Annotated in this window: 48 protein-coding genes, 2 tRNA genes, 2 rRNA genes and 1 pseudogene (1 of these 53 running past the window's edge); 29 read left to right on the forward strand and 24 right to left on the reverse strand. The window is 51.9% G+C overall.

Going from position 1 to position 57,671, the window contains the following annotated elements; translation table 11 throughout:
• The 6 genes from VHA_RS01190 to VHA_RS01215 form a co-directional block, all read right to left on the reverse strand.
• Positions 1–1,312 (reverse strand): 23S ribosomal RNA (locus tag VHA_RS01190); the annotation flags it as partial.
• Between the two features lie 260 nt (positions 1,313–1,572).
• Positions 1,573–1,648 (reverse strand) — tRNA-Ala (locus VHA_RS01195).
• A gap of 54 nt (positions 1,649–1,702) precedes the next feature.
• A tRNA-Ile gene (locus VHA_RS01200) sits at positions 1,703–1,779 on the reverse strand.
• A gap of 150 nt (positions 1,780–1,929) precedes the next feature.
• Positions 1,930–3,481: ribosomal RNA gene (locus tag VHA_RS01205) — 16S ribosomal RNA — on the reverse strand.
• A gap of 561 nt (positions 3,482–4,042) precedes the next feature.
• A complete protein-coding gene (groL, locus tag VHA_RS01210) occupies positions 4,043–5,677 on the reverse strand; it encodes a chaperonin GroEL (RefSeq protein ID WP_005501033.1) in 1,635 nt (544 codons plus the stop codon).
• 41 nt (positions 5,678–5,718) lie between these two features.
• A complete protein-coding gene (locus VHA_RS01215; RefSeq protein WP_002541974.1) occupies positions 5,719–6,009 on the reverse strand; it encodes a co-chaperone GroES in 291 nt (96 codons plus the stop codon).
• A gap of 316 nt (positions 6,010–6,325) precedes the next feature.
• On the opposite strand from VHA_RS01215, the gene VHA_RS01220 reads away from it, so the two are divergent.
• Positions 6,326–7,669, forward strand: coding sequence for an MATE family efflux transporter (locus VHA_RS01220; RefSeq protein ID WP_005501034.1), 1,344 nt, complete (start codon positions 6,326–6,328; stop codon positions 7,667–7,669).
• 5 nt (positions 7,670–7,674) lie between these two features.
• On the opposite strand, the gene VHA_RS01225 is transcribed toward VHA_RS01220, so the two are convergent.
• From VHA_RS01225 to VHA_RS01240, 4 genes are read right to left on the reverse strand one after another with little or no spacing between them, the layout of a single operon-like run.
• On the reverse strand, positions 7,675–8,139 hold the full coding sequence (locus VHA_RS01225) for a MarR family winged helix-turn-helix transcriptional regulator (protein ID WP_005501035.1): 465 nt from the start codon (positions 8,137–8,139) through the stop codon (positions 7,675–7,677).
• A gap of 36 nt (positions 8,140–8,175) precedes the next feature.
• Positions 8,176–9,477: a TRAP transporter large permease gene (locus VHA_RS01230; protein ID WP_005501036.1), complete on the reverse strand. Its 1,302-nt coding sequence runs from the start codon at positions 9,475–9,477 to the stop codon at positions 8,176–8,178.
• Positions 9,477–9,980, reverse strand: coding sequence for a TRAP transporter small permease (locus VHA_RS01235; protein WP_005501037.1), 504 nt, complete (start codon positions 9,978–9,980; stop codon positions 9,477–9,479). Before VHA_RS01235 ends, VHA_RS01230 begins: the two co-directional genes overlap by 1 nt.
• 5 nt (positions 9,981–9,985) lie before the next feature.
• The gene (locus VHA_RS01240; RefSeq protein WP_005501038.1) at positions 9,986–11,014 is read right to left on the reverse strand and encodes a TRAP transporter substrate-binding protein; all 1,029 of its coding nucleotides are present in this window, start codon (positions 11,012–11,014) and stop codon (positions 9,986–9,988) included.
• 253 nt (positions 11,015–11,267) lie between these two features.
• Here VHA_RS01240 and VHA_RS01245 point away from each other — a divergent pair, with 253 nt between their 5' ends.
• Genes VHA_RS01245 through VHA_RS01260 form a run of 4 tightly spaced genes read left to right on the forward strand, consistent with a single transcriptional unit; the run spans position 11,268 to position 16,005 of the window.
• Complete coding sequence (locus tag VHA_RS01245) at positions 11,268–12,404, forward strand: homogentisate 1,2-dioxygenase (protein ID WP_005501039.1); 1,137 nt, start codon at positions 11,268–11,270, stop codon at positions 12,402–12,404.
• A gap of 18 nt (positions 12,405–12,422) precedes the next feature.
• Complete coding sequence (locus VHA_RS01250; protein ID WP_005501040.1) at positions 12,423–13,406, forward strand: fumarylacetoacetate hydrolase family protein; 984 nt, start codon at positions 12,423–12,425, stop codon at positions 13,404–13,406.
• Between the two features lie 14 nt (positions 13,407–13,420).
• Positions 13,421–14,041, forward strand: coding sequence for a maleylacetoacetate isomerase (gene maiA, locus VHA_RS01255; protein ID WP_005501041.1), 621 nt, complete (start codon positions 13,421–13,423; stop codon positions 14,039–14,041).
• Positions 14,042–14,049: 8 nt separating this feature from the next.
• Positions 14,050–16,005, forward strand: a complete 1,956-nt coding sequence (locus VHA_RS01260) for an acetoacetate--CoA ligase (RefSeq protein WP_005501043.1) — start codon at positions 14,050–14,052, stop codon at positions 16,003–16,005.
• Positions 16,006–16,015: 10 nt separating this feature from the next.
• On the opposite strand, the gene VHA_RS01265 is transcribed toward VHA_RS01260, so the two are convergent.
• Positions 16,016–16,519: an FxsA family protein gene (locus VHA_RS01265; protein WP_005501045.1), complete on the reverse strand. Its 504-nt coding sequence runs from the start codon at positions 16,517–16,519 to the stop codon at positions 16,016–16,018.
• Positions 16,520–16,897: 378 nt separating this feature from the next.
• Here VHA_RS01265 and aspA point away from each other — a divergent pair, with 378 nt between their 5' ends.
• The 7 genes from aspA to VHA_RS01300 all read left to right on the forward strand — a co-directional run bounded on the left by aspA (position 16,898) and on the right by VHA_RS01300 (position 25,570).
• A complete protein-coding gene (aspA, locus tag VHA_RS01270; RefSeq protein ID WP_005501046.1) occupies positions 16,898–18,358 on the forward strand; it encodes an aspartate ammonia-lyase in 1,461 nt (486 codons plus the stop codon).
• Between the two features lie 200 nt (positions 18,359–18,558).
• The gene (locus VHA_RS01275) at positions 18,559–19,866 is read left to right on the forward strand and encodes an anaerobic C4-dicarboxylate transporter (RefSeq protein ID WP_005501048.1); all 1,308 of its coding nucleotides are present in this window, start codon (positions 18,559–18,561) and stop codon (positions 19,864–19,866) included.
• A 115-nt stretch (positions 19,867–19,981) separates the two neighbouring features.
• Complete coding sequence (locus VHA_RS01280; RefSeq protein WP_040527962.1) at positions 19,982–21,811, forward strand: protein-disulfide reductase DsbD; 1,830 nt, start codon at positions 19,982–19,984, stop codon at positions 21,809–21,811.
• Positions 21,812–21,946: 135 nt separating this feature from the next.
• Positions 21,947–22,585, forward strand: a complete 639-nt coding sequence (locus VHA_RS01285; protein WP_005501052.1) for a response regulator transcription factor — start codon at positions 21,947–21,949, stop codon at positions 22,583–22,585.
• 344 nt (positions 22,586–22,929) lie between these two features.
• Entirely contained in the window at positions 22,930–23,202 is a 273-nt protein-coding gene (locus VHA_RS01290; protein WP_005501054.1) for a DUF4212 domain-containing protein, read from the forward strand.
• Between the two features lie 12 nt (positions 23,203–23,214).
• Entirely contained in the window at positions 23,215–24,942 is a 1,728-nt protein-coding gene (locus tag VHA_RS01295) for a sodium:solute symporter family protein (RefSeq protein WP_005501056.1), read from the forward strand.
• 136 nt (positions 24,943–25,078) lie between these two features.
• Positions 25,079–25,570, forward strand: coding sequence for a hypothetical protein (locus VHA_RS01300; protein ID WP_005501057.1), 492 nt, complete (start codon positions 25,079–25,081; stop codon positions 25,568–25,570).
• A 21-nt stretch (positions 25,571–25,591) separates the two neighbouring features.
• On the opposite strand, the gene VHA_RS01305 is transcribed toward VHA_RS01300, so the two are convergent.
• The 3 genes from VHA_RS01305 to VHA_RS01315 form a co-directional block, all read right to left on the reverse strand.
• Positions 25,592–25,810 (reverse strand): hypothetical protein, encoded by a 219-nt coding sequence (locus tag VHA_RS01305; protein ID WP_005501060.1) that lies wholly within the window; start codon positions 25,808–25,810, stop codon positions 25,592–25,594.
• Position 25,811: 1 nt separating this feature from the next.
• Positions 25,812–29,261, reverse strand: coding sequence for a PAS domain-containing hybrid sensor histidine kinase/response regulator (locus VHA_RS01310; RefSeq protein WP_005501061.1), 3,450 nt, complete (start codon positions 29,259–29,261; stop codon positions 25,812–25,814).
• Positions 29,262–29,370: 109 nt separating this feature from the next.
• Positions 29,371–30,537, reverse strand: a complete 1,167-nt coding sequence (locus tag VHA_RS01315; protein WP_005501064.1) for a 3-phenylpropionate MFS transporter — start codon at positions 30,535–30,537, stop codon at positions 29,371–29,373.
• Positions 30,538–30,754: 217 nt separating this feature from the next.
• Between VHA_RS01315 and VHA_RS01320 the strand changes: the two genes are divergently transcribed.
• From VHA_RS01320 to acs, 3 genes are all read left to right on the forward strand, one after another.
• Positions 30,755–32,557 carry a DUF294 nucleotidyltransferase-like domain-containing protein gene (locus tag VHA_RS01320; protein ID WP_005501066.1) on the forward strand — a complete coding sequence of 601 codons (1,803 nt, stop codon included), beginning with the start codon at positions 30,755–30,757 and terminating at the stop codon, positions 32,555–32,557.
• 1 nt (position 32,558) lies between these two features.
• Positions 32,559–33,182, forward strand: a complete 624-nt coding sequence (locus VHA_RS01325; RefSeq protein ID WP_005501068.1) for a 3'-5' exonuclease — start codon at positions 32,559–32,561, stop codon at positions 33,180–33,182.
• Between the two features lie 243 nt (positions 33,183–33,425).
• The gene (acs, locus tag VHA_RS01330; protein ID WP_005501070.1) at positions 33,426–35,375 is read left to right on the forward strand and encodes an acetate--CoA ligase; all 1,950 of its coding nucleotides are present in this window, start codon (positions 33,426–33,428) and stop codon (positions 35,373–35,375) included.
• A gap of 248 nt (positions 35,376–35,623) precedes the next feature.
• Here acs and tnpC read toward each other — a convergent pair whose 3' ends face one another.
• The 3 genes from tnpC to tnpA all read right to left on the reverse strand — a co-directional run bounded on the left by tnpC (position 35,624) and on the right by tnpA (position 37,849).
• A complete protein-coding gene (gene tnpC, locus VHA_RS01335) occupies positions 35,624–37,126 on the reverse strand; it encodes an IS66 family transposase (protein ID WP_005501078.1) in 1,503 nt (500 codons plus the stop codon).
• Between the two features lie 88 nt (positions 37,127–37,214).
• Entirely contained in the window at positions 37,215–37,577 is a 363-nt protein-coding gene (gene tnpB / locus VHA_RS01340; RefSeq protein ID WP_133163958.1) for an IS66 family insertion sequence element accessory protein TnpB, read from the reverse strand.
• Positions 37,556–37,849 carry an IS66 family insertion sequence element accessory protein TnpA gene (gene tnpA / locus VHA_RS01345; protein ID WP_005501083.1) on the reverse strand — a complete coding sequence of 98 codons (294 nt, stop codon included), beginning with the start codon at positions 37,847–37,849 and terminating at the stop codon, positions 37,556–37,558. The genes tnpB and tnpA overlap by 22 nt, the downstream gene beginning before the upstream one ends.
• 73 nt (positions 37,850–37,922) lie before the next feature.
• Between tnpA and VHA_RS01350 the strand changes: the two are divergent.
• The 9 genes and pseudogenes from VHA_RS01350 to fis all read left to right on the forward strand — a co-directional run.
• A pseudogene (locus VHA_RS01350) lies at positions 37,923–39,161 on the forward strand (IS4 family transposase); the annotation flags it as partial.
• 358 nt (positions 39,162–39,519) lie between these two features.
• Complete coding sequence (gene aroQ / locus VHA_RS01355; protein ID WP_040527965.1) at positions 39,520–39,975, forward strand: type II 3-dehydroquinate dehydratase; 456 nt, start codon at positions 39,520–39,522, stop codon at positions 39,973–39,975.
• A 26-nt stretch (positions 39,976–40,001) separates the two neighbouring features.
• Entirely contained in the window at positions 40,002–40,460 is a 459-nt protein-coding gene (gene accB, locus VHA_RS01360) for an acetyl-CoA carboxylase biotin carboxyl carrier protein (protein WP_005501090.1), read from the forward strand.
• A gap of 12 nt (positions 40,461–40,472) precedes the next feature.
• Positions 40,473–41,819, forward strand: a complete 1,347-nt coding sequence (gene accC / locus VHA_RS01365; RefSeq protein WP_005501092.1) for an acetyl-CoA carboxylase biotin carboxylase subunit — start codon at positions 40,473–40,475, stop codon at positions 41,817–41,819.
• Positions 41,820–42,003: 184 nt separating this feature from the next.
• On the forward strand, positions 42,004–42,285 hold the full coding sequence (locus VHA_RS01370) for a YhdT family protein (RefSeq protein WP_005501094.1): 282 nt from the start codon (positions 42,004–42,006) through the stop codon (positions 42,283–42,285).
• Complete coding sequence (gene panF, locus VHA_RS01375; protein ID WP_005501096.1) at positions 42,278–43,732, forward strand: sodium/pantothenate symporter; 1,455 nt, start codon at positions 42,278–42,280, stop codon at positions 43,730–43,732. Before VHA_RS01370 ends, panF begins: the two co-directional genes overlap by 8 nt.
• A 136-nt stretch (positions 43,733–43,868) precedes the next feature.
• Entirely contained in the window at positions 43,869–44,753 is an 885-nt protein-coding gene (gene prmA / locus VHA_RS01380; RefSeq protein WP_005501099.1) for a 50S ribosomal protein L11 methyltransferase, read from the forward strand.
• 147 nt (positions 44,754–44,900) lie between these two features.
• Positions 44,901–45,866 (forward strand): tRNA dihydrouridine synthase DusB, encoded by a 966-nt coding sequence (dusB, locus tag VHA_RS01385; protein WP_040527990.1) that lies wholly within the window; start codon positions 44,901–44,903, stop codon positions 45,864–45,866.
• 22 nt (positions 45,867–45,888) lie between these two features.
• Positions 45,889–46,185 (forward strand): DNA-binding transcriptional regulator Fis, encoded by a 297-nt coding sequence (fis, locus tag VHA_RS01390; RefSeq protein WP_002542007.1) that lies wholly within the window; start codon positions 45,889–45,891, stop codon positions 46,183–46,185.
• A gap of 135 nt (positions 46,186–46,320) precedes the next feature.
• Here fis and ppnP read toward each other — a convergent pair whose 3' ends face one another.
• On the reverse strand, positions 46,321–46,599 hold the full coding sequence (ppnP, locus tag VHA_RS01395; protein ID WP_005501102.1) for a pyrimidine/purine nucleoside phosphorylase: 279 nt from the start codon (positions 46,597–46,599) through the stop codon (positions 46,321–46,323).
• Between the two features lie 171 nt (positions 46,600–46,770).
• Positions 46,771–47,187: a Zn(2+)-responsive transcriptional regulator gene (gene zntR / locus VHA_RS01400; RefSeq protein WP_040527966.1), complete on the reverse strand. Its 417-nt coding sequence runs from the start codon at positions 47,185–47,187 to the stop codon at positions 46,771–46,773.
• A 180-nt stretch (positions 47,188–47,367) separates the two neighbouring features.
• Here zntR and purH point away from each other — a divergent pair, with 180 nt between their 5' ends.
• A complete protein-coding gene (purH, locus tag VHA_RS01405; protein WP_005501106.1) occupies positions 47,368–48,978 on the forward strand; it encodes a bifunctional phosphoribosylaminoimidazolecarboxamide formyltransferase/IMP cyclohydrolase in 1,611 nt (536 codons plus the stop codon).
• Positions 48,979–49,031: 53 nt separating this feature from the next.
• The gene (gene purD, locus VHA_RS01410; RefSeq protein WP_005501108.1) at positions 49,032–50,321 is read left to right on the forward strand and encodes a phosphoribosylamine--glycine ligase; all 1,290 of its coding nucleotides are present in this window, start codon (positions 49,032–49,034) and stop codon (positions 50,319–50,321) included.
• A gap of 28 nt (positions 50,322–50,349) precedes the next feature.
• On the opposite strand, the gene VHA_RS01415 is transcribed toward purD, so the two are convergent.
• Both VHA_RS01415 and hupA read right to left on the reverse strand, forming a co-directional pair.
• Positions 50,350–51,066 carry a DUF1481 domain-containing protein gene (locus VHA_RS01415; RefSeq protein ID WP_050778516.1) on the reverse strand — a complete coding sequence of 239 codons (717 nt, stop codon included), beginning with the start codon at positions 51,064–51,066 and terminating at the stop codon, positions 50,350–50,352.
• 42 nt (positions 51,067–51,108) lie between these two features.
• Positions 51,109–51,381: a nucleoid-associated protein HU-alpha gene (gene hupA / locus VHA_RS01420; protein WP_002542017.1), complete on the reverse strand. Its 273-nt coding sequence runs from the start codon at positions 51,379–51,381 to the stop codon at positions 51,109–51,111.
• Positions 51,382–51,616: 235 nt separating this feature from the next.
• On the opposite strand from hupA, the gene VHA_RS01425 reads away from it, so the two are divergent.
• Entirely contained in the window at positions 51,617–52,795 is a 1,179-nt protein-coding gene (locus tag VHA_RS01425; RefSeq protein ID WP_005501112.1) for a CNNM domain-containing protein, read from the forward strand.
• A 59-nt stretch (positions 52,796–52,854) separates the two neighbouring features.
• Here VHA_RS01425 and VHA_RS01430 read toward each other — a convergent pair whose 3' ends face one another.
• Positions 52,855–53,442 (reverse strand): YjaG family protein, encoded by a 588-nt coding sequence (locus VHA_RS01430; RefSeq protein WP_005501119.1) that lies wholly within the window; start codon positions 53,440–53,442, stop codon positions 52,855–52,857.
• Positions 53,443–53,535: 93 nt separating this feature from the next.
• Here VHA_RS01430 and VHA_RS01435 point away from each other — a divergent pair, with 93 nt between their 5' ends.
• Together VHA_RS01435 and VHA_RS01440 are read left to right on the forward strand one after the other, a co-directional pair.
• Positions 53,536–54,441 (forward strand): D-2-hydroxyacid dehydrogenase, encoded by a 906-nt coding sequence (locus tag VHA_RS01435; protein ID WP_005501120.1) that lies wholly within the window; start codon positions 53,536–53,538, stop codon positions 54,439–54,441.
• Positions 54,441–55,025 carry a uracil-DNA glycosylase family protein gene (locus tag VHA_RS01440; RefSeq protein ID WP_005501121.1) on the forward strand — a complete coding sequence of 195 codons (585 nt, stop codon included), beginning with the start codon at positions 54,441–54,443 and terminating at the stop codon, positions 55,023–55,025. The genes VHA_RS01435 and VHA_RS01440 overlap by 1 nt, the downstream gene beginning before the upstream one ends.
• A 179-nt stretch (positions 55,026–55,204) precedes the next feature.
• Here the strand turns inward: VHA_RS01440 and hemE are convergent, their stop codons facing one another.
• Positions 55,205–56,269, reverse strand: a complete 1,065-nt coding sequence (gene hemE / locus VHA_RS01445; RefSeq protein ID WP_005501122.1) for a uroporphyrinogen decarboxylase — start codon at positions 56,267–56,269, stop codon at positions 55,205–55,207.
• 370 nt (positions 56,270–56,639) lie between these two features.
• Positions 56,640–57,671, reverse strand: the 3' portion of a protein-coding gene (locus VHA_RS01455) for a phage integrase (protein WP_005501123.1). The gene runs 9 nt beyond the window's last position; only the last 1,032 of its 1,041 coding nucleotides appear in the window; its start codon lies beyond the right edge, outside the window; the stop codon is at positions 56,640–56,642.

A 57,671-nucleotide genomic window follows, 5' to 3' on the forward strand; every position in this document is an offset into this window, starting at 1 on the left:
ACGGCTTACAGAACGCTCCCCTACCCAATGTGATAAATCACACTGCCGCAGCTTCGGTGTATCGCTTAGCCCCGTTACATCTTCCGCGCAGGCCGACTCGACCAGTGAGCTATTACGCTTTCTTTAAATGATGGCTGCTTCTAAGCCAACATCCTGGCTGTCTGAGCCTTCCCACATCGTTTCCCACTTAGCGATAACTTGGGGACCTTAGCTGGCGGTCTGGGTTGTTTCCCTCTCCACGACGGACGTTAGCACCCGCCGTGTGTCTCCCGGATACTACTTACTGGTATTCGGAGTTTGCAAAGGGTTGGTAAGTCGGGATGACCCCCTAGCCTTAACAGTGCTCTACCCCCAGTAGTATTCGTCCGAGGCGCTACCTAAATAGCTTTCGGGGAGAACCAGCTATCTCCGGGTTTGATTGGCCTTTCACCCCTAGCCACAAGTCATCCGCTAATTTTTCAACATTAGTCGGTTCGGTCCTCCAATTGATGTTACTCAATCTTCAACCTGCCCATGGCTAGATCACCCGGTTTCGGGTCTACGTCATGCAACTGAACGCCCAGTTAAGACTCGGTTTCCCTACGGCTCCCCTATGCGGTTAACCTTGCTACATAACGTAAGTCGCTGACCCATTATACAAAAGGTACGCAGTCACCCTATCCCAAAGCACTCAAGCCTACTGCTTGATTTTTGAGGTTTGTCGTTGCAAACAACGCAACGACAACAGTGTGAATTCACTTCACGCTGTCACCTTCATGCTCGGATAAGCACTTTGGTGATAGGGCTCCCACTGCTTGTACGTACACGGTTTCAGGTTCTATTTCACTCCCCTCACAGGGGTTCTTTTCGCCTTTCCCTCACGGTACTGGTTCACTATCGGTCAGTCAGGAGTATTTAGCCTTGGAGGATGGTCCCCCCATCTTCAGACAAGATAACACGTGTCCCGTCTTACTCGTTTTCACTCACTGTGCGTTGTCGTGTACGGGGCTATCACCCTGTATCGCGCCACTTTCCAGTGGCTTCCACTAACTCACAATCAGCTTAAGGGCTGGTCCGGGGTCGCTCGCCGCTACTGCCGGAATCTCAATTGATTTCTTTTCCTTCGGGTACTTAGATGTTTCAGTTCCCCGAGTTCGCCTCATTAACCTATGGATTCAGTTAATGATACTTACTTATGTAAGTGGGTTTCCCCATTCGGAAATCCCAGACTCAAGTGGCTGTTACTGCCTTATCTGGGCTTATCGCAAGTTACTACGTCCTTCTTCGCCTCTGACTGCCTAGGCATCCACCGTGTACGCTTAGTCACTTAACCCTACAACCCCAAGAGGTTTCGTAGGTTCAAACAACCAAGGTGTTCATTTACATGAACGATTTCGCCGGACTCAAATTCCAAGAACACATGAATGTGTTTGGTGTTAACTCTTAAGAGTTAACCTTTGAGAACTTTTACAAACAATCTTTATTTCCGTAGAAACAAAGTTGTTTAGTCAGCTTTCCAGATTGTTAAAGAGCATGTGATGTGTTCTGTCGAACAACCACTTTTTAAATATTCTCGTAAGAACACTTAAAGCGTGGTGGAGCTAGACGGGATCGAACCGTCGACCTCTTGCATGCCATGCAAGCGCTCTCCCAGCTGAGCTATAGCCCCACATCAGTACTTAGTGATGACCAACCGCTTTCACAACACAGTGTTGGAAGTGATTGGTGGGTCTGAGTGGACTTGAACCACCGACCTCACCCTTATCAGGGGTGCGCTCTAACCACCTGAGCTACAGACCCATTCTTGTGTCTTTGGTTTCAACCACCGACCTCACCCTCTTTTATCAAGGGATTGGGGTGCTAACCACCAAAGCAACAAACACATCTAAGTATGTTCTTTTTCTTTTTGACCGTAGCAATCTGTGTGGACACTCGCATCCATAGCATCAGTAAGGAGGTGATCCAGCCCCAGGTTCCCCTAGGGCTACCTTGTTACGACTTCACCCCAGTCATGAACCACACCGTGGTAAACGCCCTCCCGTAGGTTAAGCTATCTACTTCTGGTGCAGCCCACTCCCATGGTGTGACGGGCGGTGTGTACAAGGCCCGGGAACGTATTCACCGTGGCATTCTGATCCACGATTACTAGCGATTCCGACTTCATGGAGTCGAGTTGCAGACTCCAATCCGGACTACGATGCACTTTCTGGGATTCGCTCCACCTCGCGGTCTCGCTGCCCTCTGTATGCACCATTGTAGCACGTGTGTAGCCCTACTCGTAAGGGCCATGATGACTTGACGTCGTCCCCACCTTCCTCCGGTTTATCACCGGCAGTCTCCCTGGAGTTCCCACCCGAAGTGCTGGCAAACAAGGATAAGGGTTGCGCTCGTTGCGGGACTTAACCCAACATTTCACAACACGAGCTGACGACAGCCATGCAGCACCTGTCTCTCAGTTCCCGAAGGCACACCAGAATCTCTTCCGGCTTCTGAGGATGTCAAGAGTAGGTAAGGTTCTTCGCGTTGCATCGAATTAAACCACATGCTCCACCGCTTGTGCGGGCCCCCGTCAATTCATTTGAGTTTTAATCTTGCGACCGTACTCCCCAGGCGGTCTACTTAACGCGTTAGCTCCGAAAGCCACGGTTCTAGACCACAGCCTCCAAGTAGACATCGTTTACAGCGTGGACTACCAGGGTATCTAATCCTGTTTGCTCCCCACGCTTTCGCATCTGAGCGTCAGTCTTTGTCCAGGGGGCCGCCTTCGCCACCGGTATTCCTTCAGATCTCTACGCATTTCACCGCTACACCTGAAATTCTACCCCCCTCTACAAGACTCTAGCCTGCCAGTTCAAAATGCCACTCCCAGGTTAAGCCCGGGGCTTTCACATCTTGCTTAACAGACCGCCTGCATGCGCTTTACGCCCAGTAATTCCGATTAACGCTCGCACCCTCCGTATTACCGCGGCTGCTGGCACGGAGTTAGCCGGTGCTTCTTCTGCCGCTAACGTCAAGTAACGCAGGTATTAACTACGCTACCTTCCTCACGGCTGAAAGTGCTTTACAACCCGAAGGCCTTCTTCACACACGCGGCATGGCTGCATCAGGCTTGCGCCCATTGTGCAATATTCCCCACTGCTGCCTCCCGTAGGAGTCTGGACCGTGTCTCAGTTCCAGTGTGGCTGATCATCCTCTCAAACCAGCTAGGGATCGTCGCCTTGGTGAGCCTTTACCTCACCAACCAGCTAATCCCAACTGGGCCCATCCTGACGCGAGAGGCCCGAAAGTCCCCCTCTTTGGTCCGAAGACATTATGCGGTATTAGCCACCGTTTCCAGTGGTTATCCCCCTCGTCAGGGCAGGTTCCCAGCCTTTACTCACCCGTCCGCCGCTCGCCGCCCATGAACGCACCCGAAGGATTGTTCATGTCGCTGCCGCTCGACTTGCATGTGTTAGGCCTGCCGCCAGCGTTCAATCTGAGCCATGATCAAACTCTTCAATTAGAATCTTTTCTGCCCTTCCTCACTTTGAAAAAGTGAACAAAGGCGGCTCAACGAATACTGATATAAATTGACTGTGCTCTTATTGGTTTTCACGTTTGAAAACGTGAAATCAAAACAGCTCAAGGCTGTACCAATTTGAATTGGTCACTCAGTTCGTTGATAAATCTTTTGTCTATCAATGACGAGTGCCCACACAGATTGCATAGGTCAAATTGTTAAAGAACGCTGACCGACTTGCCCGCTTTGTGAGCTGCTTGCCGTGTCGATGTGGCGCAGTATAGGGAGTTAGAATTTTATCGCAAGTACTTTTTTGAAAAAAATCACACTCTCGCGCTCAAATGTCCAAATATTACTCAAAAACAACCATCTTGATTAAAATAACTACAGACATTCACTGGTCTTTCCTTTGATGTTCTGGATTAGAGGCCATCATCCCTATTTCGAGACAACATATCGTTCTGGTGACTGTATGCCTACTGCAAGACTATAGAGTAAAGCGTATTTTGACATAAGAAAGCCCGCTTGCGCGGGCTTCTTCTGTTTCGTATGAAAACGGGATGATTACATCATGCCCATTCCACCCATGCCGCCCATGTCAGGCATTGCAGGGCCGTCTTGTTTTGGCAGTTCAGTCACCATGGCTTCAGTGGTGATCATCAGACCGGCTACAGATGCTGCAAACTGAAGTGCTGAACGGGTCACTTTAGTTGGATCTAAGATACCCATTTCAATCATGTCGCCGTATTCACCGGTTGCTGCGTTGTAGCCATAGTTACCTTCACCAGATTTAACCTGGTTCGCAACAACTGAGTCTTCATCGCCTGCGTTTAGGGCGATTTGACGGATAGGCGCTTCCATTGCACGCAGTGCAACACGGATACCCACGTTTTGTTCTTCGTTGTCACCTTTCAGGTCAGCCACTTTGCTTGCTGCGCGGATCAGTGCGACACCACCACCTGCAACCACGCCTTCTTCAACGGCTGCGCGGGTTGCGTGCAGTGCGTCTTCTACGCGGTCTTTCTTCTCTTTCATTTCAACTTCAGTTGCTGCGCCAACTTTGATGACTGCAACACCGCCTGCCAGTTTCGCAACGCGCTCTTGCAGTTTCTCTTTGTCGTAGTCTGAAGTTGCATCTTCGATTTGCTGACGGATTTGAGCAACGCGACCTTGGATAGACGCTTCGTCACCTGCGCCATCGATGATGGTGGTATTTTCTTTCGTAATCGCAACTCGCTTCGCCTGACCCAGATCTTCCAAGGTCACTTTCTCCAGCTCCATACCAATCTCTTCTGAGATAACGGTACCTGCTGTCAGGGTTGCGATGTCTTGCAGCATTGCTTTACGGCGATCACCGAAGCCAGGTGCTTTAACTGCTGCCACTTTTACGATGCCACGCATGTTGTTTACAACCAGTGTTGCCAGTGCTTCACCTTCTACGTCTTCAGCGATGATCAGCAGTGGACGTGAAGATTTCGCGACGGCTTCCAGAGTAGGCAGCAGTTCGCGGATGTTTGATACTTTTTTGTCAACCAGCAGGATGAATGGGTTTTCCAGATCAACAGAACCAGACTCTTGGTTGTTGATGAAGTATGGAGACAGGTAGCCGCGGTCAAACTGCATACCTTCAACCACATCCAGCTCGTCTTGCAGAGACTGACCTTCTTCAACAGTGATAACACCGTCGCGGCCTACTTTTTCCATCGCTTCTGCAATGATGTTACCTACAGTTTCATCAGAGTTAGCAGAAATGGTACCTACCTGTGCAATAGCCTTGGTGTCATTACACTCAACAGACAACGCTTTCAGTTGCTCAACTGCCGCAGCAACCGCTTTGTCAATACCACGCTTCAGGTCCATTGGGTTCATGCCTGCAGCAACGGCTTTCAGACCTTCGCTTACGATAGCCTGTGCCAGTACAGTTGCGGTTGTTGTACCATCACCCGCTGCGTCGTTTGCTTTAGACGCAACCTCTTTCACCATTTGTGCGCCCATGTTCTGGAATTTGTCTTCCAGCTCAATTTCACGCGCAACAGATACACCATCTTTGGTGATGGTAGGTGCACCGAAAGATTTGTCCAGAACCACATTACGGCCTTTAGGGCCCAGAGTCACTTTTACCGCGTTTGCCAGAACGTTCACACCTTCCAGCATTTTAGTGCGTGCATCATTGCCAAATTTTACGTCTTTAGCTGCCATTTCTCTCTTCCTTTATCGTATTTTCTTCAGTGAAATAGTCATTACTCAACGATAGCCATGATGTCGTTTTCAGACAGGATCAGGACTTCTTTACCGTCAATTTTTTCGGTTTTTGTGCCATAACCTTCTGAGAAAATAACCGTGTCGCCAACTTTAACGTCCAGTGGCTGCACGTTGCCGTTTTCAAGAATACGGCCTTTGCCTACCGCCAGCACAACACCACGGGTAGATTTTTCTGCAGCTGAACCCGTCAAAACGATGCCACCAGCAGATTTTGATTCAACTTCCTGGCGTTCAACGATTACTCGATCATGTAGTGGACGAATGTTCATCGGTCGTCTCCTGAATAAATGTAGTGATCCATGTGATTAGGGAATAGGAAACTGCCACACAATGCAGGTTCCGATTGTCGATCCCTGATGGACACAGGTCGCATCAAGGCTCAAGTTGGTTCGCGTATAAGAGTGGGGATGGGTAACATCAATCCCAAGGGGCAAAAAGCAATTTTTTTTGTTTTTTTACTCAATACCCTTTGCTCCATCACATTCTATCTATTAGGGTAGCCCTGCTTTTTCCATACGATACCGAAAAAGCAATACGCAACCCTATCCATTGGCCTTGTCCCGATTTGGCATAGCAGAGATTGGCATGAAGGATAAACACGGCCTGCTTTCCGGCCCCATCGACCAAACCCTGAAAAATATGACCATTCCCATGGTGTTTGGGCTGGTGGCGATCCTGGCATTTAACCTTGTTGATACCTTCTTTATTTCCCTGTTGGGGACAGACGCCCTGGCAGCAGTAAGTTTTACATTCCCAATCACGTTTGGAGTGAACTGCATCACCATGGGCATCGGGGTGGGGATATCAACCGGGGTGGCACGCTTGCTGGGGCGAAACGCCCAGACCGATGCCGCCAGGCTTTCCGGGCACGGCCTGACTCTGGCAGTAATATTAGTGATGGCGGCAAGTGCTGTGGGGGTTGCCACTATCCAACCCCTGTTTCGTACATTAGGTGCACATGCGCGTTTATTGCCGCTGATACAAGACTATATGTCGGTGTGGTATCTCACCATTCCACTGCTTGTGATTCCCATGGCAGGAAACTCTGCCATTCGCGCCACCGGGGACACCAAAACACCGGCTAAAATCATGATTGTTGCCGGCTTTATTAATGGTGTGCTCGATCCGCTGTTGATTTTTGGCCTTGGACCTGTGCCCGCCCTTGGGATAAAAGGGGCTGCGATTGCCAGTGCTATCAGCTGGGCTGGGGCATTAATCTGTGCACTTTATGTACTTATAAAAAGGGAAAGGCTGCTTACCTGGCCATCACCCGCCAAGCTGTGGCAGGACTGGAAAGATATCCTTGCTATTGGCACGCCGGCTGCAATGTCCAATGCCTTGAACCCGATTTCCGGTGCCATACTCATGGCGATGCTTGCTACTCAGGGCACGGCAGCCGTCGCTGCCTACGGTGCGGCACAACGTGTGGAATCATTGCTGTTGATTGTAATGATGGCGCTAACATCCGCACTGACTCCATTGATGGCGCAAAATTTTGGTGCCAGCAATCCTGCACGTTCGTTTGAAGCCCTGTTCCGGGCAATGCGTTTTTCTGTTCTGTTCCAGTTCATGGTATTTATCGCCATGGTGCCACTCAGTCTGCCGATTGCTGCCTTGTTCAGCCAGGAACCCGCAGTGCAGGATAAGCTATGGCATTACCTGATAGTCGTTCCGGCCAGTTATGGCATGCAGGGAGTCATGATGATGCTGGTAAGCGCACTCAATGCGATGAAAAAGCCGGTGCAGGCATTTGTCATCAACATGGTGCGTCTTTTTGTGTTGCTGTTGCCGATGGCCTGGACTGGCCGTTACTTTGACGGCGCAGAAGGCCTGTTTATCGGCATTGCTGTCGCAAACGGCATCGCGGGAGTGCTGGCTTATCTGTATGCCCTTTCCCTACGACGCAACATTCCGCTCCCTGCCCAATAGCCGCTTCAGCCATCCTCGCCCTGATCCGCTAATTGGCGTGTTCGTTGCTGGAGTGCATCAAGAGCCTGATACAAATCGCGGTATTGGGATCCTGTCAGGCCATCCAGCATGGCGCGCTCCCATTCCAGTACCCGCGGTACAATGCTGTCATAAAGCGCCTTGCCATCGTCAGTCAACCCGACCAGCGCTGCACGCTGATCAGTGGCATGGGCGACACGTTCTACCCAGCCACGATCTTCCAGACGGGACAAAATACGGGAAACTTTGACCTTATCCAGACTGGTTTCACGGGCCAGATCCCTCGACATCACACCATCACGGGCTCCCAGCGATGCAATAATGCGCCATTCCGGCCGCGAGATACCAAACGCATTCTCATAAATTGCCGCCATACTGTCCGCCACTTTTTCAGCGGTTTGCACCAACTTATAGGGAAGGAAATTGTCGAGAGAAAGATCAGGCCTAACCATGAAAATCGAGAATCCTTTTACTGCATGAACGCTTCGTCAGGCATAAAGCCAGTGCGGAAGTGCCAGCGAAATGGCCGGAATAAAGGCGATGAGCGCCAGCCGAACCATATCTGCAACCCAAAAAGGGACGATACCACGAAAGATGGTCTTCGTATTGATGTCTTTTACTACCCCTGAGAGCACAAACACATTCATGCCCACTGGAGGAGTAATAAGGCTGATTTCCGTCACCACGACTACCAGAATACCAAACCAAATCAGGTCAAAACCCAGACTTTGCACCAAAGGAAAGAAAATAGGCACGGTGAGCAATAACATTGACATGCTTTCAAACACACAGCCCAGCAGCAAATAAACCAGCACAATGATCGCCATCACGGCAAGTGGAGAAAGCTCCATGCCGGTGACCCACATCAAGAGAGCATCTGTAAACCCGGCACGGTTGATAAAATTGGAGAATATCAGCGCCGATATCACCACACTGAACAGTACAGAAGAAGTGATGGCTGTCTCTACCAATACTTCTTTCAAAACGGGCATATTGAGCTGACGTTTGAGCAAGGCAATCACAAACGCCCCTGCCGCACCAATACCCGCCGCTTCTGTCGGTGTGAAAACACCGGCATAGATACCGCCCATCACCAGAACAAACAGCGCCAGTGTAGATAACACACCTTTGAGTGCATCAAATCGCTCCGGCCAGCTCAATGCCTGTAATGGCGGGGCACTTTCCGGATCGCGGGATACCACCCACCGCACCGCCAGCAAATAAAGAGCCACACCAAGCAATCCCGGAACTAAACCCGCGGCAAAGAGCTCGCGGATACTGCTTTCTGTTAACAGCCCATACACCACCAGCATCACACTCGGGGGAATGAGGATACCCAGCGTGCCGCCCGCTGCAATCGAGGCTGAAGCCAGAGAATCACGGTAACCGTATTGGCGCATCGGCGGCATCGCCACTTTTGACATCGTGGCCGCCGTTGCCAGACTGGAGCCGCAGATCGCAGAAAAACCGCCGCATGCCAGAATAGTCGCCATCGATAAGCCGCCCTTGCGGTGCCCCACAAAAGCATTGGATGCCCGATACAGCTCACTGGAGATCCCTGCTTTGTTCACCAGATTCCCCATCAGGATGAAAAGTGGGATCACTGACAGGCTATAGTCCTGTCCGGTATCCACAATACGGCGTGCAGCCATAGATAACGTAGCGTTCCAGTTAAAATCAATCAGCCACGCAAAGCCGACAAATCCTACGATCCCCATGCTGTAGGCAAGCGGAACCCGCGCGAGTACCAAACAAAGAAGGACTGCAAATCCAATCAGGGTTTCCGTCATCAGTGATGCTCCGAAGGTGAAGGGGAAATAGCTGGATGGCGAAACAGCAAGGCGACAACCAGCCCCAATGCCGCAACCATAGACAGCCAGCTCATGACTGAAACGAAATAAACAAGGTAAGCAGTAGGAATGCCAAGCACATCGGTTTCATCACCGTAGCTCAGCGCGCGCCCCGCCAGTTGCCACACTTTATAGGCCACCAGCCCAAGAGCTGAAGTGCTGACGAGATTAATCACCACTTCCCTCAAACGAACCCATGACACCGGTACATGATCATCGAGCAGGTCGACACAAATATGAGCCCGGCGCCAGGTCACCAGAGGATAGGCACCAAACACAACCACTGCCAGCGTTAACTCTATAATTTCAATCCCGCCACTGAGTGGGGCATTAAAAAAATAACGACCAACAACGTCGACTGTCGTAACGGTCATCATCAACATCAGCGACAACGCCACGATACCTTCCAGCACACGACCACTAATTTGAAACAGGGCAGCCATGGCGATCACTGCCCGTTAAATGCCGCGACTTGTTCGCGGTAATAGTCAAGAGCAGCAACGGGATCCTTGATACGGCCTTCCGCCTGTTTCAGCCATTGCGCTTCAATGCCGACAGCCAGTGCTTTGGCATCAGCCACCATTTGCATGCTGGCATCAACCACAGGGGTTCCCTTGGCAAGATTATCGGCAACACCGGCAGCATCGGCATCGTCCATCATCTGACCAAACAGCCGTGAGAGTTTTTCGCCAGATACGCCCAGAATGGCTTCCCTGTCTTGATCAGATAATCCATCCAGAGTGTCCCGATTCATCAGAATACTGAAGCTACCGCGGTATAAGCCGCCCGGAAACGTGACGGTGTAAGGTGCCACTTCATTGAGGCGAAAGCTTTTCAGCGTCTCGAGTGTAAAGAAAGCACCGTCAACAACCCCTTGCGACAGCGCTTCATAAACCTTGTTGGGCGGCAATGCGACTGGCACAACGCCCATACGCTCGGCCAGTGTAGTCATCACATCCCCGGCGACCCGCATTTTTTTTCCTTTAAGATCAGCAAAGCTGTGAATGGGCTCGCGGGATATAATGGCCCCGGGGCCATGCACACCCACCGCCAACACCTCCAGTCCTCTATGTTCTTTGCCTTTTTTCAGGTGTTTATCAAATGTGCGCCAGTAAGCTACCGACGCCTCTTCTGACGACAGCGTATTGTCAAACGTTGGGATCTCTGGGAGTTTAGTGAGCTCAAAACGGCCTGGCTTAAAACCATGAAAGAACCAGGTGACATCTGCCACACCATCCAAAACCAGATCAGCCTGAGCCGGTGGCGGTCCCATGTTGTATTCCACCTTGACGTCCACCCTTCCATCGGTGGCTTCTTCAACCCATTGGCCCCACGTCGGCCAGACCATCGCGTTAATACCGTGGTTTGGCGAGGCCCAAGAGCTGATGCGAAGGGTTGTCTCGGCAGCCTGAAGAGTGAGGGAAAAGCTAAAAACGGCAACGGCCAGAGACCAGAAAATTGCTTCACATTTCCGCATGTTAACGACTCCATGTTTGTTTCAAACGCAACCAAAAAAGTTGCATTGACGTGTCCTTTCTTCAATGCACACGAACGCCGTGCACCTTTGAAATAGAAGCACAAAGACACTAAATCAGCAACATATTTTTAACATTAGCGCAAAATTATTGTTGCAATGCAGGTGATTCTGACGATACTAAAACCACAGTATAGTTTCATTTGAAACAAATCGGCATTCCGATTAATCCCATCCCCATACTCAGGAGTGAGTTATGCGTAAGTGGTTTTCATTTCCCATCACCGAAGGGAAAGCATCAAGACAAGCACATTGTGATTTACCCGAAGGAACATACGAACGTGAATGTGGCAAAGAGGGCTTTTTTGGTCCGGCCACCCATATGTACCACCAGCATGTACCGACTGGTTGGACAGAATGGGAGGGTGACCTTCGCCCCCATGCCTTCGATACCAACCGCATTGAAGCCGTTGGGGATAACCCATTAACCGCCCCGCTGTTAATGTCTAATACCGATATCAAAGTCCGTTTGTGGCGCTGTGATGCTGCGATGGAATATCTGGTCAGGAATGGGGATGGCGATGAGTGCCTGTTTATCCATCAAGGTTCCGGTTCACTATTCTGTGACTTCGGCCACCTTCGTTTTCGCGATGGGGATTACCTGATCCTGCCCCGTTCCACCAACTGGCGCATCGAACCGGATTCCCCAGTCACTATGTTGATGATCGAAGCGACTTATGGATCCTACATGTCGGCAGAGCGCGGGATCGTCGGCGATCACGCGATATTCGATCCGGCGGTATTGGAATACCCGAAGATCGATGATGCGTTTACGGCACAACAAACAGGAGATAAACCGTGGCAGGTTTACCTTAAATCACGCGATGCATTAAACCGCATTTCCTACCCGTTCAATCCGCTTGATGCAGTGGGCTGGAAAGGCAATCTCACCGTTTTCCGTCTCAATTGGCGCGATATCCGACCACTGATGAGCCACCGCTATCACCTGCCACCTTCGGCGCACATAACCTTTGTTGCCAATGGCTTTGTGATTTGCACCTTTGTCCCCCGTCCGATTGAATCCGATCCCGGTGCGCTCAAGGTGCCTTTCTATCACAACAATGACGACTATGATGAAGTGATCTTCTATCACCGGGGAGCGTTTTTCAGCCGCGATAACATCCACCCTGGCATGGTCACACTGCACCCTTGCGGCTTTCCCCATGGCCCGCATCCGAAAGCATTTGCAACGGGGGAAAAGGCTGCCAGAACTGAAACCGATGAAGTGGCCGTAATGATTGATACCCGCATGCCACTGGATTTGGGCGAAGCGGCCAAACAGACAGAGCTGGATGACTACGTACAATCCTGGCGCACCCCGCCGCGCGGATAACACCACAAGGAGAAAATGATGAAACTGGCTTCCCTGAAACACCGCCGCGACGGCAAACTGATTCTGGTCTCACGCGATCTCAGACAGGCGGTGGACGCCTCAGATATTGCCCCTACCCTACAGGATGCACTGGATGACTGGAACACGCTTTCGCCACTGTTGGATGCCCGTTATACGGCACTGAATGAAAACAGTGTTGCCGGGCATTTTGCCTTTAACCCGGCAGAGTGTGAATCGCCGTTGCCACGCGCTTTCCAATGGGCAGATGGCAGTGCCTATGTCAATCATGTCGAACTGGTGCGCAAAGCGCGCGGTGCCAACATGCCGGAGAGCTTCTGGACCGATCCCCTGATGTATCAGGGCGTTTCAGACAATTTTATCGGCCCTTACGAAGACATCGCGCTTTGCGACGAAGCCTGGGGCTGCGATTTTGAGGCCGAAGTTGCCGTCATCACCGACGATGTTGCCATGGCTACCCCCAGTGAGCACGCCGGCAGCCATATCAAACTGTTGATGCTGGTGAACGACGTCTCGCTGAGAAACCTCATTCCGGATGAGCTGGCCAAAGGCTTTGGTTTCTTCCAGTCCAAACCCGCCTCTTCTTTCTCCCCGGTTGCCGTCACACCAGACGAACTCGGTGACAGCTGGCAGGACCACAAAGTGCACCTGCCACTTACCGTTTTCTTAAACAACGAACAATTCGGCGCCCCAAACGCAGGCGTTGACATGACGTTTGATTTTGCCGCGCTGGTCGCTCATGCGGCCAAAAGCCGCCATTTAGGCGCTGGCACCATTATCGGCTCCGGTACGGTATCAAACCTCGACCGTTCCAGGGGCTCCTGTTGCATCGCAGAGCGACGGATGTTGGAAATTCTGGATCTTGGGGCACCGAAAACCCCGTTTCTGCTCTATGGTGATAGGGTCAGTATCGAGATGCATGACAGGGAAGGTCGGTCAATCTTTGGCAGGATTGACCAGCGGGTTGTCCCGTATCGGAAATGAAGGAAGCATGTGCTGTGAAGCTCTATGACTACAGTAAATCTTCGGCGTCGTACCGTGTGCGCATTGCGCTGAACCTCAAGGGGCTGGCGTATCAGTCGCATGCCATCTCCTTGCTGGATGGCGAACAACGTGATGACGCGTATCTGGTCCTGAACCCAACAGGACTGGTTCCCACGCTGATTGATAACGGTAAGGTCCTGACCCAGTCGCTGGCTATCATCGAGTATCTGGAGGAGGTTTATCCTTCTCCGGCACTCTTACCTGCCGGTCACGTGGCCCGGGCAACATGCCGTGCACTTGCCCTCGACATCGCCTGCGATATCCACCCACTCAACAATCTGCGGGTACTCAAACACCTCACAGGCTCCCTGAGCCACAGTGAGGATGAAAAACTGGCGTGGTACCTGCACTGGCTGAAAACCGGGTTGGCGTCGCTCGAGAAAAAACTGGTAAGCGGACACACCGCCTTTTGTTGTGACAGCACCCCCACCCTTGCCGATATTTGTCTGGTCCCCCAATTGTTTAACGCTCGCCGCTTTTCACTCGATCTGACGCCTTACCCCACACTGACAGAAATAGAACAGCGCTGTCAGGCATTACCTGCCTTCGAGCGCGCGCACCCGGACAATGTGTAGGAGACAGTATGTCGCAGCATCTTCTTTGGCAACCCAGCGCATCACGCATCGCCAACGCCAACCTCACCCACTTCATCCAAAAAGTGAACCAGCAATATGCGCTAAACCTGACCGATTACAGCCAGCTTTATGACTGGTCGGTAAAACACTCGGAGGCATTCTGGGAGGCCCTGTGGGATTTTTCCTCTGTGGTTGGTGAGCGAGGAAACCGCGTGATCGCCCGCCCAGAGCGAGAGCCCAACAAAAACAGTGTCTGGTTCCCGGATGCCAGCATCAACTTTGCCGAAAACGTAATGCGATGGGCGAAAGAGATGCAGGACCAGGACGCTATCGTGTTTTCCGGCGAAGAGGAATCCGCCACCCATCTGTCCTGGGGAGAGCTCGAGCGTCAAGTCAGTGCCATCTCCGCGTATCTGAAAGCGTGTGGCGTTAAAAAAGGCGATGTGGTGGCAGGTTACTTGCCCAACATCGCAGAAACCGTGATCGCCATGCTCGCCACATCGTCACTTGGCGCAATATGGACGTCCACCTCACCAGATTTCGGGATCGACAGCGTACTCGACCGCTTCGGTCAGACCCAACCGAAAGTGCTCTTCACCACAGACGGTTACCGCTATAACGGAAAAACTCACGACAACCTCACCAAAGCGCGTGCGGTACGTGACAGCGTGGAAAACATCACTCATATGGTGGTGATCCCTTATGTGGGCGGCATCGCACCACACAGTGATGAAACCTGCTGGAATGCCATCATTTCCAGACCGGCTGAGCCCTTGACCTTTACCCGTGTCGGGTTTAACGACCCCATGTACGTGCTTTACTCTTCCGGCACCACAGGCAAGCCCAAATGCATTATCCACAGTGTCGGCGGGATGCTGCTGAATCACCTTAAAGAGCACCAGCTGCATTCTGATGTGAAATGTGGTGACCGCATGTTCTATTTCACTACCTGTGGCTGGATGATGTGGAACTGGCTTGCCAGTGGCCTGCTGAGCGGCGCAACGCTGGTACTGTTTGATGGCTCACCGTTTTACCCGGATGCCGGTGTGCTCTGGCGTTTAACGGATGCACACCAGGTCACACTGTTTGGCACGTCCGCCAAATATATTGAAGCGCTGGAAAAACACCAATACAGCCCAATGGACACCCACAACCTGTCGTCACTCCGCGCACTCTGCTCAACCGGTTCAGTGCTGGCCCCAGAACAGTTCGACTGGGTCTACAACCACGTAAAACAGGACATGCAACTCAGCTCCATTGCCGGCGGTACTGACATCTGTGGCTGCTTTGTGCTGGGCAGTCCCATCTCGCCGGTCTATCGTGCTCAGAGTCAGGTCCGTGGGCTGGGGATGGATGTGAACGTGTTCGACAATCAGGGCCATCCGGTACAGGAAGAGAAAGGTGAACTGGTCTGTTGCAACAGTTTCCCAAACCAGCCAGCCGGATTTTGGAATGATGCTGATGGCACCCGCTACTACAAAGCCTACTGGGACAAGATTAAGGATATCTGGTTTCACGGCGATTATGTCGAACTCACGCCTGAAGGTGGCATGGTCTTCTTCGGGCGATCAGATGCCATCCTAAACCCGGGAGGGGTGCGCATTGGCACGGCAGAAATCTATCGTCACGTCAACCAGCTGGATGACGTGCTCGATGCGGTGGTAATAGGGCAAGAATGGCTAAACGATGTGCGTGTCGTGCTGTTTGTGAAACTCAGGCCAGACGTCGAGCTTACCGATAATCTGGCGCGGCATATCCGCAATACTATCCGTACCAGCTGTACCCCTCGCCACGTGCCTGCAAAGATCCTGCGTGTCACCGACATACCACGCACCAAATCCGGAAAACTGGCAGAGCTGGCCGTGCGTGATGTGGTGCATGGCCGGGCCGTCGCCCAGATCAGTGCGCTGGATAATCCCCAATCCCTGGAACAATACAAAGGGCGACCTGAACTTCAGGAATAACTAAGGTGTGTCAATTCAGGCGATCACGGTCTTCATCTTTACGCTGGAATTCTCCTTCAAAGGTATTTCCACTGTCACCCGGTCCTTGGTGTGGGCCGCGGTTGAACGGGTCTTGTCCGAATGGGCCTTGCTGGCCGCCAAACCCGCGCTGGAATCCACCCACTTTCATCCGGCCCAAAAACTGTTTGGCCAGCCACGCACGCGGCCAGGGCAGAAGTACCACCATGCCCATGGCATCGGTCATAAAACCCGGCGTTAACAGAAGGACACCCGCCACGGCTAACATCACCCCTTCAATGATTTGTTGTGCTGGCAATTCTCCCTTATTCAGTCGCTGTTGCACGGTCAACAGGGTCTGCAAGCCCTGACTGCGCACCAGTGACGCCCCGATCACAGCAGTTAGTATGATCAATGCCACCGTCGGCCAAAGCCCCAATACACCACCCACCTGTATAAACAGGGCGATTTCGATAACGGGCACGGTAATGAACATCAACAACAAGATTGGAAACACAACAAAACCTCATAATGGTGTCGAAGAAACATGGTAACACTTCTGGTACACGATGCACTCGACAGGTTGGGTATTTCCCTTCGACAACACGCAGGAGGGCAGGAAGATAGATACTCAAGTAACCTGACTGATTAACCCAATAAGAAACAAAGACAAATAAGAACTCTGACGATCCTTATCACAGTTTTATGCAAATCGTCCCCCTTTGCTTTGATTGGTGATCTTTCTCATGTTTTTGCCAGGGAGGACGGGTAAAATCATCCAGCATAAACAGGGTGTAAAACACCACTCACCCAGCCATAATCTCTGATGAATGGACTCTACAGCGAAATTATTGGCTACAGAATAACCAGTTCATATTTCATTTAGGGCCAAATCATGTCTCAGACGATTGATTTCGAAAATAACTTGACTACCTCTCATTTAGCAACTCGTATCGAAGAAGATCTGCTTGGTCAACGCCAGGTGCCGGCTGACGCGTATTACGGCATCCATACTCTTCGTGCGATCGAAAACTTCAATATCTCCCGTACCACGATTTCCGATGTGCCAGAGTTTGTACGCGGCATGGTGTTCACCAAAAAAGCGGCAGCAATGGCGAACAAAGAACTGGGGGTAATTCCAGCGGAAATCGGTGATTACATCATCAAAGCGTGTGATGTGATTCTGGAAACCGGCAAATGCATGGACCAGTTCCCGTCTGACGTTTATCAGGGCGGTGCAGGCACTTCTGTGAACATGAACGCGAACGAAGTGATCGCCAACCTGGCACTGGAGCTGATGGGTAAACAAAAGGGTGAATACGACGTTATCAACCCGAACGACCACGTGAACAAGAGCCAGTCCACCAACTGTGCCTACCCAACCGGTTTCCGTATTGCGGTGTACAACAGCATCATGAAGCTGATCGAGTCTATCGAGTACCTGCAAAACGAATTTGACGCGAAAGCAACCGAGTTCAAAGGCATTCTGAAAATGGGCCGCACCCAGCTTCAGGACGCCGTGCCAATGACTGTGGGCCAGGAATTCCACGCGTTTGCGGTGCTGTTGAAAGAAGAAATCAAGAACCTGAAATACACCTCTGCACTCCTGCTGGAAGTCAACCTGGGCGCAACCGCTATCGGTACAGGACTGAACGCAGCGGCAGGCTACCAGCAACTGGCGGTTCAACGCCTGGCAGAAGTCACTGGCCTGAACTGCACCCCAGCAGAAGACCTGATTGAAGCAACCTCTGACTGTGGCGCATACGTGATGGTTCACGGTGCCCTGAAACGCCTGGCGGTGAAACTGTCTAAGATCTGTAATGACCTGCGTCTGCTGTCATCCGGTCCTCGTGCTGGCTTTAACGAAATCAACCTGCCAGAAATGCAGGCGGGTTCTTCTATCATGCCAGCAAAAGTTAACCCGGTTATTCCAGAAGTGGTAAACCAGGTATGCTTCAAGGTTATCGGTAACGACACCACCGTGACTTTCGCAGCAGAAGCAGGCCAACTGCAGCTGAACGTGATGGAACCCGTGATTGGCCAGGCATTGTTCGAGTCTATCGAAATCCTCTCTAACGCCTGTGTGAACCTGGGCGAGAAGTGCGTGAACGGCATCACTGTGAACAAAGAGATCTGTGAAGCGTTCGTTTACAACTCTATCGGTATCGTGACCTACCTGAACCCGTTCATCGGCCACCACGAAGGTGATATTGTTGGTAAGATTTGTGCGGAAACCGGCAAGAGCGTGCGTGAAGTTGTGCTGGAGCGTGGTTTGCTGACCGAAGAACAGCTCGACGATATCTTCTCTGTCGAAAACCTGATGCACCCACAATACAAAGCAAAACGCTATAACTAATTCGTCAGAATGGGTACCCATTACGGGTACCCTTTTCTGTTTCTTTGTCTGGATGTTGTCTACACCGGGCGTTAAAAGCCCAAACGAAGGTACTGTTTCACCACTCATTGCGCCTTAATTACCCTTTTTCAAGGGAAGAAGTACACTGGGACAGTGGCTCCGTTTGGTTTTTCTAAATTAGTCTTGAACAGGAGTTACCCATGGTAGCAGTAGAGTTGTTCGTCGTTCTTGCGTTTATCTATCTGGGCGCACGGATTGGCGGTATCGGTATCGGTTTAGCCGGTGGTGCGGGCGTAATCGCCCTTTCGTTGTTTTTGGGCATGCCCACCAACCAAAGTTACATCCCTATCGACGTGATCCTTATCATCATGTCCGTGATCACCGCCATCGCTGCCATGCAAGTGGCAGGTGGTATGGACTGGTTGGTTGAGAAAGCCGAAGACTTCCTGCGTAAAAACCCGAAACAAATTACCTTTTACGCGCCAATTGTTACTTACCTGATGACCCTGATGGCCGGTACGGGCCACACCGCATTCTCAACCCTGCCGGTGATTGCGGAAGTGGCGAAGGAGCAAGGCATCCGCCCATCACGCCCACTCTCTATCGCGGTGGTTGCATCTCAAATTGCGATCACGGCGTCGCCAATCTCTGCGGCGGTGGTGTTCTTCTCCGGTATTCTCGAGCCATTGGGTATTGGCTATCTCACCCTGCTGGCAATCTGTATCCCAACCACGTTTGCGGCCTGCATGATCGGTGCATTTATTGCCAATTTCATGGGTTGTGAACTGAAAGACGACCCGATTTATCAGGAACGTTTAGCAAAAGGCCTGATCAAGCTGAAAGGCACAGAAAAACGCGAAATCGCGCCAACAGCGAAAACCGCCACCTACATTTTCCTCGGGGCAATTTTACTGGTGGTGGCCTACGCAGCGGCAATTTCTGGCTCCGTTGGCCTGATTGAAAATCCGGCCCTTGGCCGTAACGAAGCGATCATGACCTTTATGCTGGCAGCAGCAGCATTGATTGTGGCAACCACGAAAATCGACGCATCCAAAATCCCGTCAGCACCCACTTTCCGCTCAGGCATGACAGCGTGTGTGTGTGTGCTGGGTGTAGCCTGGTTAGGTTCTACCTTCGTTAACGCGCACGTTGAAGGCATCAAGGAAGTGGCGGGCACCCTGCTGTCAGACTATCCATGGATGCTGGCATTGGTACTCTTCTTTGCCTCGATGCTGCTTTACTCACAAGGTGCAACCACGGTGGCACTGATGCCGGCAGCGCTGGCGATTGGTGTCGCACCGCTGACCGCGATTGCCTCTTTTGCTGCAGTCAGTGCACTGTTTGTCCTGCCAACGTACCCAACACTGCTGGCAGCCGTGGAAATGGACGATACCGGTTCCACCCGCATCGGTAACCTGGTATTCAACCACCCCTTCTTTATCCCGGGTGTAGTGACCATTTTCACTTCGGTTGCACTGGGTTTTGTGGTTGGCGGCATTGTGCTGTAACCCATTGAATTAACGATAGGGGCGCGTCGGCGCCCCTTTTTGTTTTTGAAACGAATTCCGGCTTTCCCGGTCTCAGTGGTATAGTTCGAATATTGTTCATAAATCCACCTGATTGATGAAGGCCATGTTGAAAATAGGCTCACGACTTTTTACGGTTTTTACCTTGGCGCTGATGAGCGCCCTGCCCACCAAGGCTGAATTCACCCTTTTCGATGCTCCAGCACCGACAGCAAGTAATGCCCCGACGTTTGTTCCCGTCGATCAGGCATTTCCGTTTAATTTCACCCAACAAGGTAACCGGGTTTACCTCGATTGGCAGGTGACACCAGGCTACTACCTCTATGAAGATAAAATTGAGGTAGTGCCCAGTGACAACGCAAAAACCGGTGTATTGGAAATGCGCCGCGGCCAGCCTTATAACGATGAATTTTTCGGCCAGGTTTCGATTTTCAAAAAACCGCTGACCGTGACAGTACCGATTCTTGCAGCAACCGATGAATCTATCCTGAGGGTGACTTATCAAGGCTGCGCAGAAGCAGGGTTTTGTTATCCCCCAGAAACCGTCACTGTCCCCTTGATTGCTGTCTCAGAAGGCTCCGCTATACCGCCTGCATCAGGTTTATCTTCTTCTGTTGGTTCAGTCATCGCAGAGCCGGTAAAAGCCCCCTCTCCTGACAGCAACAGCAGTTCAACCAAGGTTGGCAGCCTTGCTGAAAACTGGTGGCAACCGCTGCTGTTTTTAGGCTTGGGTATTGGCCTTGCTTTCACACCGTGCGTGCTGCCGATGTACCCGATCCTGACCGGTATTGTGCTGGGTGGGGGTAAGAAAACCCACGGCCAGACCTTCCGTCTTTCCATGCTTTACGTACAGGGCATGGCGCTGACTTACACCCTGTTGGGGCTGGTAGTGGCGTCAGCCGGTTTGCAGTTTCAGGCAGCCTTCCAGCACCCTTATGTGCTGATTGGCCTGAGTGCGCTGTTTGTGTTGCTGGCGATGTCGATGTTTGGGGTATTTACCCTCCAGCTGCCGGCAAACCTGCAAACCAGGCTGAGTGAAATCAGCAACCAGCAGAAAGGGGGCAGCAACCTTGGCGTGTTCACCATGGGGGCGATTTCAGGCCTGATTTGCTCACCCTGTACTACAGCGCCGCTGTCTGGCGCACTTTTGTATGTGGCGCAAAGTGGCGATCTCGTAACCGGAGCAGTGACCCTCTATGCACTGGCACTGGGGATGGGTATTCCTCTGATTATCGCGGCAATGTTTGGCAACCGGCTGCTGCCAAAGGCGGGAGCCTGGATGAACAGGGTTAAAACGTTTTTCGGCTTAGTGTTGCTAGCCGCCCCTATTTTCCTGCTGGAACGCTTGTTGCCGGAAACGATCAGCGTGTGGCTGTGGGCTACGTGGATGCTGATCTCGCTCAGCTGGGTGTATCATATCAGCCGTACATTACAACCGGGAAAACTGGCCAGCACACTGGGGATCATTGCGATTCTCGGACTGAGTAGCGGCGCGGTGTATACCTATAACGCCATGTTTACACCAGCAGCCAAAGCTGACGTCCCTTCCGTTGAATTTATCAGGATTGCCAACATTGATGATCTCAACCGCGAGCTGGCTGCCGCTAAATTGGCAGGCAAACCGGTAATGCTGGATTTCTATGCTGACTGGTGCGTGGCATGTAAGGAATTCGAGAAATATACGTTTCACGATGCCAACGTGGCACCGGCGCTGACAAACTTTGTGCTGCTTCAGGCAGACGTCACTGACAACCGTCCGCAGGACATCAAGATGCTGACAGCACTCAACGTGCTGGGTTTGCCTACAATTGATTTCTGGGATGCTAACGGAACTCCTCTTCCTAAAGCCCGTCTGACCGGTTTTATGGAAGCCAAACCCTTTATGTTACATCTTGAACAAAATCAGTTGATTAACAAACAGGGCTAATTGCACACAAACTTGATCCCCCCGACATTGCCCACAAATGGTGGGGGATCAAGCTCTTACTTCCTACTTATGCAAATTGATCAATCCTCACCCGGGTGGTAGCGTTTTTGTTAAATAGGTATTAATGACATTGCCATGGACGCTCAATACACCATTGTCATCGCTGACGATCACCCCTTATTCCGCAATGCACTGTTTCAGTCCGTGCATATGGCTATCAGTGGTGCCAATTTGCTGGAAGCAGACTCCCTCGACAGCCTGACGGCCCTGCTGGAAAAAGAACCCGATATCGATTTGCTGCTACTGGATCTGAAAATGCCCGGTGCTAACGGTATGTCCGGCCTTATCCACCTTCGCGTCCAGTACCCTGAACTGCCCATTGTGGTCATTTCTGCCAACGAAGAAACCTGTGTGATCCGCCAGGTCAAAGCCAATGGGGCTATAGGTTTTATTCCGAAATCCAGTGACATGCGGGAACTGATCAACAGCCTCAACCATGTACTGGAAGGCGATACCTGTTTTCCACCTGGTATCGATCTCAGTGATAATGGCGACGAAGAGTCCCTGATGGACAAGATTTCGTCCCTCACCCCCCAACAATACAAAGTGCTCAACATGCTCAATGATGGCCTGTTGAACAAGCAAATTGCCTATGAGCTGGATGTGTCCGAAGCCACCATCAAAGCCCACATGACAGCCATTTTCCGTAAACTGGGGGTTAAAAACCGCACGCAGGCAGTGATTCTCCTTCAACAAATGGACCCCAACGCATAATCAGTCCTGTATGGGCAGATCCATTGGACAGTCAACATCTATGCATGTCTTTTTCTCTCTGCACGATCTTTGACACTTTATCACCACGCCAATTGCAAACCTTACACTCCGTACTTTGAACAGTAACAATCGCTCATTATCTCCTTAGCCGAAAACTTATTAGACCTTTGTCTAGCTTAACATTTTATTAACAAGCAATTTCCTTGTCTTAAATCACAGAAATCCACTAATAGCAGACAGTTAGGCCCACCTCCCGCTCGACTAAAGTTGCAGTGTTTCCCAGTCACTTGGCTGCTATTGTCGAAGCGTAACAATCCGTTAACTCGTCACTCAAGGAGATGGTGATGTCTGAGGAACAAAAACAAGATAACGCCAAAGCCTATTGGCAAAAAAACGTCAGGCTGATGATTTATCTGCTGGCAGTGTGGTTCGTGGTGTCGTTTGGATGCGGCATCTTATTTGTAGAACAACTTAATGAAATTCGTATCGGCGGCTACAAGCTGGGCTTCTGGTTCGCACAACAGGGGTCAATTTATACCTTCTTGGCCATCATTTTTATTTACGCATTCCAGATGCGCAAACTCGACAAAGAGTTTGGCGTCGATGATGACGAGTAAGGAGCCGTAGTCATGGATTTGAAAACCGTTACTTACCTTGTCGTAGGTTTCACATTCGTTCTCTATATTGGGATCGCAATTTGGGCCCGCGCAGGTTCAACCAAAGAGTTCTATGTTGCAGGCGGCGGTGTAAACCCAGTCGCAAACGGCATGGCAACAGCCGCTGACTGGATGTCAGCAGCATCATTTATTTCAATGGCCGGCCTGATTGGCTTTATGGGATACGGCGGTTCGGTATTTCTGATGGGCTGGACAGGCGGTTACGTACTCCTGGCACTGTTGCTGGCACCTTACTTGCGCAAGTTTGGTAAGTTCACTGTGCCTGAATTCATCGGTGAGCGTTTCTACTCGAACACCGCGCGTGTGGTTGCCGTCATCTGTCTTATCATCGCATCGGTCACGTACGTTATCGGTCAGATGAAAGGGGTAGGCGTCGCATTTGGCCGCTTTCTGGAAGTGGACTATGCAACTGGCCTTTACATCGGTATGGCAATCGTATTCATGTACGCGGTACTTGGCGGCATGAAAGGCATCACCTATACCCAGATTGCACAGTACTGCGTACTTATCTTGGCATACACAGTTCCTGCGATCTTTATCTCGCTGCAACTGACCGGCCACCCACTGCCACAAATTGGCCTTGGCAGCACCATATCAGGCACAGACACCTACCTGCTCGACAGGCTGGATCAGGTAGTGACCGAACTTGGCTTTAGCGAATACACCACATCGGTGCGTGGTGACACCCTCAACATGTTTGCCTACACCATGTCCCTGATGATCGGTACTGCTGGTCTGCCTCACGTTATCATCCGTTTCTTTACGGTACCGAAAGTCCGTGATGCGCGCATTTCTGCGGGCTGGGCACTGTTCTTCATCGCCATTTTGTACACCACCGCGCCAGCCGTTGCTGCGATGGCACGTCTGAACCTGATGGATACTGTTAACCCAGCACCAGGTCAGCACCTTGCATATGACGAGCGTCCAGCCTGGTTTAAGAACTGGGAGAAAACGGGCCTGCTTGGCTTTGATGACAAAAACAATGACGGTAAGATCAACTACACCTCAGATGCCACAACCAACGAACTGAAAGTTGACCGTGACATCATGGTGCTGGCAAATCCTGAAATTGCCAAACTGCCTAACTGGGTTATCGCGCTGGTTGCAGCCGGTGGTCTGGCAGCAGCACTGTCAACGGCGGCGGGCTTGCTGCTGGCGATCTCCTCGGCAGTATCGCACGACTTGTTAAAAGGGGTGTTCAAGCCAGATATTTCAGAGAAAAACGAGTTAATGGCAAGCCGGATTGCCATGGCCGTGGCGATTGCCTTTGCAGGCTACCTCGGCCTGCACCCACCGGGCTTCGCTGCCGGTACGGTCGCCCTCGCCTTCGGTCTGGCAGCATCGTCTATCTTCCCGGCACTGATGATGGGTATCTTCTCGAAGTCCATTAACAAGGAAGGGGCAATTGCCGGTATGATTGCAGGTATCACCATTACCCTGTTCTATGTCTTCCAGCACAAAGGCATCCTGTTTATTGCGGACTGGAAATATCTGGAAAGCTGGGGCAGCGACTGGTTCCTGGGCATTGAGCCTAACGCATTCGGGGCCGTCGGGGCTGTGGTTAACTTCGCTGTTGCAACGGTCGTTTCACGTGTAACAGAAGAAACACCACAACACGTGAAAGATCTGGTTGAGCACGTACGTATCCCGGGCGGTGCGGGCGAAGCACAAGACCACTAACCCTTAACGTTGAGCACTTCGATAAGAGCGTCACGTTAACGCGAAAAAGCCCCGTCCAGGGGCTTTTTTATCCTCCGGGTACTGCCTCTCTGTGGTATGTTACCCCTAGCCCAAGGACGAGAACAAACTCTTTACCATGTTAAAAAACAAACACGTTATTGCCGCAATGCTGGTTGCCCCCATCCTGGCCTTAATAGCCTATTTTGGCGTGGATTTGGCGGTCAGTGAGAAACCCCATGCAGCAAAAGAAGGACAAACCTACAAACTCGCTGCCAATTCCAACTGCCGTTACACCAGTGGTATCTGTTCACTTGAAAACGGAGACTTCAAACTCAAACTCCGCTCAGAGAGCCTGACTGACAGTGAAGTTGTATTGAAGCTGACATCGGAATATCCGCTGGAAGGCGCAAAAATCAGCCTGATCCAACAGAAAGGGAACCGTTCCAATCCGGTTGATATGGACATCAACGGCACGAATAACAAAGAATGGTGGGTCGACCTGCCTGCGCCTATGTCAGAGGACAGCGAAATTCATCTGGTCGTCAAATCTGACGGTACACTTTACTATGGCGAGACCACAGCAGTCTTTGTGGAATATAAAACCCTGCTGAATGAAGAGCAGCAATAAGCGGCTCTTTCCTTCCTGGGCTTATTGGGTCACCAGGTAAAGCTTGGCGGCGATCAGTATTTCTGCCACTCTCGCTTCGTGTTCTTGCTCTGACAACCAGAACGTGACATCCACCCAGCCATCCGTGCCCATCTGATCAATGTCCACTAACTGGATGTCCCCGGTCAGCGGATCCCAGGTGCCTTCTACCCGCACCAAACCGACTTCAGTATCGAGCCTGGGAATCATAAACGCTTCCATATCAGCTTTCTCCTTGCTGAAGCAACGCACGCAGTTTCAGTGGCTTCACCGGCTTGGCAATATAACCAAAGCCCAGTTCACGCACCAATGTCCGTGTTTCCTGCGTTCTGTCAGCGGTGATCACTGCGCCGACAAATTTGTTGCCAAGCATAGCGCGGCAACGTTGCAATACATCAAGCCCTGTTAACGAAGGGGCCAAGTGATAGTCACTGAGAATGGCACCGGGCCTAAACCCCCCTTCCAACAGTGCGACCACGCCATCGAGATCTTCTGCCACCTCAACCTGACACCCCCAACGTGACAACAGACTTTCCATTCCGGCAAGGATGTCCCTTTCATTATCGACACATAACACCTGAACCCCAGCCAAAGGCTCACTATTTTTATGCTTTTCTTCAGTCTCAATGCCAGTGTCACAAACCTGAGGCGCAGACGCGATCGGAGCAGTAATCGAAAAGACGGTTCCCTGCCCGGGCCAAGAGCGGAGACTGAGAGGCTGGTTGAGGATCCGGCTGATCCCGCGTGCGATCGCAAGCCCCAGACCTAGCCCGAGCTCTGCCCCCTTGCGGTCGATGCGGGTAAATTCATTGAAGATGTCCTGTTGCCTGTCCTGAGGGATACCCGGCCCGTTGTCCCACACTTCGATGCGGCATTGGGTGCCGTGACGACGCACGCCCAGCAACACCCTGCCATCTGGGTTGTAACGGAATGCATTGGTGAGGAAATTCTGCAAGATACGGCGAAGCAAACGGCGATCAGAGCGGATCCGAAGCCCGGTTGGTTGCACGCGAAAATCGATACCCTGCTGGTTGGCAATCACACCAAATTCTGCCGCCAAGGTTGAAAAGACCTCATCTAATTCGAAATCCGTGATTTTTGCCTTCATTTTTCCTGATTCAATACGAGAGATATCCAGCAAGTCCCCAATCAAATCTTCGGCTGCCCCTAACGCACTCTCGATATGCCCGGCCATCTTCTGGGTTTCTTTTCCCTCTGCCATTTCGCTCAGCGAAGAAGCAAACAGGCGCGCAGCGTTCATCGGTTGCATCAAATCATGACTTACTGCCGCAAGCAGACGGCTTTTCGACTGGGAGGCTTGCTCCGCCTTGGCGGTGGCACTGATCAGGCGACGGTTAAGGGTTTCCAGCGCTTTGGTCCGCTCAACAACCCGTGCTTCCAAGGTTTCATTGGATTGCTTGAGCGCCTCTTCGGCATGACGGAAGGCAGTGATATCGGTAAAACTCATCACAAACCCGCCACCTGGCATCGGGTTGCCCTGCACCTCGATCACCCGTCCGTCCGGATGGACACGGGAGGACGTATGCGAAGAGCCTTTACGCAAATAACCAACCCGTTTTTTCACATGTTCTTCTATATCACCCGGGCCACACAGGCCACGCTCGGCGTTGTAACGCACCACGTCTGCAATCGGCCTGCCGACCTGGATTAAATCCGGGGGAAAGTCGAAAAGCTCGACATAACGCTGGTTCCACGCCACCAGCCGAAGTTGTTTGTCCACCACAGAAATCCCCTGGCTGATATGCTCAATTGCCCCCTGTAACAGGCCACGGCTGAAATCAAACAGCTCAGACGCTTCATCAACAATGGTAGCGATTTCCTCAAGCTGCATATTCCGGCCTTGTAGGGCGGAAGTCAGCACCAGTTTGGCGGAAGAAGCGCCGAATACACCCGCCAACACCCGTTCGGTATGACGGATCAACGCGGCACTCGCCTGCTGCTGCGGGAGCAACATCTCTCCACGCTGCTCACCAAACGTGCGGAACGTCTGGCGCATACGGGTCCGACCGACAAAACGGGCGGCCAGCATTTCAAGCTCTGCCACGGTCACGCGGCTTTGATATAGGCTCGAGTCATCCCCTTCCGGCAGCGGCGTGCCGACGAAGCTCGCTGCCTGTAAACGTTCACTGAGGGACGGACGGGTCGCCATCGACACCACCACAAAGCAGACACTATTGGCCATAATGCTGAGTACCATTCCCCAGTTCACCGGATTCAGTGACTCAAAGAACGGGAGAGCTGGTGGAGCGAGGATCCAGAGCACCAGGTTGGTTTCTTCATTCCCTGCCAACATGCCGGTTTGCATCATCAGAGTCATTAACCAGACCACGAAGCCGGTAGCCAGCCCGGCATACACACCTTTTTTGTTGGCCTGACGCCAGTAAATACCGGCGACCAGTGGCGGAGCAAACTGGGCGATAGCAGCAAAGGACAGAAAGCCGATCGCAGACAGTGAAGGCACTTCAAGGATCAGCTGGTAAAAGCCCCAGGCCCCGATAAGCAACAGGAAAATCAGTGCGCGGCGCACATTAAGCAGTAAGCCGGAGAACTGGGTAAAGTTGCGGTTAGATACCCGCATACGGCGCAGCAACTGTGGCAGCACCAGATCGTTCGATACCATGATAGCCAGTGCAATGGTCGACACGATAACCATGCCACTTGCCGCGGAGGCCCCGCCAAGGAAAGCCAGCAGGGCAATACCTTCATTGCCGGTAAAAAGCGGCAGCTGGATCACATGGGTATCGGCCGACACATCCGGCAGGAAAACCTGCCCGGCATACGCCAGTGGCAGAACGAACATGCCCATCAACAGCAGATAAACCGGAAACACCCAGCGCGCGGTATGCAAATCCTGCGCCCGGGCATTTTCTACCACCATGGTATGAAACTGGCGTGGCAAACAGATAATGGCCGCCATGGTCAGGAGAGTATGAACCAACAAAGCTCCCCAGTCCGGAGAACCCACCACATTGGCTTCTTTCAGTGTGGGCAGTTCACCCGGCGCATCAAGCAACATGCCAACCGCAAAAAAACCGACAGCCAGAAACGCCACCAGTTTTACAATCGACTCAAAAGCCACCGCCATCATCATGCCCCGGTGGTGCTCGGTGGAATCTATATGGCGAGTGCCGAACAGCACGGTAAACATGGCAAGCGACATGCACACCAGCCAGGCAATTTGTCCTTCGTTGAGACCTGCGCCTTCACCAATATCCGGCGCAATCACATCCAGCCCCATGGTGATACCACGCAATTGCAACGCGATATAAGGCAAGATACCAACCACGGCAATCACGGTCACCATCACCGCCAGACCCTGTGATTTCCCGTAACGGGCGGCAATAAAGTCCGCAATGGAGGTGATGTGCTCTCGTTTGGCGATCAGGATTATCCGGGCAAGAAAGCGCCAGCCAATGGTAAACACCAGGATAGGGGCAAGATAAATCGGCAGGAATGACCAAGGCTGGCTTGACGCCTGCCCCACGGTGCCAAAAAAGGTCCAGGAAGTGCAGTACACCGCGATAGACAGGCTGTAAATATAGGGCCGCCAGCCACGCAGCCAACGCGGACGGCTGTCGCCGTACCAGGCAATAAGAAACAGAACGCCAAGGTATGCCAGTGCCACAGGCACCACTATCCATCCAGCCGACATCATATCTTCCATGAAAAGTGTTTAACTAGGGTCTGTTTATCATGCCCTTGGTTGTACAACAACGCGGCGACGTATCTCCGTGAGCAAGCTCTCTCAGCCCACAGCAAATTCAGTGATTTACGGCTTCAGTCGCCGGTTCAGTCCTGAGGGTAAGCAGTAATACCGGCAACCCAAGCAGCGCCATGGCATAGAAGCTGTGTCCCCCAAACCGCTCATACAACTCCCCACTGACAACGGTCAGCAACGCCATCACAGCCCCCATCGGAATCGCACTGTACAGCGCCTGCAATGCGATGATCTTGTCGCTGTTCTGTTGCTGGATATAACGCATGGCAGCGATATGGGCCACACCGAACGTGATGCCATGCAGCGACTGGGCAAAAAACAACACGCCAAGCTCGGTACTCCATCCAGTCAAACACCAACGCAACACCACCGCCAGTGCAGCCAGACGAAACAGGGACTGCACCTGCCAATGGCCAAACAGCCTGCCGGCCAGCGCGAACATCATCACTTCCACCACCACACCAAAGCTCCAGAGATAACCGACAACGACATCTGCTACACCAGCCTGCGTCCAGTGGATGGCACTGAACGCGTAGTAGGCGGCATGGCTGCCTTGGATCAGGGAAACAATCACGAGAAACATCAATACAGGTCTGGAACGGAGCACCAGACGCAGAGGTGGTCTGGCGATAGCCTGCGTTTCCTCTTTTACCGGCAGCTCACGCGGCGAAAGCAGGCTCCAGCCCCAGGTGAGCAGCAAGGCGCTGGCAGCAAGAGGCACAATGGTTTGCGGTCCAACGCTGTCCACCAGTGTGCCTGCCATCATAGAGCCCATGACAAACGCCAGCGATCCCCAGAGCCGTGCCCGCCCGTAATCCACCAGTTTGCGGCGGTTGTAATGGTTGGCAAGTGCATCAGACACCGGAACAGCTGGACCAATCACACTGTTGATGGCGACGGATAAGACTGTCAGCCACAAAAGATCCGGCGTCGCCATCAAATGCAAAAAGCCAATCACTGTAGCAATAAAAGATAGCCAGCGCACAGCAGGCAGCAGGTGCTCAGGCAAGTGAAACCTTGGGGTCAGGGTCAGGTTCACCACAAAGCGCGTCATCACTCCAGCGCCGATCACGATACCAATCTCATCGGCAGAGAGTCCCAACCAGGCTAGCCAGACTGACCAAAAAGGCAGATAGACCCCAAAGGCAAAGAAATAGGTGCCGTAATACACGGATAACCAATGAAAGGGAGTAGGACGGGGGTAACCCATACAGGCGATCCTTCAGCCATAACGAGAAGCGCTATTTTGACAGCGATTCCCGCAAACTTACAGTGCGGTTTTCATGTAGCTGCAAGGCCTCTTCGTTCCGGTAAAGAGATAACTGACAATAGACTAAAGTCGGCTGGCAAGGTGCAAGCCCGTGCGACAAACTGAAAACAAGGACAGACACGCTATGTGCGTGAACAATAACACGGAGTGTGCCGCCATGCCTGAACCGTTTGATACTGCATCCCCCCCGTTTGACCGCCTCGACGACAAACAGGCCAAGTCCCTGTTATCGTCACTGGATGTCGCCTATTACCGCCGTGGTGATGTCCTGATTGAAAAAGGTCAGGCCAATGAGGCACTGTATATTGTCATCAAGGGCAGGGTACAGGAAATCAACCCGGACACCCAGGAAGTGCAGGCACAATACATCAAAGACGACTTGTTTGATGCCCGTGCCCTGCTCAAAGGCTATGCTCATCACCGATACCACGTGGTTGAAGATACCCTGTGTTATGTGTTGCCCAAAGCGGTGTTTATGGCGCTTTACCATGAAAACCCCTCATTTGCGGACTACTTCAACACCAGCTTCAGCCGGCGAAAACGCATGCTGGAACAAGCACAACAACAGCAAAATCTGGCAGAATTTATTCTGACACAGGTTGATGAGAGCAACATCCAGCCAATCATGACACTGCCCCATGCCACCACGATTCATGATGCCACGCTGCAACTTCGTCAGGCACGTCAGGATTGCGCACTGGTGACGCTGGAAGGCAAACCACATGACATAGGCATTATCACCCGGACCAACCTGCTGCATGCCCTGGTGGAAAACGGCTGCTCGCTCGATACACCGATAGGCGATATCGCAACCTCTCCGGTGATCAGCGTGGAAATGGGCGATTACCTCTTTAATGTGATGATCCTGATGACCCGCGACCGGGTTAAACGGGTACGGGTAACAGAAGACAGGAAAACGGTCGGCATGCTCGACATGACCCAGGTGCTGAGCCTGTTTTCCACCCACTCCCACGTGCTGACCCTGCAAATCAACCGAGCACACTCGATTGAAGAGCTGGCACTGGCGGCCAATAACCAGCAACAACTGGTGGCCAATCTCACCAACAACGGTATCCACACCCAATTTGTGATGGAGCTGATTTCTGCCGTGAATGAGCAAATCATCGAGAAAGCCTTCCGCCTGACTATTCCGGAAGCCTTTCACGAAAAATGCTGTCTGTTTGTGATGGGCTCTGAAGGGCGAGGTGAACAGATACTGAAAACCGATCAGGACAATGGTCTCATCCTCACCGATGATGCCAACTGGCCAGATGTGCAGCACTATATGGTAAGGTTCAGTGACGTTCTCAGCCGTCTGGGTTATCCACCTTGTCCCGGCAACGTAATGGTCAATAACCCACGCTGGGTGAAGACCCAGTCCGAGTGGATAAAAGAGATGGTATCACTCAGCAAGATCTCTGATGAGCGCACTCTGATGGATCTGGCCATCCTTGCCGACAGCCATGCCGTCGCCGGCAACAAAGCCCTGCTGGAGCCTGTAATGACAAAGCTCCACAGCAGAATGAAAAACAACATGCTGGCGCTGAATACCTTTGTCCGCCCCTGCCTCGCCTTCCGGGTTCCCCTGACCTTTTTCGGTGGCCTGAAAGCAAACAAAGAAGGATTAGATGTAAAAAAAGGTGGCATCTTCCCGCTGGTTCATGGTGTTCGCACTCTGGCGCTTGAAAATGGCCTGACCGAAACCAACACATTTGAAAGACTCGATGCCCTCGCACGGTGCAAGGCCCTGGATCAGGAAACCGCCAATAACCTCTCCGAAGCACTCAAACTGTTTGTCAAAGTTCGTCTGAAACAACAACTCGACAGCGACGCCAGCACAGGGAATCTGTTGGATGTGGCTCAGCTGTCACGTACCGAACGGGATTTACTCCGAGATTGCCTGGGCGTAGTAAAAAAATTCAAGGAGCGTCTGGCCTCCCACTATCAGGTAAGGGATTAGCATGAACCCGCTGGAACGACTCTGGCTGAAGTATAAATGGCGAGATACCCAATATGCGCCGCTGTTTACCTCTCCTTCCAATGAAGAGATGGTCGCGCTGGACTGTGAAACCACCAGCCTCGACCCCCATAAGGCCGAGCTGGTGACCATTGCGGCAACCAAAATCCGCGGCAACACCATTGTCACCAGCGATCCACTCACCCTTTCCCTGCGCGCCCCCCACTCCCTGACTGAACAATCAGTGAAAATACACGGTATCCGGCATCAGGATCTACATGATGGTGTCACGGAAAAAGAAGCCATGCAGGCACTGATTGAATTTGCCGGTAACCGCCCCATCGTCGGCTATTACATCCATTACGACAAAACCATTCTCGATCGCTACACCCGGAAGCACCTGGGCTTCAAACTGCCAAACAGCACCATCGAAGTCAGTGATATTTACCGTCGCAAACTGGAACAGATCCTGCCCAATGCTTATTACGATTTGAGTATGGAGGCAATAGGACACCATCTGGGATTGCCTCTGTCTGGCCGACATGATGCACTCGACGACGCCATCAGTGCTGCCCTTATCTATATACGACTAAAGTACGGCGATGTCTCAATACCCACTTATGTCTAACTGTCCCACAACCGGCTGCATGTCGCTGCCTGTAAATGAGAGCAACGCCTCACTGTCAGCGTTGAATAGTCACAAAACCCAGAGAAAACGGCCTCTTCATCCTAAAGTCTAATTGTCGAGAACCCCTAACTAACCGACCTTATTGGGACAAGACCGCCAGACCATGCCCTATATTCTACTTTGCTGTGGTCGAACATTTTACGATGCCAGGCGGCATCATGCAGGAACACAAGGAGAAAGATAATGAGTGAGGTTCACCTGCATCCGGTCATGCCGGAAATTGAAGCAAAAGCACACGCAAACAACGACACCTACCGTGAAATGTACCAACAATCAGTGGTCAACCCGGAAGGTTTTTGGCGTGAGCACGGTAAGATCGTAGATTGGATCAAGCCCTTCACCAAGGTGAAAAGCACCTCGTTTGACACCGGGCACGTCAACATCAAGTGGTTCGAAGACGGCACCCTCAACGTATCCGCCAACTGTATTGACCGCCACCTTGACACCAAAGGCGATCAGGTCGCCCTGATTTGGGAGGGCGACGACCCGAACGACGACAAAACCCTGACCTATAAAGAACTGCATACCGAAGTGTGTAAGTTTGCCAATGCCTTGAAAGGCCAGGGCGTGCGCAAGGGCGATGTCGTTTGCCTGTACATGCCTATGGTCATGGAAGCCGCCATTGCCATGCTGGCATGTACCCGTATCGGCGCAATCCATACCATCGTTTTCGGTGGTTTCTCACCGGAAGCACTGGCTGGCCGTATTGTCGACTCCAATGCCAAAGTGGTTGTTACTGCCGATGAAGGCGTTCGTGGCGGCCGCACCGTGCCCTTAAAACAAAATGTGGACGCAGCACTTGCAAACCCATCAGTCACGTCAGTGGATAAAGTGGTTGTTTACCAGCGTACCGGTAATGCCGTTGAGTGGGATTCAGAGCGTGATGTGTGGTGGCACGAAGCCACAGCCGTGGTCTCCAGCAACTGTGAACCCGAAGAAATGAATGCGGAAGATCCGCTGTTCATCCTGTACACATCAGGTTCAACCGGCACACCAAAAGGTGTCCTTCACACCACCGGCGGTTATCTGGTTTATGCCACCATGACCTTCAAATACGTCTTTGATTACCAGGAAGGCGAAGTGTTCTGGTGTACCGCCGATGTAGGCTGGATCACCGGTCACAGTTACCTGATCTACGGGCCGCTCGCCAACGGTGCGAAAACCATCCTGTTTGAAGGTGTGCCTAATTACCCATCAACCGCCCGCATGAGCGAAGTGGTCGACAAACATCAGGTCAATATCCTGTACACCGCGCCTACCGCCATCCGAGCCCTGATGGCAAAAGGCAATGAAGCCATTGAAGGCACCAAGCGTGATTCACTGCGCATCATGGGATCTGTGGGCGAACCCATTAACCCTGAAGCGTGGGAGTGGTATTACAAAACCATCGGTGACAGCAAGTGCCCTATCGTGGATACCTGGTGGCAGACCGAAACCGGCGGCATCCTGATCACCCCGTTGCCGGGTGCAACTGCACTGAAGCCAGGCTCAGCAACCCGTCCATTCTTTGGTGTCCAGCCTGCACTGGTGGATAACATGGGCAACATCATTGAGGGCGCTACTGAAGGTAATCTGGTGATGCTGGATTCCTGGCCTGGTCAGATGCGTACGGTTTACGGTGACCATGAGCGCTTCGAGCAAACGTACTTCTCGACCTTCAAAGGCATGTATTTCACCGGTGACGGTGCGCGCCGTGACGAAGACGGTTACTACTGGATCACAGGACGTGTCGATGACGTTCTGAATGTTTCCGGCCACCGCATGGGGACGGCAGAAATTGAATCGGCACTGGTGGCATTTGACAAAATTGCAGAAGCGGCGATTGTCGGTGTGCCGCACGATATCAAAGGCCAGGCGATTTATGCCTACATCACACTCAATGCTGGTGAAGTGCCAAGTGCAGAGCTGACCAAAGAGGTGAAAAACTGGGTACGTAAGGAAATCGGCCCTATCGCGACGCCGGATTTCATTCACTGGACAGACGCACTGCCCAAAACCCGTTCGGGCAAAATCATGCGCCGCATCCTGCGTAAGATTGCTACCGGCGACACCGGCAGTCTGGGCGACACGTCAACCCTGGCCGATCCAAGCGTGGTGGACAAACTGATCGCTGAAAAATCAAGCGTGGTCTAAACCGCCAGCACACTCCAAGGCCGCTACATGCGCAATGCTGATCAGTTAAGGATCGGTTGACCGATCCTTCTGATGAGTCAGAATCTGAAATCATTCATTGATTTCAGATTTTTTATGCCTATTACCTCATATCTAAGTGATTTTCTCGAAGAATCACCCGTTGATGTTTCCCAACTCACGACGTTTGCTGAGCATGTCCCTTCAGAATGGGTTGCTGCAGCGTAAGCGGTAAGTAAACCAGTGAAGCCTCAGTCAACGCTACTCAGATCAACATTCCACGGCATCAGATCCGACATATCATCGGCGAGTGAACGCTTTGGCAACTCCGTGAACAGGTGCCGGAAGTAATAGTAAGGATTGATATCATTCGCACGACACGTCATCACCAAGCTATACAGATTGGCACTGGCTTTCGCGCCACCGACTGACGTTGAGAACATCCAGTTTTTTCGCCCCGTCGTGAACGGACGGATATCCCGCTCTGTCACATTGTTGTCGATGCTGATATGTCCATCTTCCAGGTAGGTCAGCAGTTTGGGCCACTGATTCTTGGTGTAGGTGATAGCCTGGCCTAGTGCCCCTTTCGGCAACACACTCAGGCTATCCAGCCACGCTTTAAAGTCATTCAGGATGGGCAGGCTTTCTTGCATCCTCATCTGTTGGCGCGCTTGTGCCGACAGGTCTTTGGCTCGCTTCTCTATCCCGTACAGTTTGGCGATAAAGGCTAAGGCTTTTTCGGGCTTTCCCGCCTTTTTCGACGGGGATGCCTTTTGGGCATCAGTGAATTTTCGGCGCACATGCGCCATGCACGCCGCTTGAGTGACACCGTCTACGGTGTCATACGCACTGTAACCATCGGACAACAGATAACCGTGGTAATCACCGAGGAACTCACGCACACATGCGCCTGCTCGGCTGGGGTGATAGTCGTAAATCACCACGGGATTGGGGGTGAACTCGCCGCTGCGATAGACCCACATATAGGAGTTGGATTGCGCTTGTCGGTCTTCTTCTCTCAGCACCTGCACGGTGGTTTCATCCGCACAGATGAGAGTTTCTTTGAGAAGCTGCGTTTTCATTGCATCGATAATGACCTGCACTTTACTGCCTAGCTTCACACACCAGTTTGCCAGCGTGGCGCGGCTGATATCAATGCCGGAGCGGTTGAGGATGTCGACCTGACGGTACAGCGGCAGCGCATCCACGTATTTAGCGGTGACCACCGCCGCGAAGGCTTCGGCGCTGCCAAGGCTTTTGGGGATCATGCTCGCCGGTTTCGGGGCGGTGACCACGTTACTGGTTTCAGCTGTTTGCTCGCACTGGCGACAGGCATATTTGGTGCGCTCGTGGCGGATGACACTCACGCGCTGGGGCAGGATTTTCAGGGTTTCGCTGACTTCCTTACCACATTCATGTAACGGCGCATCACAGCAGTCGCAATACGGGGCATTTAAGGTGTGGGTTTGCACCTCGCGTTCAAGGTCGGCAGGCAGCGGTTTACGGCCGGTTTTTTTGCGCGCTTTGGGTGAGGAAGGTAACGCGTCTTGCTGCTCCGCTTCGTTAAACGTGCCTTTGGCGACTTTTTCGCTTTGGGAAGCAAAGCGTTTGGATTTGCTGAGATTGAGTTGCTCAACGAGCAGTTGCACCTGGGTTTTCAGGGCGGCGACCTCCTCCTCTTTGGCCTGCAACAAAGCATCCTTGGCAAGAAGCATGGCTTTGAGTTGTTCGATGTCATCGGGGAAGTCGGTCATTTGGGGCATCATCTACAGCATGGAATGGTGCCCAGTGTGACGGCTAAAAAGGATCGTTCAAGTGCAAAATCACGATCAGTATCTGGCGTCACACTTCCAGTCCATTTAAGGGCCGATGGGCTTTGCTGTTCTCGAGTGACAGCCCAGAGAGCAACCAGTGAAGCTGGGGTTTACTGATGACAATCACGCCTTGAGGGTTGGGGCGTGGCCATTTGAAAGTGCCTTTCTCCAAACGGCGATAGTAAAGCCAAAACCCGTTGGTATCCCAAAACAGGATTTTGAGTTTATCTCGTCCACGATTGCAGAAGATGAACCAGGCTTCGCTGAACGGATCCATGTCCAGTTGTTCGGCGACAATCAACGACAGCCCATCAATGGACTTGCGCATATCGGTCACGCCGGAGACCAGGAAGACCTTGCCGGACGGTGTCATTGCAGCGCGTCGACCCAATGTTTGATTTGCGCGGGACTGAGTGCCGCTGGCAGCTCTGCACGAATACCATTGGTAAAGAACAGGACAACAGAGAGCGAATGGCGCGGCTCATCAAACTCAATGGGCTGCAACGTCTGCACTGTCTCAGGGGTGCGCAGTCGCTTAGACCAGTAAAAGAAGGTTTGATAGCTAATACCTTTGTCTTCGCAGAACTGTTTTATGGATAGCTGACTTTGCTTTTGTTGCTCGATGACGGATGTCCAGTGAGCGCGTTTTTGTGCTTGGTTCATAGTGCCTCCGTTGAAAAAGGCACTATGTCAAAGCGTCGGCATTATTGGTATGTGGGGTTTATTAACCGCTTACGCTGCAGCCGCATCCCTCTCTACTCAAGCCACCATCAGGCGTAGAAGATTACCCAGCGATATGGTCCTGTGGTTAATCGTGGGGATGGCATTCTTCAGAAATGAACCGATTGCTGAGGTAGCCCGTCGGATGAACATCTGTGCTGAAGGGCTTGCTGACGAAGCGCTTCTCGCCAAAAGTGCGCTGACTCAGGCTCGTCAACGACTCGGCTCTGAAGCACCTAAATGGTTGTTTAAAAAGTGTAGTGAGGGATGGGGCAAAGAAAGATACCCAGAGGATGATTGGCATGGCCTCCAGGTTTTTGCTGTTGATGGTGCATTATTCAGAACGGCAGACACTCCAGAGCTTCGCGAACACTTCGGCTCTGGGAACACCTCGGGTAAACGTCAAACACCCTACCCAGTTCTCCGACTTGTTACCATGATGAATGTGCGTTCTCATATCATCATTGATGCGGATATCAGTCCCTACCGTCGAGGTGAAATCCCCCTCGCTCAGCCCTTCATTAGTTCGCTTCCTGATAACTCGGTAACGCTGTTGGATAAAGGGTTCTATGGCGCAGATTTGTTGCTGAGCCTATCGGCTAGCGGTGTAAACCGTCACTGGCTCATTCCGGCTCGAAAGGGATTGGTGTACACGATTCTCGATGAGGAAGAAACCAATGACAATCTTATCGAAATGAAAGTCTCCCCTCAGGCCAGAAAAAAGAATCCGAGTCTACCTGAGAAGTGGCAAGTCAGGGCGGTGACTTATGAAGTGGATGGAAAAGAGAAGACCGTGTTTACTTCACTGCCACGAGAGAAGTACAGCGCTGAGCAAGTGGCCACGCTCTATCATGAGCGGTGGGAGATAGAGTTGGGATATCGAGACATCAAAAGCTCTATGCAGCACAATGCCATGACGTTGAGAAGTAAGACAGTCGAGCTTGTTTATCAGGAGTTATGGGGACTGCTTCTTGGATACAACCTGGTGAGACGAGAGGCCAGCCAAGCCGCGGTAGCTCATGGTCGTGCACCAAATGAAATAAGCTTCAAATACGCTTGCCAGTATATTGCGAGTCAACTAAGGATAATGAGCAAAGCTTTATCTCCGGGCAATACGCCTAAGAGGCTTAAGGCATTGAGAGGAGACTTATCTGTCCTGTTCATAGAAAAACGCCCCAGACCATCAAGACCTAGGGCAGTTAAAATGTCAAAGACCCGTTATCCGATTAATCGCAAAGCGGCTCCGCTTAAGTGAACTGCATTGCGCTACATGCGGCCTTTTTTACGCCTGATTTGAGACCGGTGGCTGCACCTTATCCCCATCAACAATCTGTTTAACCATCATGATGAGATCCGCCTAACAGATCCTTGTCCTGAACTGGCCAATTCGTGAACTATTGTCACGAAATCCCTGTCATAACAACGTCACACAAGCGCAGGAATGTCATATTTTGTCTGATTAGACCAGTATTTTGCTGCCATTTGCGGTGAATTCTCTATAATTGCGTTTCAGCAAATGGCGGGAGTGCCATTTTCCGGGTTCTCATATCGTCTGGGCTGAAAAGAAAAACTTACCGTCTTTTCGCAACAAGAACAGGAACGAAGCGAACAACATGACGACAAATCGCACGGTTTTACTTCTCAACGGACCCAACCTCAACATGCTTGGGGTTCGTGAACCTGGCCACTATGGACAGACATCGTTAGATCGTATTGTGGCCGATCTGACAACACTTGCTGCATCTTTCAATATTCAGCTCGAACACGTGCAGTCCAATGCGGAGCACGTCCTGATTGAAACTGTTCATCAGGCGATGGGGAACGTTGATTTTATTATCATCAACCCGGCGGCGTTTACCCATACCAGTGTCGCCCTGCGCGATGCGTTACTCGCCGTCGGTATTCCTTTTATTGAAGTGCACCTTTCCAACGTTCACGCCCGTGAACCTTTCCGCCATCACTCTTACTTCTCCGATAAGGCAGAAGGTGTGATTGCCGGTCTGGGTGCTGAAGGTTATGAATTTGCCCTGAGGGCAGCGGCGAGCCGGCTGCAATCAGGGAACAACTGAACAATAATTTTAAAGAGATAGACATCATGGATATTCGTAAAATCAAAAAACTGATTGAGCTTGTTGAAGAATCTGGCATTGCTGAGCTGGAAATCTCTGAAGGTGAAGAATCAGTACGCATCAGCCGTGCAACCGCACCCGTTGCTGCCACCCAGGTTTATGCAGCACCGGCTCCGGCTCCCGTTGCAGCACCAGCCGCGCCTGCGGCGGCGCCAGCAACAGAAGCACCAGCGGCTGAAGCAGACGTTGCGGGTCATAAAGTCTTGTCTCCAATGGTAGGTACCTTCTACCGTTCACCAAGCCCTGACGCGAAAGCATTTGTTGAGGTAGGTCAGTCAGTGAATGTTGGCGATACCCTGTGTATCGTTGAAGCGATGAAAATGATGAACCAAATCCAGGCAGACAAAGCAGGTGTGGTAAAAGCTATCCTGTGTGAAGACGGCCAAGCCGTAGAGTTTGATCAGGCTTTGGTCATCATCGAGTAACCGAGGGCAGCTATGTTAGATAAAATTGTCATCGCTAACCGCGGTGAAATTGCGCTTCGCATCCTTCGCGCGTGTAAAGAGCTCGGCATCAAAACCGTTGCTGTGCACTCAACCGCCGATCGCGATCTGAAGCATGTACTGCTGGCAGACGAATCGATTTGTATCGGTCCGGCTTCAAGCGTAGAAAGCTACCTGAATATCCCACGCATTATCAGTGCGGCGGAAGTGACTGGTGCGGTCGCTATCCACCCGGGTTACGGCTTCCTGTCTGAAAATGCTGATTTTGCCGAACAGGTTGAACAATCTGGCTTTATTTTCGTCGGCCCACGCGCTGAAACTATCCGCCTGATGGGTGACAAAGTCTCTGCCATCAACGCGATGAAAAAAGCAGGCGTACCTTGTGTGCCTGGCTCTGACGGCCCGCTGGATGATGACGCAGCGAAGAACAAGGCGTTCGCAAAACGTATAGGCTACCCGGTGATCATCAAGGCATCCGGGGGGGGTGGCGGTCGTGGTATGCGTGTGGTGCGCTCTGAAGCAGAGCTGACCGATGCCATTGCTATGACCCGCGCAGAAGCCAAAGCCGCATTCAACAACGACATGGTTTACATGGAAAAATTCCTGGAAAACCCACGTCACGTTGAAGTACAGGTTCTGGCTGATGGCCAGGGTGGCGCAATTCACTTGGGTGAGCGCGACTGTTCAATGCAACGTCGTCACCAGAAAGTGGTAGAAGAAGCACCGGCACCGGGTATTACTGCAGAAATGCGTAAATACATCGGTGAGCGTTGCTGCCGTGCATGTATCGAAATCGGTTACCGCGGCGCGGGTACGTTCGAGTTCCTGTACGAAAATGGCGAGTTCTACTTCATTGAGATGAACACCCGTATCCAGGTTGAACACCCTGTGACCGAGATGGTCACCGGCATTGACCTGATCAAAGAGCAGCTTCGCATTGCGGCAGGCCAGCCTCTGTCATTCACCCAGGATGATATCCAGATCCGTGGCCACGCCATTGAATGCCGTATCAACGCAGAAGACCCTGAGCGCTTCCTGCCAAGCCCAGGAAAAATCACCCGTTTCCACGCGCCGGGCGGTATGGGCGTGCGTTGGGAATCACATGTGTATTCAGGCTACACCGTGCCGCCACACTACGATTCCATGATCGGTAAACTGATCTGCTTTGGTGAGAACCGTGATGTGGCGATTGCGCGTATGCGTAATGCACTGCGGGAAACCATTATCGATGGCATCAAAACCAACATTCCTCTTCAGCTGGAAATCATGAAAGATGAAAACTTCCAGCACGGTGGTGCAAACATCCACTACCTGGAGAAGAAACTGGGCCTGCAGAAGTAATCCTGTCGGACATGTTAGAAGGCTGCGCTTGCGCAGCCTTTTTGTTTTCAACGTCCAGAAAAGAACAAAACTGAAGAGGATGATGCATATTCCTGTTACATTTTCGGCTCTTTTGTCACAATAAGCACCTTATCAACCGATTGTCTCACTGAGCACTGACACTCAGCCATTTCGGAGACTACCAATGAAAACACTCAGCCACCGCTACCGCCAAGCTCACAAGGAAGCTAAATGGGCGATAGCCCTCGCACTCGCCTATTTTGCATGGTGGTACGGATTTGCCTATAGCCTGGCCCCGGAAGGCATGGAACAGACCCTACCGACACTCTATTTCGGCCTGCCACTGTGGTTTTTGCTGGCCTGTGTCATCGGCCCCTTGGTATTTACCCTGTTGTGCGCACTGATGGTGAAATACCTTTTTAAGGACATGCCGCTCGATATCGAACAGGACACGTCCAATGAATAGCCCGCTTCTCATTCCTATCGCACTGTATCTGGTTGCTGTTTTTGCCCTGGCATTTTATTCCCGCAGGCAAGGCGATCGCAGTGGCGGTTTCCTCAATGAGTACCTGCTTGGCAACCGCAGTATGGGGGGCTTTGTACTGGCGATGACCCTTGCAGCCACTTATGCCAGTGCCAGCTCCTTTATTGGGGGGCCAGGTGCCGCGTATACAATGGGGCTTGGCTGGGTGCTTCTGGCCATGATCCAGCTTCCTGCTGCCTGGCTGACACTCGGCGTGCTCGGCAAGAAATTTGCCATTGAGTCGCGACGCCATAACGCCCTGACCCTCAATGACATGCTGTACGCGCGTTATAAAAACCGCGCGGTAGTCATCTTCGCCTCCCTTGCGCTGCTGCTCGCATTCTTCGGTACCATGGTGGTGCAGTTTGTGGGCGGGGCGCGGCTGCTTCAGACAGTCACAGGGCTCTCCTACACCCATGGCTTGATACTGTTTGCCTTTACTGTCGGTGTGTATACCACCATTGGCGGATTCCGCGCCGTGGTGATGACCGATACCGTGCAGGGCATCATGATGATCATTGGCACCCTCGCGCTGCTGATAGGCATCATCCATGCCGGTGGTAGTCTGGGAGAGATGATCACCCGACTCCATGCTATTGATCCGGCACTCGTGAGCCCCTATGGCCCGGACAACTTCCTGTCTGAACCCTTTATGCTGAGCTTCTGGGTGTTGGTCTGCTTCGGCGTTATTGGTCTGCCTCATGCCGCCGTACGCTGCATGTCATACAAATCCAGCCAATCCCTGCACAAAGGCATGGTCATCAGCACTGCCATGGTGGCATTCCTGATGCTGGGCATGCATTTGGCAGGGGCACTGGGACGCGCGATTGTGCCGGAAATCGACAACCCTGACCAAATCATGCCCACCCTGATGATGACAGTACTGCCGCCAGTGGTCGCCGGTGTGTTCCTGGCCGGGCCGATGGCGGCAATCATGTCAACCATCGACTCCCAGCTGATTCAGGCCTCGGCGACATTGCTAAGAGATTTGTACCTGAATTACATCAATCCCAACGCAGCCCATGCCCCCGATGCTGAAAGCAAACTTCCCAAACTCTCACTCTGGGTGACGGGAATTTTCTCATTGCTGGTGTTTGTCGCCGCCACCAACCCGCCGGATATGATCATCTGGCTGAACCTGCTCGCTTTTGGCGGCATGCAAGCCGTCTTCCTCTGGCCACTGGTGTTGGGGCTTTACTGGAAAAAAGCCACTGCCGCTGGCGCACTGGCTTCTATGATCACAGGGCTTGGCAGCTATGCCGCACTTTCTACGTTCAAACCGGACATGGGGGGTGTGCACGCGATTGTGCCATCACTGGCTATCAGTCTGGTCGCGTTCCTTCTGATCAGTCGTTTGCAGCACAGGAACGCCCATCCTGCAACTGCATAAACTTCTCTCTGGGCAGCATCCGCTGCCCTTTTTCTACCCTTCCTAACCCTCACCGTGCTAAGGCTATGTGGGCTGACTACTTTTTATGCTAGACTCCGCCCCCTAAAATCGTCGTTAAACGAAGAAGTGAAGAACCATGCCTTGGATTCAAATCAAACTGAACGCTACCGCAGAAACCGCAGAAGCCATCGGTGATGTGCTGATAGAAGAAGCGGGCGCACTGTCGGTCACTTTCCTTGATGCCAAAGACACTCCGGTGTTTGAACCTATGCCAGGTGAAACCCGACTGTGGGGCGAAACCGACATCGTCGCACTGTATGATGCAGAAACCGACATGGATGCCGTGGTAGCTATCCTAAAAAACAGCCCGCTGCTGGGCGAAAACTTCACATACAAAATTGAACAGCTGGAAGACAAAGATTGGGAGCGTGCCTGGATGGACAACTTCAAGCCCATGCGTTTTGGCAAGCGCCTGTGGGTTTGCCCAAGCTGGTGCGAAGCCCCGGATCCGGACGCCGTTAACATCATGCTGGATCCGGGTCTGGCGTTTGGTACCGGTACCCACCCTACCACCGCACTTTGCCTTGAATGGCTGGACGGGCTGGATCTGACCGGCAAGACAGTCATCGACTTTGGTTGTGGTTCCGGTATCCTGTCGCTGGCGGCACTATTGCTGGGCGCAGAGAAGGTCATTGGCATTGATATCGACCCACAAGCGCTACAGGCGTCAAAAGCCAACGCAGAGCGCAATGGCGTCGCCGATCGCCTCGAGTTGTACCTGCCGAAGGATCAACCGGAAAACCTGCAGGCAGAGGTGGTGGTCGCCAACATTCTGGCCGGCCCGCTTCGCGAGCTTTCCCCTGTCATCAAAAGCCTCATCGCCCCACAAGGTGTACTGGCCATGTCCGGTGTCTTGGATAGCCAGGCAGAATCCGTTGCGGACTGCTACCGCGATGAGCTCAACGTGGATGCGATTGTCGAGCAGGAAGAGTGGTGCCGTATTACTGCACACAGAGCCTAACCCAGTGATAATTGGCCATTTTTTGCACTAAAAATCTGAATTATCTGGCTTTTTGAAAAATCAAGATAAAACGCTCAAATATTGGCCTTTTCAGATCGGGAAAAAATGCGTAAAATGCGCGCCCTTGCTGACATAGAAGGTATTGCCTTGCAGATCGGACCCTACAAACTGGAAAACAACCTTATCGTCGCCCCTATGGCCGGTGTGACTGACAGACCCTTCCGCGAACTTTGCTTGCGTTACGGGGCTGGCATGGCGGTAAGTGAAATGATGTCTTCCAATCCGGCGATGTGGCACACCGCCAAATCAAAAAACCGGATGGTCCATCTCGACGAGAAAGGGATCCGTTCTGTGCAGATAGCCGGTGCTGAACCGGCTCTGATGGCAGAAGCCGCACGCTTTTGTGTTGACAACGGCGCACAAATCGTCGACATCAACATGGGTTGTCCGGTAAAAAAGGTCAATAAGAAACTGGCTGGTTCCGCACTGCTGACCCGGCCGGATATCATCGAGCAAATCCTGAAAGCGGTGGTTTCTGCGGTTGACGTCCCCGTCACCCTGAAAACCCGGACAGGCTGGGATCCGGATAACAAAAATTGTATCCAGATCGCCAAAATGGCCGAAGACTGCGGCATTCAGGCACTGGCCCTACACGGCCGCACACGTGCCTGCATGTACAAAGGGGAAGCTGAGTATGACAGCATTAAAGCGGTGAAAGAAGCGGTCTCAATCCCGGTGATTGCTAACGGGGATATCGACTCGCCTCAGAAAGCCAAATTTGTGCTCGATTACACAGGCGCAGACGCTTTGATGATTGGCCGCCCTGCTCAGGGGCGTCCCTGGATTTTCCGTGAAATCCAACACTACCTAACCACGGGTGAAGCGTTAGACGCACCACCACTGGAAGAGGTCAAAACTATTTTGTTAGGTCATGTTCAGGAGCTTCACCAGTTTTATGGTGATCTTAAAGGGCTGCGAATCGCGCGTAAGCACGTGGGCTGGTACCTGAAAGAACATGACCAAATTGGCGATTTTCGCCAGACTTTCAACGCAATCGAAGACGCTCAAGGGCAGATCGATGCGCTGCAAGATTACTTCGAAAACGTTGCATAAATACGAGAAGAGCTGACAGAGTATGTTCGAACAAAACCTGACTTCAGAAGCATTGACAGTGACTACTGTGACTTCACAAGATCAAATCACCCAGAAGCCACTGCGTGACTCAGTAAAAGCCTCCCTGAAAAACTACCTAGCGCAGTTGAATGGCCAGGAAGTCAACGACCTGTACGAGCTGGTACTGGCAGAAGTTGAGCAACCACTGCTGGACACCATCATGCAATACACCCGCGGTAACCAAACCCGCGCGGCAACCATGATGGGTATCAACCGTGGTACTCTGCGTAAGAAACTGAAAAAGTACGGCATGAACTAATCATCCGAACGTAAGTTTCTGACGAAAAAGGCAAACCCTTTCAAGTGGTTTGCCTTTTTTGCATTCTGGCTTCTTTATACAAGGCATAACGAAAAAACGCCGTGCTGGCGTTTTTGGCTTGATATGAGTAGCAACTTACAGATATTCGCAGAAATACGCGGTGGTTTGCTCCACTTTCACCTGGAATGACGAATCGCCAGGCACTTCGAAGTCATCACCTGCGCCATAGGTTTCCCATTCAATATGACCCGGCAGCTTCACGGTCAGTTCACCTTTAACCACATGCATACGTTCTGGCGCAGCGGTCCCGAAAGTGTATTCACCCACTTCCATGACACCCACGCTCAACGGGCCTTTGTTCTCAAAGCTGATGGACTTTACGCCACCATCAAAATAGTCGTTTACCTTTAACATCGTTGTCCTTTACTCACTTGTGGTGCCCCTACGGTGGCAAGGTGCTTGTATTTCAATGCCCTGGCGTTAGGAGGACCTATCCTTTCACTTTCCCTGACGCTACCACACTCTTATCATGTTCCCAATGCTTATTTTAGTATCGGGGAGCTTAGCTCCCTCAGGAAGCCTGCTTTATGACGATTCTGATGCCAGTGCTTCCAGAATCGAGCAATGACTGGCATCGTCATCAACATGACCACAACAGGCATCGTTGATCTTTTTCAGTGCGGCGCGGATCTCGGTTAATTCCGCAATTTTCTGATCCAGTTCATCAAGCTTTTTCTGGGTGATGCCCTTCACTTCCGCGCAGCTGTGTTGGGTCGCTTCCAAACGGATTTCAAGCAACTCCTGGATCTCTTCCAGCGTCAAACCGATGCGTTTGCCTTTGATAATAAAGCGAACACGCGATACCGCCTCTTGATTATAAAGGCGATAGCCTGCTTCACTGCGCGAAGACGGCTGCAACAATCCCACTTTCTCATAGAAACGCAGCGTGTCACCTGAAACACCTGTATGCTTGGCTAACTGTCCGATTTGTAACATCTTCATCCTTTCCTTCTCGCGTACTTTTGTGATCAAAACACAAAAGCAATCGATTGCGTCAATAATTTAGGTTAGAATATGCGCCGATTCAACCAAGGCTTCGCCGTAACGGGTATTTGGCAAAGCGGCTCTCTTGCGGCGGTTTTGCCAAATATCTTATCCCCCACATTTAAAGAGATAATAGTCATGGAAAACGCTCGTCCTATTCGTCGCGCATTGATTAGCGTATCTGATAAAACCGGCATTGTAGAATTTGCCAAAGCGCTCGCAGAAAAAGGGGTCGAAATCCTGTCGACCGGCGGGACTGCCCGGCTGTTGGCTGAACAAGGCCTGGCAGTGACTGAGGTGTCTGACTACACCGGTTTTCCAGAGATGATGGATGGACGCGTAAAGACCTTACACCCGAAAGTCCACGGCGGCATTCTGGGTCGCCGCGAAACAGACGATATGGTCATGGATGAGCACGGCATCTCACCCATTGACATGGTAGTGGTTAACCTCTATCCATTCGCAGAAACAGTGGCAAAAGAGGGCTGCACACTGGAAGACGCGGTTGAAAATATCGATATCGGCGGCCCGACTATGGTACGTTCTGCCGCGAAAAACCATAAAGACGTGACCATCGTGGTAAACGCATCTGACTATGACCGCGTATTGGCAGAAATGGATACGAATCACGGCTCGCTGACCCTGAAAACCCGCTTTGATCTCGCCGTTTCCGCCTTCGAACACACTGCCGCATACGATGGCATGATCGCCAACTACTTCGGTACCATGGTGCCTTCTTATGGCTATCACACGCTTGATAAAGACGGGAAGGAAGGTGACGACGCGTCAAAATTCCCACGTACGTTCAACCAACAATTCATCAAAAAACAGGACATGCGCTACGGCGAAAACAGCCACCAGGCAGCAGCGTTTTATATCGAAGCCAACCCGGAAGAAGCTTCTGTGGCAACGGCAACTCAGCTTCAGGGTAAAGCCTTGTCTTACAACAACATCGCCGATACTGACGCCGCGCTGGAGTGTGTAAAAGAGTTTGTCGAGCCGGCATGTGTGATTGTCAAACACGCCAACCCCTGTGGTGTCGCGCTGGGTGAAAACATCCTCGACGCGTATAACCGCGCCTACAAGACCGATCCAACATCGGCATTTGGCGGTATCATCGCCTTTAACCGTGAACTGGATGCACAAACGGCACAAGCGATTGTTGACCGCCAGTTTGTGGAGGTCATCATTGCACCCCGCGTATCCGATGCAGCTGCAGAGGTGATCAGTGCAAAGAAAAATGTTCGCCTGCTGGCCTGTGGCGAGTGGAACACGCGAACCACCGGATTTGATGTGAAGCGCGTAAATGGCGGCCTGTTGGTACAGGATCGCGACCAAGGCATGGTGTCTCACAATGACCTAAAGGTGGTCTCCAAGCGCCAGCCTTCTGACGAAGAACTGCGTGATGCCCTGTTCTGTTGGAAAGTGGCGAAGTACGTAAAATCCAACGCCATTGTTTACGCCAAAGGCAATATGACCATTGGTGTGGGCGCAGGCCAGATGAGTCGCGTTTATTCTGCCAAAATCGCTGGTATAAAAGCCGCTGATGAAAACCTGGAGGTCGCTGGCAGCGTGATGGCGTCTGACGCTTTCTTCCCCTTCCGTGACGGCATTGACGCCGCCGCAGAAGCAGGTATCACCTGTGTGATCCAGCCTGGTGGTTCCATGCGTGATGACGAAGTGATTGCCGCTGCCGATGAACACGGTATGGCCATGATCTTTACCGGCATGCGCCACTTCCGCCACTGAGTATTTCTCACAGCCCAGATGCATGCTGGGCTGCCTTGATTGAAGGATTGAATATGGACGTATTGGTTATTGGTAACGGTGGCCGTGAACACGCCTTGGCGTGGAAAGTGGCCCAGTCAGAAAAAGTAAACACCGTTTATGTGGCGCCGGGAAACGCTGGCACAGCACTTGAGCCCAAGCTTGAAAACGTGGCGATTGGTGTTGAAGACATTACAGCGCTGGTGGCGTTTGCCAAAGAGAAAAGTATCGATCTCACTATTGTGGGGCCGGAAGCACCATTGGTGATTGGTGTCGTGGATGCATTCCAAGAAGCAGGTTTGCCTATCTTTGGCCCAACTGCAGCAGCAGCGCAGCTTGAAGGGTCAAAAGCCTTCACTAAAGATTTCCTCGCCCGGCACCAAATCCCGACTGCGGAATACCAAAACTTCACCGAGATTGAGCCTGCACTGGCGTATGTGCGTGAAAAAGGTGCACCGATTGTGGTCAAAGCAGACGGCTTGGCAGCCGGGAAAGGGGTGATCGTGGCGATGACCCTTGAAGAAGCCGAAAATGCAATCCGTGACATGCTGGCAGGCAACGCCTTCGGCGAAGCTGGCAGCCGTGTTGTCATTGAAGAGTTTCTCGATGGCGAAGAAGCCAGCTTCATCGTGATGGTAGACGGTGAGAACGTGCTGCCCATGGCTACCAGCCAGGATCACAAACGTGTGGGCAATGGCGACACCGGTCCAAACACAGGCGGTATGGGGGCATACAGCCCGGCACCGGTCGTCACACCGGAAATCCATGACCGTGTGATGAACGAAGTGATTTTCCCCACCGTGCGCGGTATGGCAGCGGAAGGGCATCCCTATACAGGTTTTCTGTACGCAGGCCTGATGGTGATGGCAGATGGCACACCGAAAGTCATCGAGTACAACTGCCGTTTCGGCGATCCGGAAACGCAGCCTATCATGCTGCGCTTGCAATCAGACTTGGTTGAACTTTGTGAAGCAGCGATTGCCGGCAGGCTCGACACAGTCGAGTCCAAGTGGGATCCACGTGCATCCATTGGTGTAGTGCTGGCGGCAGGTGGCTATCCAGCATCATACAACAAAGGGGATGTCATTTCTGGGCTGCCAATGGCTGAGCTGAATGCGGCCAAAGTGTTCCACGCAGGTACAGCCGAAAGAGACGGCAACGTTGTGACGGCTGGCGGCCGGGTGCTGTGTGCCACCGCCATGGGTGAAACGGTGTCTGAAGCGCAAAAACGCGCCTATGAGCTGGCCTCACAAATCAGTTGGGATGGCATGTTCTACCGCAATGATATTGGCTACCGTGCCATTGCCCGCGAACAGGGCGAGTAATGGGCTGGTTCAGAATGTCAAAACGCGCCTACGGGCGCGTTTTCTCATTCAGAGGTTTATCTCCTGTCAAGCGGGGCATTTCGAAACAGTTCACGCTGCCGTCACCCAGGACAATCATGGTTTCCACGGTATTGATGTCTCCCTCTACCGTGCCAACCGCAGCAATGAAATTGTCTTCCTGCCTCAGGCGTTGCTGGATGTCATCAGGAAAAGCAACGGTGAATTTAAGTGTTTTTACATCACCGGTCCCACACTCTTCAAACTCCCGTTGATTCCCGTGTCCCTGAAAGAAGTATTTTTTGTTTTTTCCAAGCGTCTGGGCAGCTTCCAGCGCCTTTTGCGCCTGTTGGTAATAGCGAACCAGCTCTGTGCTTCGAATTGGCAACAAAACACCATTCAGGCGGTATTGCTGATACACCGCCTGACCTTCAGAGTCGTAGCGAATCAATACCCATTGATGCTTCAGTTCACCGTCAATCAGGGTGTTTCCTTCACGCTGGATTTCACGCACCACGCCTTTTCGCCAGCGATATTCTGATGAGTACTGCCCATGCTCACCCATGATGGCAAGTTCAGTGAGGGTTTCGGGAAAACGTTGGCGTTCATCGAGCCAGAAAATACGGGTGGTATTACCCTGTACGGTGGCTGTAACGGTTTGGACAGAAGGTTGAAGGATCTCTGTCGAGCTGCAGCCCGCCAAAGTCAAAAAAAGAGAGGAAACGAGGAGATACGCCCTTACACGCATAAATATCCGCCAAAACAAGAAATTGCTTTGGCGGAGTATAACTTACTTCACTGCGTCTTTAAGCGCTTTGCCCGCAACAAACGCAGGAACGTTTGCCGCTGCAATTTGGATTTCCTGACCAGTTTGTGGGTTACGGCCTGTGCGCGCAGCACGGTGGTTAACTTTAAACGTACCGAAACCGATCAATTGAACCTGGTCACCGTCTTTCAGTGCACCTTCGATACCCGCCAGAGTCGCTTCTAAAGCTGCTTTAGCTTGTGCTTTAGACAGGTCTGCTTTTTCAGCAATCAGGTCGATCAAGTTGGTCTTGTTCATTAGGTCTTCCCTTCTTAGGTTTTCTTGAGACAAGTGAACTCTAATTCAAAAGAAGCCCGGCTGGCAAAGGTTTGTGGCACTACAAGTGACTGTCTGCAGAGTCTTTAACCACAAAGTGAGCGCATCCTCACAAAATATGGGGTATATTTTCGCTCCAACTCTTGTATTTACTGCGCTCAGACCCGATCTTTCACGCTAGTATTAGTCCTGTTTATTACATTCACGCTGGAAAACAATGATCCTGCTAATCATGTTTGTGGCACTGTCTATCGGTGTCTCATTTATCTGTTCGGTACTCGAAGCCGTGCTTTTGAGTATTACCCCGAGTTATCTCGCCCAAATGCGACAGCAAGGTCACCCTGCTGCAGGCCGTCTCTCCACACTGAAAGAGGACATTGACCGTCCTTTGGCCTCCATCCTGACCCTGAACACCATTGCCCATACCGTGGGTGCGGCAGCATCCGGTGCGCAGGCCGCCAAAGTGTTTGGTGATGCCTGGCTGGGCGTGTTCTCTGGTGTCCTGACCTTGGCAATACTGGTGCTGTCAGAAATTGTGCCGAAAACCATCGGTGCAACCTACTGGCGTCAGTTAGCACCAAGTGCGGCCACCATCCTTCGCTGGATGGTATGGGCGTTGACCCCGTTTGTCTGGGCATCAGAACAATTAACCCGCCGGCTGGCACACGGTAAAGAGCAACCCAAGCTACGTGATGAAATCTCTGCCATGGCAATGCTGGCAAAAGAAAGTGGCGAACTGGCGGATGATGAATCCACCATGCTGACCAACCTGCTGAACCTGCGTGACGTGCCAGTGACAAAGCTGATGACACCACGTCCGGTACTGTTCCGTGTTGATTCAACCATGACCATCGAAGATTTCCTTCGTGAGCACCACGACACGCCGTTCTCCCGTCCTCTGATCTATGTTGAATCTCGCGATAACATCATGGGCTTTGTGCACCGCCTTGAGCTGTTCTCTGCGAGCCAGCACGGTAAGGGCAAAAAGCAGCTGGGCACCCTGATGCGTCCTATTCCCGTGGTTCTCGATTCCACTGTTGTCACAAAAGCGTTTGACCGACTGATGGCACAACGCTCACAACTGGCATTGATTGTGGATGAATATGGTGATGTTCAGGGCATCATCACCCTGGAAGATATCTTCGAACATCTGGTGGGCAAAGAAATTCTCGATGAGGCTGACACCACCTCAAACATGCAAGCTCTGGCTCAAGAGCGCTGGGAAGACTGGAAAGAAACCCACGGCGTGATTGAGAGTAAAGATGACGACGAAGACGAGGCAGTGAAAGCGGCAGACGTCGAAAAAGCGGTAACCGGGGAAGCCAGCTCTCAGGAAACGCCAGAGAAAAACGAGAGTGCACCTGACATGCCAAATGACGAAAAAGCACAGAAGTAAGAACAGCAAAACGGGCCATCACCAAGCCCGTTTTTATTCCGTTCATCTGCGTAGTAGCTTTAAATCGACAGCCCCAAATTACTGATCCCTTCTTCGCGCAGTTCGTTTCGGATACCACGGATCATTTCCACATCACGCTCTTTAGCTTCTCTCAGTGCACGGAAGATAGCCCACTGCACATCCCACTCCGCACACACGGATTCCACTTCTTTCTGGTTTTCATTGGTCACTTCAATGCCGGTTTGCGCTTCTTCCAGTTGCGCTACGCTTGCCACGGATTGTTGGCTGATTTTCAGTACAGACTCCATCATAAGATCGCGGTCAAGCAGGGTGTGGATCAAGGTCGACATCGCCACACAGGCATCAATCGCCGGATAGACCAGATAGAGGTCAAATTCCTCGGTGGTCGGGATCAGCGCTTCAAGCTTTTCCAGTTGACGCTCAAAATTGATCTTGGCGTTTTTGACTGTCAACACTTCCCATACCGCGTCCAGTAACTGACGGAAAGCGTGCGGATCGGCAAACGCCGTTTGCTGGCAAAACGCCGCATAATTGGGGTACATGCGCTCCACCAGCGCCGCCATAAAAGTGATATGCTGCCAGGAGTCGAGTTTTTCGAGTCGCAGCTGGATCGGATTTTGTAACATGGTCTGCCGTCTACAGTGATTGCCGGCGGACTACGCCGGAATGAAATTTCGCGCAAGTTTACTTGATAACTGCCATGTAAAAAAGGAACAGATGTGAACCAACTTTATCTTTGCTCCGCGCAGCAGAAACGCTATCTGGCGCTGCTTGAGGATGCCGCCTTGCCGGATCTGGTCCTCACTGACGATGTAGAAAAAGCCAACATTATTCTGGCCGATCCCCCAAAACTGGCTCCCAAGCTGGAAAACGCACGTAATCTCACGTGGCTGCAATCTACTTTTGCTGGCTGTGACGTCTTGCTCGCCAAACCAAAAACCGACTACTTGTTGACCAATGTACGGGGTATTTTCGGCCCCTTGATGTCAGAATATGTGTTCGGACAGCTTCTGGCACTCACCCGCCACTTTCCCCAATACCTTGATGCACAACACAAACAACAGTGGTCCCCCATTCCCTATCAGGGACTGGCGGGCAAATGCATGGTGATTCTGGGCACAGGGTCAATCGGCGCACACCTGGCCTCCACCGCCCGCCACTTTGGCATGAAAGTCATTGGGGTCAATCGCTCTGGTCATCCTGTGGCACCGTTTGATGAGGTGGTGACAACAGCACAGCTGACATCTGTTCTGTCCACGGCAGATGTCATTGTTTCGGTATTGCCTTCCACACCGGATACCAAAGGCTTACTCAGCCAACATACCCTGTCAGCCTGCAACCAGGCGGTTTTATTTAACGTTGGGCGCGGCTCGGTACTGGAAGAAGAAGATCTGCTGAAAGCGATTGAGCAAGGGCATATCCGTCATGCGGTACTGGATGTGTTCACGCACGAACCGCTTGATGCCGCGCATCCTTTCTGGAAACATCCTTCTATTACCGTTACGCCACATATCTCTGCCGAAAGCGTCCCTGAGCAGGTGTTTGGCATCTTCGTGGAAAACTACAAACGCTGGCAGAACGGTGAGCCACTGAACTTTGTGATGGATTTTTCACTGGGGTACTGATGACAGACAAGCCACTTGCCTTGTTGCTGGACAGGGTCCGTGATTGCAACCACTGCCGCGCGCACTTGCCTTTAGGCCCACGTCCGGTGGTACAGGCCGCACCCTCAGCAAGATTGCTGATTATCGGTCAGGCACCGGGCACACGGGTGCATAAAACCGGTATTCCGTGGAATGATCCCAGCGGCGATCGTCTGCGCGAATGGCTACAAATGGAGAAGGAAACATTCTACAACCCAGAGCAGGTAGCCATTATGCCTATGGGGTTTTGTTATCCGGGCCGCGGCCATTCCGGTGACCTGCCACCGAGACCCGAATGTGCACCGATGTGGCATCCACTGATTACCGCCCAGCTGCCTGACATCCAGCTCACCCTGTTGATTGGCGATTATGCGCAGCGTTATTACTTAAAAGACAAACCCAAAACCCTGACCGAAACGGTGAAAGCCAACGTCTGCTGGTCACCGGAATTTATAGCACTGCCCCATCCCTCTCCCCGCAATAATCTCTGGCTCAGGAAGAATCCATGGTTCGATGCGGAAATCCTGCCGATGCTAAGAAACCGCATTGATCAGCTTTTTGTCTAATAAACAGCTTTTTGATACACGAACTTTATCAATCCAAAGCAAGCCAGAAATAATTCATTGTTTATTAAACAGTTTAATGGAATGTTCAGCTTTTTAAGCAAAATTCCCGACGAACCTTGTACAGCATAGGAGAAAGAAAAAGGCCAGCAAACGCTGGCCCTGACAGTGAAGGAATTCGATTATTGGTGGTACGGTTTGGAAAGCTCGTGTACCGCATCGACAAACACACCTGCGTTTTCAGGCGGCACGTCCAGATGAATGCCGTGACCCAGGTTGAATACATGGCCAGAACCATTACCGAAACCTTCAAGAATGGTGGCCACTTCCTGACGGATACGCGCCGGTGAGGCATACAGCATCGATGGGTCCATGTTGCCTTGCAGCGCCACTTTATCGCCGATACGGCGCTTGGCGTCTGCCATGTCAACGGTCCAGTCCAGACCCACACCATCACAACCGGTTGCCGCGATTTTCTCCAGCCACATACCGCCGTTTTTGGTAAACAGGGTCACGGGCACGCAGCGGCCTTCATTTTCACGAATAAGGCCATCAACAATCTTATGCATGTACTGCAATGAAAAGTCGTTGTAGTCGCGTGGCGTCAATACACCGCCCCAGGTATCAAATACCATTACCGATTGCGCGCCCGCTTTGATTTGCGCATTCAGGTATTCAATCACGCTGTCTGCCAGCTTATCCAGCAACAGATGCAGGGTTTGTGGATCGGCGTACATCATCTTTTTGATTTTGGTAAAGGCTTTCGAGCTGCCGCCTTCTACCATGTATGTCGCCAACGTCCATGGGCTACCGGAAAAGCCGATCAGCGGCACTTTGCCCTCCAGCCCTTTACGGATAGTACGCACGGCATTCATCACGTATTGCAGTTCACCTTCCGGATCCGGCAGACCGATTTTTTCCACGTCAGCCTTACAAGTGATTGGGCGCTCGAATTTCGGGCCTTCACCGGCTTCGAAATATAAGCCCAGGCCCATCGCATCGGGGACAGTCAGGATATCGGAGAACAGGATAGCTGCATCCAGATCATAGCGGCGCAGCGGCTGTAAGGTGACTTCACACGCCAGCTCGGCATTTTTGCACAATGACATAAAGTCGCCAGCTTCCGCGCGGGTTGCCTTATACTCAGGCAGGTAGCGGCCAGCCTGACGCATCATCCATACCGGGGTGTAATCTACCGGCTCTTTTAACAACGCGCGCAAATAACGGTCATTCTTTAATTCTGTCATTGTCTATATCCTGCAAATAGGTTAACGCTATTGTACCACCCTCTAAGGACAACAAAAGACACCCTTTGTGGAGGCGATCAAAAATATCATCTCCAGTGATACCGTCTATTTGCCGGAAAATTAATGACATGTTAAAAAACACATAAATAACAAAATGTCTGACAGACACTACCCATAATCGCATCTTACCCGCCTCCCTACGGCGGGCTTTTTTTTGGAAGCGCGAAAACACTGGCTTTACCGCGTATTTACTGGGCTTAGGGCGAATCAGCCAAAACCCTCGAATTACGAATTCATGCACATATTACGGCATATTCTCAATGTTCACCGCCATTTTATCGCCACTCAAATCGAGCGAAAAACAAGGGTGTTAGTCAATTGTGATCATGGTTGCCAGTGGGTTCAGGGTTACAGCTTGTTGCAAATGATCGGGTGCGAAGTGGGCATATTTCATGGTCATTTGAATATTAGCATGACCCAAAATGCGCTGAAGGGTGAGTATATCGCCGCCATGCTGCATGAAGTGGCTGGCGAAAGTGTGGCGGAAAACGTGCGTCTTCTGGCCGTCCGGTAAGCGTGGGAACCATTTAGCCAACCGCTTTTCCAGCATCTTGCGCACTGGCTGAACAGGCAGGCCGTGTTCTTCATCGTAGCGAATCAGCTCCAAATACAACTCTTCACTGATTGGCACCGTTCGGTTTTGCTTGGTCTTGGTTTTGGTGAACGTGACTTTAAACTGTGAAACCTGCGAGCGGGTTAAGTTCTCAATCTCTGAAATCCGTGCGCCGGTTGCCAAGCACAATTTGCACACCAGAAGATAAGAGGCTTTGTATGTGGCCTTTTCAAAACTGCCAAGCAATAGCCGGATTTCATCTTCAGTCAGATACGTCATTTCGGCTTGGTCGCTTGCCAGTTTCTTCACACTTGCCAACGGGTTTGGCAAGTGCCATTCGTCAGCGCTGATCAGGAAATTAAACACCCCTTTCAGCAATGCCAGGTCAACATTGTGCGTGGCAGCAGCGGCCTGCTTATCTTTACCGTGTTGTGCAGCGTAGCGATTTACGCGAAGTGATCGCCAGTGAAGGAAGTTTTTTGCTGTGAAGTCACGCGCCAGCGGGTTGCCTAATTCATCAATGGCCTGATGCAAGCGGTTCAAACTTTTGGCCCCACTGGTTAAGTGTTGGCCGTGAAGCCGAAACCATAAATCAGCAAGTTGTCTCAATGTGCGGGATTCTGTTTTTTGGCCTAACCACGGTTTGGCGTTCGCTTCCTCCATGGTGTAGCGTTCAAAAGAAAGCGCCTCGCCTTTGGTGGCAAAGCGCTTGCGAACACGTTTACCCTTGGAGCCCTGCGGATAACACTCACAAATCCAAGGCAATTTGCTGCCGTCTTTTAGGCTTCG

Source organism: Grimontia hollisae CIP 101886, from assembly GCF_000176515.1.
In the GTDB taxonomy this organism is placed as follows: Bacteria; Pseudomonadota; Gammaproteobacteria; order Enterobacterales; family Vibrionaceae; genus Enterovibrio; species Enterovibrio hollisae.

Bases quoted from the DNA above. Each gene is read 5' to 3' on its own strand.
- VHA_RS01320 (WP_005501066.1), top strand. From the start codon at position 30,755: ATGCCTGAACCGTTTGATACTGCATCCCCCCCGTTTGACCGCCTCGAC.
- VHA_RS01250 (WP_005501040.1), top strand. From the start codon at position 12,423: ATGAAACTGGCTTCCCTGAAACACCGCCGCGACGGCAAACTGATTCTG.
- VHA_RS01325 (WP_005501068.1), top strand. From the start codon at position 32,559: ATGAACCCGCTGGAACGACTCTGGCTGAAGTATAAATGGCGAGATACC.
- VHA_RS01275 (WP_005501048.1), top strand. From the start codon at position 18,559: ATGGTAGCAGTAGAGTTGTTCGTCGTTCTTGCGTTTATCTATCTGGGC.
- panF (WP_005501096.1), top strand. From the start codon at position 42,278: ATGAATAGCCCGCTTCTCATTCCTATCGCACTGTATCTGGTTGCTGTT.
- VHA_RS01430 (WP_005501119.1), bottom strand. From the start codon at position 53,442: ATGTTACAAAATCCGATCCAGCTGCGACTCGAAAAACTCGACTCCTGG.
- aspA (WP_005501046.1), top strand. From the start codon at position 16,898: ATGTCTCAGACGATTGATTTCGAAAATAACTTGACTACCTCTCATTTA.
- VHA_RS01230 (WP_005501036.1), bottom strand. From the start codon at position 9,477: ATGACGGAAACCCTGATTGGATTTGCAGTCCTTCTTTGTTTGGTACTC.
- ppnP (WP_005501102.1), bottom strand. From the start codon at position 46,599: ATGTTAAAGGTAAACGACTATTTTGATGGTGGCGTAAAGTCCATCAGC.
- tnpA (WP_005501083.1), bottom strand. From the start codon at position 37,849: ATGAACCAAGCACAAAAACGCGCTCACTGGACATCCGTCATCGAGCAA.
- fis (WP_002542007.1), top strand. From the start codon at position 45,889: ATGTTCGAACAAAACCTGACTTCAGAAGCATTGACAGTGACTACTGTG.
- aroQ (WP_040527965.1), top strand. From the start codon at position 39,520: ATGACGACAAATCGCACGGTTTTACTTCTCAACGGACCCAACCTCAAC.
- hemE (WP_005501122.1), bottom strand. From the start codon at position 56,269: ATGACAGAATTAAAGAATGACCGTTATTTGCGCGCGTTGTTAAAAGAG.
- VHA_RS01280 (WP_040527962.1), top strand. From the start codon at position 19,982: ATGAAGGCCATGTTGAAAATAGGCTCACGACTTTTTACGGTTTTTACC.
- VHA_RS01370 (WP_005501094.1), top strand. From the start codon at position 42,004: ATGAAAACACTCAGCCACCGCTACCGCCAAGCTCACAAGGAAGCTAAA.
- VHA_RS01300 (WP_005501057.1), top strand. From the start codon at position 25,079: ATGTTAAAAAACAAACACGTTATTGCCGCAATGCTGGTTGCCCCCATC.
- VHA_RS01290 (WP_005501054.1), top strand. From the start codon at position 22,930: ATGTCTGAGGAACAAAAACAAGATAACGCCAAAGCCTATTGGCAAAAA.
- hupA (WP_002542017.1), bottom strand. From the start codon at position 51,381: ATGAACAAGACCAACTTGATCGACCTGATTGCTGAAAAAGCAGACCTG.
- VHA_RS01425 (WP_005501112.1), top strand. From the start codon at position 51,617: ATGATCCTGCTAATCATGTTTGTGGCACTGTCTATCGGTGTCTCATTT.
- prmA (WP_005501099.1), top strand. From the start codon at position 43,869: ATGCCTTGGATTCAAATCAAACTGAACGCTACCGCAGAAACCGCAGAA.
- accB (WP_005501090.1), top strand. From the start codon at position 40,002: ATGGATATTCGTAAAATCAAAAAACTGATTGAGCTTGTTGAAGAATCT.
- VHA_RS01440 (WP_005501121.1), top strand. From the start codon at position 54,441: ATGACAGACAAGCCACTTGCCTTGTTGCTGGACAGGGTCCGTGATTGC.
- VHA_RS01285 (WP_005501052.1), top strand. From the start codon at position 21,947: ATGGACGCTCAATACACCATTGTCATCGCTGACGATCACCCCTTATTC.
- groL (WP_005501033.1), bottom strand. From the start codon at position 5,677: ATGGCAGCTAAAGACGTAAAATTTGGCAATGATGCACGCACTAAAATG.
- tnpC (WP_005501078.1), bottom strand. From the start codon at position 37,126: ATGACCGACTTCCCCGATGACATCGAACAACTCAAAGCCATGCTTCTT.
- VHA_RS01315 (WP_005501064.1), bottom strand. From the start codon at position 30,537: ATGGGTTACCCCCGTCCTACTCCCTTTCATTGGTTATCCGTGTATTAC.
- VHA_RS01225 (WP_005501035.1), bottom strand. From the start codon at position 8,139: ATGGTTAGGCCTGATCTTTCTCTCGACAATTTCCTTCCCTATAAGTTG.
- purH (WP_005501106.1), top strand. From the start codon at position 47,368: ATGGAAAACGCTCGTCCTATTCGTCGCGCATTGATTAGCGTATCTGAT.
- VHA_RS01235 (WP_005501037.1), bottom strand. From the start codon at position 9,980: ATGGCTGCCCTGTTTCAAATTAGTGGTCGTGTGCTGGAAGGTATCGTG.
- purD (WP_005501108.1), top strand. From the start codon at position 49,032: ATGGACGTATTGGTTATTGGTAACGGTGGCCGTGAACACGCCTTGGCG.
- VHA_RS01220 (WP_005501034.1), top strand. From the start codon at position 6,326: ATGAAGGATAAACACGGCCTGCTTTCCGGCCCCATCGACCAAACCCTG.
- VHA_RS01260 (WP_005501043.1), top strand. From the start codon at position 14,050: ATGTCGCAGCATCTTCTTTGGCAACCCAGCGCATCACGCATCGCCAAC.
- VHA_RS01310 (WP_005501061.1), bottom strand. From the start codon at position 29,261: ATGTCGGCTGGATGGATAGTGGTGCCTGTGGCACTGGCATACCTTGGC.
- VHA_RS01245 (WP_005501039.1), top strand. From the start codon at position 11,268: ATGCGTAAGTGGTTTTCATTTCCCATCACCGAAGGGAAAGCATCAAGA.
- VHA_RS01215 (WP_002541974.1), bottom strand. From the start codon at position 6,009: ATGAACATTCGTCCACTACATGATCGAGTAATCGTTGAACGCCAGGAA.
- VHA_RS01295 (WP_005501056.1), top strand. From the start codon at position 23,215: ATGGATTTGAAAACCGTTACTTACCTTGTCGTAGGTTTCACATTCGTT.
- VHA_RS01240 (WP_005501038.1), bottom strand. From the start codon at position 11,014: ATGCGGAAATGTGAAGCAATTTTCTGGTCTCTGGCCGTTGCCGTTTTT.
- zntR (WP_040527966.1), bottom strand. From the start codon at position 47,187: ATGAAGATGTTACAAATCGGACAGTTAGCCAAGCATACAGGTGTTTCA.
- VHA_RS01305 (WP_005501060.1), bottom strand. From the start codon at position 25,810: ATGGAAGCGTTTATGATTCCCAGGCTCGATACTGAAGTCGGTTTGGTG.
- accC (WP_005501092.1), top strand. From the start codon at position 40,473: ATGTTAGATAAAATTGTCATCGCTAACCGCGGTGAAATTGCGCTTCGC.
- VHA_RS01415 (WP_050778516.1), bottom strand. From the start codon at position 51,066: ATGCGTGTAAGGGCGTATCTCCTCGTTTCCTCTCTTTTTTTGACTTTG.
- acs (WP_005501070.1), top strand. From the start codon at position 33,426: ATGAGTGAGGTTCACCTGCATCCGGTCATGCCGGAAATTGAAGCAAAA.